Origin of the sequence: Saccharibacillus sp. WB 17 (assembly GCF_008634075.2) — a bacterium.
GTDB classification, from domain to species: domain Bacteria; phylum Bacillota; class Bacilli; order Paenibacillales; family Paenibacillaceae; genus Saccharibacillus; species Saccharibacillus brassicae.
Map to the genome: position 1 here is coordinate 48013 of NZ_VPFK02000011.1, position 57671 is coordinate 105683.

Annotated in this window: 38 protein-coding genes and 1 pseudogene (2 of these 39 only partly in view); 8 read left to right on the forward strand and 31 right to left on the reverse strand. The window is 60.8% G+C overall.

Annotated elements, in window-relative coordinates:
• The 7 genes and pseudogenes from FTE24_RS23150 to FTE24_RS03830 all read right to left on the reverse strand — a co-directional run.
• Positions 1 to 978, reverse strand: partial view of a non-ribosomal peptide synthetase gene (locus tag FTE24_RS23150; RefSeq protein WP_160441639.1) — the beginning only. 7878 nt of this gene lie to the left of the window's left edge; 978 of the gene's 8856 nt are visible here — the first part of the coding sequence; the start codon lies at positions 976 to 978; its stop codon lies off the left edge, out of view.
• Between the two features lie 25 nt (positions 979 to 1003).
• Positions 1004 to 2959 (reverse strand): annotated as a pseudogene (locus FTE24_RS03805) (condensation domain-containing protein); the annotation flags it as partial.
• Positions 2960 to 2975: 16 nt separating this feature from the next.
• Positions 2976 to 14879, reverse strand: a complete 11904-nt coding sequence (locus FTE24_RS03810; protein WP_150229486.1) for a non-ribosomal peptide synthetase — start codon at positions 14877 to 14879, stop codon at positions 2976 to 2978.
• Positions 14880 to 14886: 7 nt separating this feature from the next.
• Positions 14887 to 18885: a beta-ketoacyl synthase N-terminal-like domain-containing protein gene (locus FTE24_RS03815; RefSeq protein WP_160441641.1), complete on the reverse strand. Its 3999-nt coding sequence runs from the start codon at positions 18883 to 18885 to the stop codon at positions 14887 to 14889.
• A gap of 5 nt (positions 18886 to 18890) precedes the next feature.
• Positions 18891 to 20165 carry a diaminobutyrate--2-oxoglutarate transaminase gene (ectB, locus tag FTE24_RS03820; RefSeq protein ID WP_150229490.1) on the reverse strand — a complete coding sequence of 425 codons (1275 nt, stop codon included), beginning with the start codon at positions 20163 to 20165 and terminating at the stop codon, positions 18891 to 18893.
• 6 nt (positions 20166 to 20171) lie between these two features.
• A complete protein-coding gene (locus FTE24_RS03825; RefSeq protein ID WP_150229491.1) occupies positions 20172 to 20888 on the reverse strand; it encodes a thioesterase II family protein in 717 nt (238 codons plus the stop codon).
• Positions 20885 to 21838, reverse strand: a complete 954-nt coding sequence (locus FTE24_RS03830) for an ACP S-malonyltransferase (protein ID WP_150229493.1) — start codon at positions 21836 to 21838, stop codon at positions 20885 to 20887. Before FTE24_RS03830 ends, FTE24_RS03825 begins: the two co-directional genes overlap by 4 nt.
• Positions 21839 to 22070: 232 nt before the next feature.
• Between FTE24_RS03830 and FTE24_RS03835 the strand changes: the two genes are divergently transcribed.
• The 5 genes from FTE24_RS03835 to FTE24_RS03855 all read left to right on the forward strand — a co-directional run bounded on the left by FTE24_RS03835 (position 22071) and on the right by FTE24_RS03855 (position 28346).
• Positions 22071 to 22787: a response regulator transcription factor gene (locus FTE24_RS03835; RefSeq protein WP_150229495.1), complete on the forward strand. Its 717-nt coding sequence runs from the start codon at positions 22071 to 22073 to the stop codon at positions 22785 to 22787.
• Positions 22778 to 24331: a HAMP domain-containing sensor histidine kinase gene (locus FTE24_RS03840; protein ID WP_150229497.1), complete on the forward strand. Its 1554-nt coding sequence runs from the start codon at positions 22778 to 22780 to the stop codon at positions 24329 to 24331. Before FTE24_RS03835 ends, FTE24_RS03840 begins: the two co-directional genes overlap by 10 nt.
• Positions 24332 to 24468: 137 nt before the next feature.
• On the forward strand, positions 24469 to 25254 hold the full coding sequence (locus FTE24_RS03845; protein WP_141445762.1) for an ABC transporter ATP-binding protein: 786 nt from the start codon (positions 24469 to 24471) through the stop codon (positions 25252 to 25254).
• The gene (locus tag FTE24_RS03850; RefSeq protein ID WP_150229499.1) at positions 25232 to 27640 is read left to right on the forward strand and encodes an FtsX-like permease family protein; all 2409 of its coding nucleotides are present in this window, start codon (positions 25232 to 25234) and stop codon (positions 27638 to 27640) included. Before FTE24_RS03845 ends, FTE24_RS03850 begins: the two co-directional genes overlap by 23 nt.
• Positions 27641 to 27659: 19 nt before the next feature.
• The gene (locus FTE24_RS03855) at positions 27660 to 28346 is read left to right on the forward strand and encodes a 4'-phosphopantetheinyl transferase family protein (protein WP_150229501.1); all 687 of its coding nucleotides are present in this window, start codon (positions 27660 to 27662) and stop codon (positions 28344 to 28346) included.
• A 106-nt stretch (positions 28347 to 28452) separates the two neighbouring features.
• On the opposite strand, the gene FTE24_RS03860 is transcribed toward FTE24_RS03855, so the two are convergent.
• The 9 genes from FTE24_RS03860 to FTE24_RS03900 all read right to left on the reverse strand — a co-directional run bounded on the left by FTE24_RS03860 (position 28453) and on the right by FTE24_RS03900 (position 37840).
• The gene (locus tag FTE24_RS03860) at positions 28453 to 29178 is read right to left on the reverse strand and encodes an ABC transporter ATP-binding protein (protein ID WP_237401618.1); all 726 of its coding nucleotides are present in this window, start codon (positions 29176 to 29178) and stop codon (positions 28453 to 28455) included.
• On the reverse strand, positions 29175 to 30293 hold the full coding sequence (locus tag FTE24_RS03865; protein ID WP_150229503.1) for an ABC transporter permease: 1119 nt from the start codon (positions 30291 to 30293) through the stop codon (positions 29175 to 29177). Before FTE24_RS03865 ends, FTE24_RS03860 begins: the two co-directional genes overlap by 4 nt.
• Positions 30294 to 30423: 130 nt before the next feature.
• Positions 30424 to 31830 (reverse strand): sensor histidine kinase, encoded by a 1407-nt coding sequence (locus FTE24_RS03870; protein WP_337190009.1) that lies wholly within the window; start codon positions 31828 to 31830, stop codon positions 30424 to 30426.
• Positions 31827 to 32504, reverse strand: a complete 678-nt coding sequence (locus tag FTE24_RS03875; protein ID WP_150229505.1) for a response regulator — start codon at positions 32502 to 32504, stop codon at positions 31827 to 31829. Before FTE24_RS03875 ends, FTE24_RS03870 begins: the two co-directional genes overlap by 4 nt.
• A 25-nt stretch (positions 32505 to 32529) precedes the next feature.
• Positions 32530 to 33312 carry a TIM barrel protein gene (locus FTE24_RS03880; protein ID WP_150229507.1) on the reverse strand — a complete coding sequence of 261 codons (783 nt, stop codon included), beginning with the start codon at positions 33310 to 33312 and terminating at the stop codon, positions 32530 to 32532.
• Positions 33313 to 33510: 198 nt separating this feature from the next.
• Positions 33511 to 34491 (reverse strand): glycoside hydrolase family 43 protein, encoded by a 981-nt coding sequence (locus FTE24_RS03885; protein WP_150229510.1) that lies wholly within the window; start codon positions 34489 to 34491, stop codon positions 33511 to 33513.
• Between the two features lie 98 nt (positions 34492 to 34589).
• The gene (locus FTE24_RS03890; RefSeq protein WP_141445775.1) at positions 34590 to 35486 is read right to left on the reverse strand and encodes a carbohydrate ABC transporter permease; all 897 of its coding nucleotides are present in this window, start codon (positions 35484 to 35486) and stop codon (positions 34590 to 34592) included.
• A gap of 16 nt (positions 35487 to 35502) precedes the next feature.
• Positions 35503 to 36381, reverse strand: coding sequence for a carbohydrate ABC transporter permease (locus FTE24_RS03895; RefSeq protein WP_141445777.1), 879 nt, complete (start codon positions 36379 to 36381; stop codon positions 35503 to 35505).
• 199 nt (positions 36382 to 36580) lie between these two features.
• On the reverse strand, positions 36581 to 37840 hold the full coding sequence (locus tag FTE24_RS03900; RefSeq protein WP_150229511.1) for an extracellular solute-binding protein: 1260 nt from the start codon (positions 37838 to 37840) through the stop codon (positions 36581 to 36583).
• Positions 37841 to 38116: 276 nt separating this feature from the next.
• Between FTE24_RS03900 and FTE24_RS03905 the strand changes: the two genes are divergently transcribed.
• Positions 38117 to 39019 (forward strand): ArsR/SmtB family transcription factor, encoded by a 903-nt coding sequence (locus tag FTE24_RS03905; RefSeq protein ID WP_141445781.1) that lies wholly within the window; start codon positions 38117 to 38119, stop codon positions 39017 to 39019.
• 117 nt (positions 39020 to 39136) lie between these two features.
• Here FTE24_RS03905 and FTE24_RS03910 read toward each other — a convergent pair whose 3' ends face one another.
• Complete coding sequence (locus FTE24_RS03910) at positions 39137 to 39628, reverse strand: PTS sugar transporter subunit IIA (RefSeq protein WP_150229513.1); 492 nt, start codon at positions 39626 to 39628, stop codon at positions 39137 to 39139.
• Positions 39629 to 39787: 159 nt separating this feature from the next.
• Here FTE24_RS03910 and FTE24_RS03915 point away from each other — a divergent pair, with 159 nt between their 5' ends.
• Complete coding sequence (locus FTE24_RS03915) at positions 39788 to 40597, forward strand: MurR/RpiR family transcriptional regulator (protein WP_150229515.1); 810 nt, start codon at positions 39788 to 39790, stop codon at positions 40595 to 40597.
• Between the two features lie 108 nt (positions 40598 to 40705).
• Here the strand turns inward: FTE24_RS03915 and FTE24_RS03920 are convergent, their stop codons facing one another.
• The 11 genes from FTE24_RS03920 to FTE24_RS03970 form a co-directional block, all read right to left on the reverse strand.
• The gene (locus FTE24_RS03920) at positions 40706 to 41422 is read right to left on the reverse strand and encodes a putative N-acetylmannosamine-6-phosphate 2-epimerase (protein ID WP_150229516.1); all 717 of its coding nucleotides are present in this window, start codon (positions 41420 to 41422) and stop codon (positions 40706 to 40708) included.
• A 6-nt stretch (positions 41423 to 41428) separates the two neighbouring features.
• A complete protein-coding gene (locus FTE24_RS03925) occupies positions 41429 to 43030 on the reverse strand; it encodes a maltose/glucose-specific PTS transporter subunit IIC (RefSeq protein WP_150229518.1) in 1602 nt (533 codons plus the stop codon).
• 133 nt (positions 43031 to 43163) lie between these two features.
• The gene (locus tag FTE24_RS03930) at positions 43164 to 43994 is read right to left on the reverse strand and encodes an energy-coupling factor transporter transmembrane component T family protein (RefSeq protein WP_150229520.1); all 831 of its coding nucleotides are present in this window, start codon (positions 43992 to 43994) and stop codon (positions 43164 to 43166) included.
• Positions 43994 to 45697: an ABC transporter ATP-binding protein gene (locus FTE24_RS03935; RefSeq protein WP_150229522.1), complete on the reverse strand. Its 1704-nt coding sequence runs from the start codon at positions 45695 to 45697 to the stop codon at positions 43994 to 43996. The genes FTE24_RS03930 and FTE24_RS03935 overlap by 1 nt, the downstream gene beginning before the upstream one ends.
• A gap of 110 nt (positions 45698 to 45807) precedes the next feature.
• Positions 45808 to 46365: an ECF-type riboflavin transporter substrate-binding protein gene (locus FTE24_RS03940; RefSeq protein ID WP_150229524.1), complete on the reverse strand. Its 558-nt coding sequence runs from the start codon at positions 46363 to 46365 to the stop codon at positions 45808 to 45810.
• Between the two features lie 147 nt (positions 46366 to 46512).
• On the reverse strand, positions 46513 to 47184 hold the full coding sequence (locus FTE24_RS03945; protein WP_150229526.1) for a DUF1266 domain-containing protein: 672 nt from the start codon (positions 47182 to 47184) through the stop codon (positions 46513 to 46515).
• An 85-nt stretch (positions 47185 to 47269) separates the two neighbouring features.
• Positions 47270 to 49120, reverse strand: coding sequence for a J domain-containing protein (locus FTE24_RS03950; RefSeq protein WP_150229528.1), 1851 nt, complete (start codon positions 49118 to 49120; stop codon positions 47270 to 47272).
• Position 49121: 1 nt separating this feature from the next.
• Positions 49122 to 50819 carry a molecular chaperone HscC gene (locus FTE24_RS03955; RefSeq protein WP_150229530.1) on the reverse strand — a complete coding sequence of 566 codons (1698 nt, stop codon included), beginning with the start codon at positions 50817 to 50819 and terminating at the stop codon, positions 49122 to 49124.
• A gap of 188 nt (positions 50820 to 51007) precedes the next feature.
• On the reverse strand, positions 51008 to 51220 hold the full coding sequence (locus FTE24_RS03960; RefSeq protein WP_150229533.1) for a helix-turn-helix domain-containing protein: 213 nt from the start codon (positions 51218 to 51220) through the stop codon (positions 51008 to 51010).
• A 333-nt stretch (positions 51221 to 51553) separates the two neighbouring features.
• A complete protein-coding gene (locus FTE24_RS03965) occupies positions 51554 to 52360 on the reverse strand; it encodes a hypothetical protein (RefSeq protein WP_150229535.1) in 807 nt (268 codons plus the stop codon).
• A 225-nt stretch (positions 52361 to 52585) separates the two neighbouring features.
• A complete protein-coding gene (locus FTE24_RS03970; protein WP_150229537.1) occupies positions 52586 to 54007 on the reverse strand; it encodes an amino acid permease in 1422 nt (473 codons plus the stop codon).
• A 188-nt stretch (positions 54008 to 54195) separates the two neighbouring features.
• On the opposite strand from FTE24_RS03970, the gene FTE24_RS03975 reads away from it, so the two are divergent.
• Positions 54196 to 54627: a PH domain-containing protein gene (locus FTE24_RS03975; RefSeq protein ID WP_141445796.1), complete on the forward strand. Its 432-nt coding sequence runs from the start codon at positions 54196 to 54198 to the stop codon at positions 54625 to 54627.
• 222 nt (positions 54628 to 54849) lie between these two features.
• On the opposite strand, the gene FTE24_RS03980 is transcribed toward FTE24_RS03975, so the two are convergent.
• From FTE24_RS03980 to FTE24_RS03990, 3 genes are all read right to left on the reverse strand, one after another.
• Positions 54850 to 55995 carry a Gfo/Idh/MocA family protein gene (locus FTE24_RS03980; protein WP_170315124.1) on the reverse strand — a complete coding sequence of 382 codons (1146 nt, stop codon included), beginning with the start codon at positions 55993 to 55995 and terminating at the stop codon, positions 54850 to 54852.
• 109 nt (positions 55996 to 56104) lie between these two features.
• Positions 56105 to 57082, reverse strand: a complete 978-nt coding sequence (locus tag FTE24_RS03985) for a LysR substrate-binding domain-containing protein (protein WP_150229539.1) — start codon at positions 57080 to 57082, stop codon at positions 56105 to 56107.
• 235 nt (positions 57083 to 57317) lie between these two features.
• On the reverse strand, positions 57318 to 57671 hold the 3' portion of the coding sequence (locus FTE24_RS03990) for a flavin reductase family protein (protein WP_150229541.1). It continues 201 nt past the right edge of the window; the window shows 354 of its 555 coding nt (coding positions 202-555); its start codon lies beyond the right edge, outside the window; its stop codon occupies positions 57318 to 57320.

Below are 57671 nucleotides of genomic sequence, written 5' to 3' on the forward strand. Positions count from 1 at the left end.
ATCTTCGAACACTTCGATGACAGCCGCTTCGCGTTCATTCTGCGGCGCGGCGTATTCCGCCGCCTGCGGCGCCGCCGGCTCCGGCAGCGCGGCACGGTCCAGCTTGCCGTTTGACGTCATCGGCAGCCGGTCCAGCCGCGTGATCGACGCCGGCACCAGATAGCCCGGCAGCCGCCGGCCCAGCTCGCGCCGGATCTCGTCGACGTCTACCGAGTCGTCGGCGGCCGCATACCCGCACAGATACGCCGCACCATATTGATCTTCGCGCACCGTCACCGCCGCGTCGCGCACGCCGCTGACGCTCCGCAGTTCGTGCTCGATCTCGCCCGGTTCGACCCGGTAGCCCCGGATCTTCACCTGCGTATCGGTCCGGCCCAAATAATCGACCGTGCCGTCCGGCCGCCAGCGGGCCAGATCGCCTGTACGGTACCACGTGCCGCCCGCGGCGTACGGATCTTCGCCGAACACCTCCGCCGTCTGCTCCGGGCGGTTGAGGTAGCCGATCGCCACGCCGTCGCCGCCGACGACCAGTTCGCCGGGCTGTCCGATGCCGCACAGCCGGCCGCCGGGATCAAGGATATACGCCGTGCTGTTCGATATCGGACGTCCGATCGGCAGCGGGCCGTTCACGTCTTCGATCACGTGCATGAGCGAAAACGTCGTATTTTCGGTCGGGCCGTAGCCGTTAATGAGGCGCGGCCGCCGGGGTTGTTCCAGCAGCTTCGATACGTGACGCTGCGACAACCGTTCGCCGCCGATCAACAGATCGTCAAGCGTCGACACCGATGCCGGATCGTCGTCCATATAGTGGTTGAACAGCTGCGCGGTCATCCACATTATATTGATATTGTGCTCCCGCAGCTTCGCTTGCAGCTGCGCGGCGTCCGGCACTTCGGCCGGTTCGCTCAGGTAGACGGAGCCGCCGCTGAGCAGCGGTCCCCAGATCTCGAACGTCGAGGCGTCGAANTGCCTGCGCAAAATCGAGCAGGCCGGTGCCCTGCACGAGCCGGGTCACGCTGCGATGGCGCACGCGGACGCCTTTGGGCCGTCCGGTCGTGCCGGACGTGAACAGCACGTACGCTTCGTCTTCGCCGCTGCCGGGATTAGGCGGCGCGGATGCGGCATCGGACACGGCACCGAACGCCAAGTCAGCGTGCGGCGGATAGTCGGCCGCCGCCGACAGGTCCAGCTCGACCAACGGCCGCCCGCCCGCAATAGCACGGGCAGTATCCCTTTGCCCCGGCAGGTGCAGCAGCGCCGACACGTCGGCGTCGCCGAGCAGCGCCGACAGACGCTCGGCCGGGTCGCCGCTCGTCAGCGGCACGTACGCGCAGCCCGCTTTGAGTATCGCCAGCAGGCCGGCGACGTACAAGCCGCTTTTGTCGGTCAGGATGCCGACCCGTTCGCCCGCCTGGACGCCGGCGCGGCGCAGCGCGCTCAGCAGCGCGTCCGAACAGGCGTCCAGTTCGGCGTACGTCAGCGCGTCGCGGCGGCTGAGTACCGCTTGGGCGTGCGGCGTGCGCAGCGCCTGCGCCGCAAACAGCGTCTGCAGCGAAGACTCCCGCGCATACGGACGCCGCGTATCGTTGAAGGTCTGCACGATGCGGCCCCGTTCGTCCGGGCCGACCAGTGCGATCTCGTCGACTTCGATCTCCGGCCGTTCGGCCGCCTGGGACAAAATCGCGTTCAGTCGGCCGAGAATAAGCTCGATCTCTGCTTTGGCGTAGACCGAAGGATCGTACATCATCTCCAGACGCAGCACTTCGTCCAGATAGACGACGAGCGACAGCGGGTAATGCGTCCGTTCTTCGAGCGATTCCACTTCAAAAGACAGCCCGCCGGTCTGCTGCGCTTCTTCGTCGACGTAATAGTTTTCAAAAGCGATCAGCGTGCGCAGCAGGTCGCTTTTGAGTTCGGTCTGTTCCTGGATTTCGGGCAGCGCGCAGTAATCGTACGCCGTGCTCTCCGCGGCCTGGTCCTGAAGCTGCCGGGCCAACCCGGCGAACGTCTCGCCGGCGGCGCGGCGAACGCGGACCGGCACCGTGTTAATAAACAGTCCGACTGTCTGCTCGATGCCGCGCAGCTCGGGGCTGCGCCCCGAAACGACTTTGCCGAATACGACGTCTTCGGACGCATTGTACCGCTGCAGCAGGATGCCCCACGCCGCTTCGACGAGCGTGTTGGCGGTAACGTTCAGCTGCTGGGTCGCCGATTTGAGCAGGCGGCACGTCTGCACAGACAGTTCAAGCTGAACCTGTTCGGTCTGCCGCTCCGACCTGCCGGCGCTTCCGCACGCTTCGATGCCCGACGAGCGCTCGACGCCCATAAGCAGCCCGTTCCAATAGCGCAGCCCGGCTTCCTTGTTTTTCGAGCCGAGCCATTTGATGTAGTGTTCGAACGTGACCGCATGCTGCGCGTCCCGTTCGATGTCCGCGCGCAGGCGGGGCAGCGGCAGGCCGCCGGCCAGCTTTTCATAATTGTGCATAAAATCGTTGACGATCAGCGCCATACACCAACCGTCCATGATGATGTGGTGAAAACTCCAGATCAGCTTGTAGCGCTCCGCCCCCATCTTCACGGCCGTCACCCGCATAAGCGGATCTTTTTCCAGATCGAAGCCCCGTTCCAGATCGGCCCGCTTGACCGCTTCGAACTCCGCCTGCGCTTCTTGTTCCGGCAGATGCCCGAGATCGACGTGTTCCAGCCCAAGGTCGCGCTCTTTGAGAATGATTTGGCGCGGCTGCTTGATTTTCCGGTAAAAGATCGACGTGCGCAGCACTTCGTGCTTGCGGGTCAGCAGCAGCAGACTGTCGCGGACGGCGGACAGGTCGAGGCTTTGGTCGAACCGGATCGTGTTTTGAACGAAATAGCTGGAAGACTTCTCGTCGATCAGCCGATGGTACAGCATGCCTTCCTGCATGGGCGTCAGCGCGTAAATCTTTTCTACGTTGTTTGTCATCGTTCAGCTCCGATTCTCAAGTGTAGCTCTTCATGATTTCCGAAAATTCGTCCATCTCCAGATCCAGATCGCCGAAGTCCGAAGCGGTATACTCCACGTTTTCTTTGGTGGCGCAGTGCTCGACGATCTCGGTCAGCGTTTGCCTGAAAATTTCCGCAAAGCTTTCCGCTTTTTCCCGCGTGTAGCGCAGCGGATGATACTGCATGTCCATCATCAGGCGCCCCTGCAGGACACTGACGTTGAGCGTAAACGGTTGGGGCGGGCGGTTCTCCGCGGCGGTGCTGTCTCCCGAAGGTTCGTTGGACAGCGCAAGCAGTCGGCCCGTCTCCTGTTCGCCGTCGAGCTGGCCGAGGTAGTTGAAGCAAAATTCCGCCTGTGCCGATATCGAAGTCTCTCCGCGCAGATGCCGGATCACGCCGTAACCGAGGCCGTGATTCGGAATTTTGCGCAGCGTTTCCTTGGTCGCGCAAATATCGTGCCCGATTTCGCCGTCCGAGCGCAAAATGACCAGGAACAGACTCGTAAACCATCCGACCGTCCGGTCGATTTCGATCGGCCGGTGTATCGCTTCGCGGCCATGTCCTTCCAGTTCGAGCAAAATTTCTGTGCGGCCGTCCCACCGCTTCACGCTGCGGCCGAGCGCCGTCAGCAGCAGATCGTTGATCTGCGTCTGGTACGCCTGCCCGGCTTCGTGCAGCAGTTGGCGCGTCGGTTCTTCGCTCAGGACGCAGAACGCTTCCGCGGACACGAACGGCACGGCGGCCGCCGAATCTTGTTCGACCGCAAGCGCCAGCGAACGCTGCCCGATCTCCGCCCAATACGGAAGTTCGCGCTCCAGTTCTTCGCTGTACGCGTATTCCCGCAGCGCTTCGGCCCAGGCGGCGTACGATGCCGTTTTGGCCGGCAGTTCGACCGGCTCCGCCTGCTCGATCCGGCGGTACGCGGATTCCAGATCTTCAAGCAGGATGCGCCACGAGACGCCGTCCACGACCAGATGATGAATCGCGATCAGCAGGCGGTCGTTTTCGCTTGTGCGGAACAAGCCGGCTTTGAGCAGCGGCCCCGCATCCAGCCGGATCGAACTTTGCAGCAGCGAACTTTCCTGCCGGATTCGATCTTCGGCATCCGGCAGGCCGAGATGCGACAAGTCGAAGACCGACAGATCGAACGACGGCTGCGTATCGGCGGCCCGAACCGACTGCAAGCCTTCCGGCGCAAACCCGGCGCGCAGCATATCGTGATGGCGCACGAGCGCCGTCAGCGCTTCGCCGAGCACGGTCTCATCCAGCGGCGCGGCCGCATGCAGCATGACCGACTGGTTGTAATGGTGCGGCTTCTCAAGCTTCCAGCCGTAGAATTCGCGCTGCACCGGGGTCAAAGCGACTTCGCCTTCGATCGGCTCCTGCGGGTACCGCTGCACCGCCCCGTCCGTCGGAACGACCAGGTCCGCGATCAGGCGAATCGTGCGGCCCATCATCAGGTTGCGCACGCTGAGGTCGTAACCGGACTCGCGCAGCTTGGAGACGACGCGGATCGCTTTGATCGAATCGCCGCCCAGTTCGAAGAAGTTGTCGTCCGTGCCGATCAACTGCATGCCGAGCACCTGCTCGAACACGTCGGCCAAAGCGATTTCCTTGTCGCCCTGCGGCTCCGTATACGCCTGCCTGACGGCAAACTCCGGTTCCGGCAGCGCCCGGCGATCAAGCTTGCCGTTGGCCGTGATCGGCATTTTGTCCAGCACGCGGATCGAAGCCGGAATCATGTACGACGGCAGGTCGCGGGCGATTTGCCGTCTGACTTCGTCCGGATCGAACGCGCCGTACTGTTCGTCACTTACGAGGTACGCGCAGATGGCTGGGTCGCCCGCCCGGTCTTTGCGAATGATGACGGCGACGTCGCGCACCCCTTTTTGCTTCCTGAAGATGTTCTCGATCTCGCCCAGCTCGATGCGATAGCCGCGCACTTTGACCTGGTCGTCCATCCGGCCCAAATATTCGACGCTTCCGTCGGGCAGCCAGCGGCCCAGATCGCCGGAGCGGTACATGCGCTCGTCCGGCTTGTACGGATGCTGCGTGAAGCGCTGCGCCGTCAGCTCGGGGCGATTCAGATAACCTCTAGCCACGCCCGCTCCCGTCACGCAAATTTCGCCCCGCATGCCGATGCCGCACAGCTTGCTGCCGTTCATGACATACAGGCTAAGCGTCGGCAGCGCCCGGCCGATACTGCGCGAAGAACGTTCGATCTCCGCCCGGCCGATCGGCTGGTACGTCACGTGCACGGTCGTCTCGGTAATACCGTACATGTTGACGAGATTCATGTCCGGATAATGCTGCCGGAAGCGGTCCAGCCGGCCCGCTTCCAGCGCTTCGCCGCCGAAGATCAGATGCTTGACCGGGAGCGGTTCCGCGCCTTCGCTGCGCTGCGCCTGCTCGGCGTGCATCAATTCGTAGAACGAAGAAGGCACCTGGTTCAGCACGGTCACGCGTTCGCGCCGCAGCACGTCGAGCAGCACGGCGCTGTCGCGCGTCGCTTCCTTCGAGACGACGACCAGCCGGCCGCCGCGCAGCAGCGCTCCGTACATTTCCCAGACCGAAAAATCGAACGTATACAGATGGAACAGACTCCAGACGTCATGCTCGTCGAACTCGAACGGGAACGCTTCGCTTAGCAGCAGGCTGATCACGTTGCGATGTTCGACAGCCGTGCCTTTGGGATTGCCGGTCGTACCGGACGTGTAGATCACATACAGGGCGCTGTCCGCCCGTACGGGAACCGACGGGTTGTCGCCGTCGCTGTCCCCGTCTGCGCTCTCCAGCATGTCTTCCAATGCCCACGCCTCGCCCGCGTATCCGTCGATCCGGTCCGCAAGTGCACGACCGTGGATCAGCAGGCGCGTTCCGCTGTCTTCGAGCATGTACGCCATACGGTCCGCCGGAGCTTCGGGGTCGATCGGCACGTAGGCCAGACCCGATTTGACCGCGCCGAGAATCGCCGCCACCATGTTGGCGCTGCGTTCCAGCAGCAGTCCCACCAGTTCCCCTTCGCCGCGGGCGGAAAAGAGCAGCTGCCGGGCTATCCGGTTGGCGCGCGCGTTCAGCTCCCGGTAAGTCAGTCTTTCTTCCCCGTCGCAGACAGCCAGGCGGTCGGGATGCAGGCGTACCTGTTCCTCGAAGCGCTCTTTGACCGTCAAGCCGGCCGGGTAGTCCGCCTGCGGCGGATTGAATTTCTGCAGCACCTGTTCGCGCTCGGGAACGGACAACATCTCCAGTTCGCCGAGCCCGATCCGGGGTTCGGCCAGCACCGCTTCGAGCAGCTGCCCGAAATGGCGGGCCATCCGCTCGACCGTCTCCGGACGCAGCAGCGCCGAAGCGTATTCCCAAAGCAAGTCGCAGCCGTCCGCCGACGGCACGACGGTAAGCGTCAGATCGAACTTGGCGATGCCCGTATCGGCATCCAGATCGCCGAGCCGCAGACTTTCGGCGGCGAATTCCGTCTCTTCGTTGTTCTGCATGACGAACATCAAATCGAACAGCGGATTGCGCGACAAGTCCCGCTCCGCGCCCAAATGTTCGACCAGTTCCTCGAACGGGAAGCGTTGATGTTCGTACGCCTGCAGGCAGGCGGTTTTGACTTCTTCGAGAAAGACCGTCCAGCTCTTGCCGGCTTCGGGTCTGCCGCGCAGAGCGAGCGTGTTCACGAATATGCCGGCCGTATGTTCCAGGTCGGGATGCGTGCGCCCCGAGATCGGGCTGCCGATCACGACGTCTTCCTGCATCGCATATTTGGAAGCGAGCAGCATGAACGCGCCCAGCAGCACCATATATTCGGTCCCCTGCGCAGCCTGGGCCGCGCGAACGACGCCGTCGTAAGCTTTGCGGCCGAGCTGCGAACGGTACACATTTCCTTCGAAGCTGCGCACGGCGCCGCGCGGATCATCGAGCGGCAGGTCCAGCCGCGGCACTTCGTCGGCATATAAGTCGGACCAATATTTGCGCTCCGACTCCAGATCGAGCGTACGCATCCATTCGCTGTAGTCGCGGTAAGGCGTGACGACGGCTTCGGGAATCTCTCCCTGGTAGAAGCGGGCAAAATCCCGCGCGATCAAATTGACGGTCGCGCCGTCCGACACGATATGGTGCATGTCGAACAGAATGAACCCGGCGTCGTCTCCGATGCGGACGACTTGCATGCGCATAAGCGGACCTTCGGCCAAGTCGAACGGCCGCACGAATTCGCGCAGCGCAGCTTCCGGCGAGACGCCGTTGTCTGCGTCCGCGTATTCGACCTTAGCTAACGGCGAAGCGCCGATCTCCGCGATCTGCTGCATCGGCACGCCGTCGATCAGGCGGAACGTCGTCCGCAGCGCTTCATGCCGCGCGATCAGGGCCGCCCACGCCGTTTCGATCCGCGCCGCGTCGATCCCGCCTTCGAGATGGAGCAATCCCGGCATGTTATAAGCCGTGCCCAGGTCTTCCATCTCGTGGATCAGGAACAGCCTTTTCTGGGCCGGCGACATCGGATAATAGGTTTTGCGTTCCGCAGGCGGAATACGCAGGAACGGTTCCGCCGCTGCCTGTTCCGCCAACGCAGCGAGTTCCGCCGCGCTCGGATACGCGAACACGTCTTTGAGGCTCAGACGGCAGCCCGTTTCTTTTTCGATCGCGTTGATCAACCGGGTCGCGCGAAGCGAATGGCCGCCGATCGCAAAAAAGTTCTCGTCGACCCCGGCTTCGCTCAGCCCGAGCACTTCCTTGAAAATGCGCAGCATCCGCTCTTCGGCCGCATTGCGCGGCGGCATGTACACGCGCGCCGCCGCTGCCTGCGGGTGTGGCAGTGCGCGCCGGTCCAGCTTGCCCGTAGCGCCCAGAGGGAAAGCTTCCAGCCCGATAAAGTAGGCCGGCACCATATACTCGGGCAGTCTCGCGAGCAGCCATTCGCGCAGCCGCGCCGCGTCTTCCGGTTCGACGGCCGAGCCGGTGATCACGTACGCGCACAGGCACGGATCGCCGGAAGCGTCGGCGCGGACAGCGACCGCCGCGTCCTGGACCGCGGGATACTGCCGCAGCGCATATTCGATCTCGTCGGGCTCGATCCGGTGCCCGCGTATTTTGACCTGTTCGTCGATCCGGCCCAGACAGATCAGGTTCCCGTCCGGCTGCCAGCTGCCGAGGTCTCCGGTCCGGTACAACCGGTCGGCCGGCGCGGCGGCTTCGCCGCTGCCCGCATCCGGCGAGCGATCCGCGTAAGGATCGACCGCGAACGACCGGCGGCTCCGCTGCGGATCGCCGACGTACCCGCGGCCGACGGCGATGCCGGCCACGCAGATTTCGCCGGGCACGCCGACCGGGCACAATCTTCCCTGCGCGTCGAGAATATAGATGCGGATATTGGACAGCGGCCGGCCGATCGGAAGCTGAAGTCCGATTTCCGACAGGTCGCGGGTTACGTATTGGGCCACGTCGTCGGACGCTTCGGCCGGGCCGTAAGCGTTGACGACCGGCACGTCCGGCCGCAGCGACAACCAGCGCGCCGCAAGATCCGGACGGACCGATTCGCCGGTAATCATCAGATGCCCGAGCGTGCCGCAGAAGAAGCGTTCTCCCGGTTGAGCCTGCATCAAATCCATCAGCACGCCCAGATACGAAGGCACGACTTCAAGCAGCGTCACTTCGTCGCGGCCGATCCGGTCGAGGAAAAGGTCCGGCTGAAGCACGAGTTCGTTGGAATAGATAACCGTCGTGCCGCCGAGCGCCAGCGCGCCGACCAGCTGCCAGACCGAAATGTCGAAGCAGTGTCCGGCCGTCTGCGCGAAGACGAGCTCCTGGCCCAGTCCGAGCATGTCGCGTTCCGCCAAAATATGGTTGATCATGCCGGCGTGTTCGATCATGACGCCTTTCGGTTTGCCCGTCGAACCGGAAGTGAACAAAATGTAGGCCAACTGGTCAAGCGCCGGAACGATGCCCGGGTTGGTGTCGTCCAAGCCCTGTAATTCGTCCGCAAAAGAGTCGGTATGTAAAATACGGCCTCCGAAACGGTCCGCGAATTCGGTGTCGGCGCCGTCGCGGCAGATGACGTAGGCGCAGCCCGCTTCTTCCAGCAGGTCGAGCCGCCGGCCGAGCGGATGTTCGGCGTCGACAGGAATGTACGCGCCGCCGGCTTTCCATACGGCCAGCATGCAGACGACCATCTCCGGCGAGCGGTCCAGCATCAGGCCGACCGGATATTCGCGGCCCAAGCCGAGCGCGGTCAGGCGGCGGGCCAGCCGGTTCGCTTCCGCGTTCAATTCGCGGTACGAGACGCGGCGATCTTCCCAGACGACCGCCGGATGCTCCGGCGTCTGTTCCGCCCAGCGCTCGAAGCGCGGCAGCAGGCCGTCGCCCGCGGCCAGATCGGCCGCGGGGCGGTTGAACGCCGTCAGAATTTCCCGGCGTTCTTCCGGCGTGACAATCTCAAGCGCGCCCATCTCCGTGCGCGGCTCGGCCAACGCCCGCCGCATCACAGCCGTCACATGGCCCAGCATCCGTTCGACGGTCGCCGCCTTGTACAGGCCGCGCGAATATTGAAGCACGAACTGATATCCGTCCGCCCGGTCCACGACTTCGAATTCGAGATCGAATTTGCAATCGTCCGGCACCAGTTCCTTGTACTGGAACGAAGCGCCGCCGGAACGCAGCTTCAGCTCGTCGAATCCCTGATACGAGAACAGCACGTCGAACAGCGGATTGCGGTTCTTGACCCGCGGTGTACCGGACAATTCGACGATCCGGTCGAACGGCACGTCGGCATTGGCAAACGCTTCAAGCGTTCCGCGCTGAAGATCGCGCAGCAGCGATTCGAACGTCTGGCCGGCTTCGATCCGGCAGGCGAGCGGAATCGTGTTGACGAACATGCCGATCAGCGGTTCGAGCTGCGGATGGCTCCGTCCTTCGACCAGCGTGCCGACCGTCAGGTCCGGGCGTCCCGCATGCACGGACAGCACCGTATCGAGCACGGCGAGGAAGAAGACGAAGGGCGTACAGCCGGCCGCCCGGCAGAGCCGCTCCACTTCGAGCTTTGTTTCAAGGCCGGTGTCGAAGCGCAGCACGCCGCCGGAGTCCGGCACGTCCGTGCGGGCAAAATCGGCGGCGATTCCGCCGGCCGGAGCCGGACTGCGCAGGCGGTCGCTCCAGAATCTCTCCTGCTCCAGCAGCTCTTCGGACACAAGCCGCTCGCTCTGCCACGCGACGAAGTCTTTGTATTGGCAGCGCAGCGGAGCAAGTTCCCGGTTCTCGTACAAGTCCATCAGCTCGCGCGCAAATACGAGCGAACTCGCTCCGTCGAACACGATATGGTGAAAATCGAGCAGCAGCCAGTTCCGATCCGGACCGCCGTCCACCGCGGCCGCCCGAATGAGCGGGCCTTCGTTCAGATCGAACGGACGGACGAAAGACTGACCGAGCGTGCCCAGAATATCTTCGGCCGCTTCGCCCTGCTTCGCCGTCATCCGCGGCACTTCGAGCTTCAGCGCCGGTCGAATGAGCTGCACGATCTCGCCGTCTTTCTCCGCGAACACGGTGCGCAGATTCTCATGCCGGTCGATCAGGCCGTTCAGCGCCCGCACGAACGCATCGAAGTCGAAGTCTCCTTCGATTTCGATCAGCGCCGGCATATTGTAGTTGAGGCTGTCCGGATTCATGCCGTGCAAAATGTACATCCGCTGCTGGGCGGACGATGCCGCGTAATGTTCCGCCTCTGCGACGCGCGGAATGTCCAGACCGGCGCGCTCTACGCTCTCCGATCCGCCGAGATCCGTCCAGGCGTCGATCTTGGCCGCGACGGCGCGCAGCGTCAGCGAGTCCGCCAGTTCGTTCAGCGGAATTCTTGCGCCGCGGCTGCCCTGCACTTCGGCGACCAGCCGCAGCAGGCCAAGCGATTGCAGCCCGAGCGAGATCAGGTTGTCGTCCGGGCCAAAGCCCGTATGGCCGAGCAGCCGGCCGACGATGCCGTGCAGCCACAGCTCCGTGTCGTTCATGTGCGACGTGCCGGCTTGAAGGTGCAGCAGACGCGGTTCGGCCCCTGGCTGCCTGCGGCAAAAGCGGACCGGAATGACCGCTCTCGGCAAGCGTTCCAGACTCCACCGGATCAGCTCTTCCGCGGTCAATCCGGCTTGGTTGCTATAGAACTCGGCGGAAATTTCTCCGCTCGCCGTATCCCGTGTCACACACACGTCGCTCAAGTGCGGATGGGCGTTCAGGCACTCGGCGATCCGCCACGGGCTGTACAGACTTCCGCTCTCGAAAAAGCAGTCGTCGGCCGGTCCGGCCAGCTCCAGGCGGCCGCTTGGTTCGATCCGCGCCAGCCAGTTCGACGTGTACCGCTCCGCCCGGTCGGGCCCGAGGCTCAAAAAGCCGTAGCTGCCCGTAACGGCGGGAAGCGCTTCTTCGCTTACGATGCGCGCCGTTATGCGCCCTGCTTCAATAGCGTAATCGGCCGGATCGAACTTCGTTTGCGATAGCAGCGCCTCGTACCCGAACGCTTCCGCCGCTCCGGCCGCCAAGTGCTCGTCCGCCGCGGAATACGCGCTCAGCGTATGCAGCGGCTGGCCGGGATGCTGGCACAGCTGCCCGATCAGCGACAGATACAGGTCGAACCAACGCTCGATCGTGCCGGACGTGTACAAATCGCGGTCGAAGTCGAGATCGAATACCAATTCCCCATCGTATTCGACGATATTGACGAACAGTTCGTACATGACGCCGTCCACCGGCAGCGGAAGCATGCGCAGCGTCGTACCGGCAAAAGATTGGGTCTGCGGCATGCGGTCCATATTGAACATGACGTTCAGGGTCCGGGCCGGTTCGTCTCCGCTATGCGCTGCGCGGATCCGTTCGGCCGCCTGGCCCAGCACTTCGCGGTTGCCGGCGGCGAGCGAGCCGAGCGTCGTATCGCGCCCGAAATCGACGGGTACCGGCAGAATCGAGGCGCAGTTGCCCATCAGCGCCCGGGGCAGGAAAGCCTGCTGCCCCGCGACCGGCACGCCGACCGCAAAGCGCCGCTGTCCCGTAATCGTCCGCAGCGCGATCTGATACGCCGACAAGAAGAACAGGAACGGGCTGCATTTGGTGGCCGCCGAAGCTTTGCGCACTTTGCGCAGCAAATCTTCATCGGCACGCCGTGTCAATCTCTCGCCGCGCCCGGAAGACCGGACGCTGCGCGAATCGCTCCGCGGCAGACGCACCCGGTTGTCCGCGGCATGCCGGCGGTCGCCGGGCGAATCGCCGGAACTGTCCGCCGCCGCGAAAGCGGCCGCCGGCGGCAGCGTCTCCGCGTAGGCGCCGTACGCCACAACTTCAGGCAGCACGGCGGCCGTCCCTTCGGCCAGCGCGTTGTAGACGGCGATCCATTCTTCGCAGAACAGCGAGACGGACCAGCCGTCCAGCGCCAAATGATGCGCGGTGAACAGCAGTTCGACGCGCGAATCGTCGCCTTCGATCCGCAGCAGGGCGATCCGGTGCAGCGGTCCGCGGCGCAGATCGAACGGAAGCCGCGCGAGCTGCGCCGCTTCTGCCTCTGCCTGCTCCGCAGTCACAGTCCGCTGCGCAATGTCCGTCCGCACCTGATCTGTCACGCGCAGCTCCGGCTGTTCGTCCGCCAATACGCAGCGCAGCGCTTCATGCCGCTCCGCGACGATATCGGCCGCCCGGCCCAGACGCGCGGCATCGACTTCACCGCCGATGCCCATACGGACCGATTGGTGAAAAGCGCTCGTCCCGGGATTCAGCGCTTCGAACGCCAACATTTTGTGCTGCTCCGCCGTCAGCGCGATCGCCGAACGGCGCAGCGCCGGCACCGCTTTTTCTTTTGTCCCGAAAAAGACCCCTTTCATCCGCAAACAGGTCTTCTCTACCGCTTCGATCACGCGGTCGATATCGTCGTCTGTATGCGCGGCGGACAGGAAGCAGTTGCGTCCTTCCCAGATGTACACGCCTTGATCAAGCAGATGGTAATAAAACATTTCCAGATTGCCGCGCAGCATAAAGCGAAAAAGCGAACCGCAGTAGACGATATGGATCGGCACTTCGTTCGCTTCGAAAAACGTATTCAAACGCTCCGCCAAAAACCGCGTGCGGCGGTTGATCGGCTCGTAAAGGGTGTCCGCTTCGTCTTTGATACGAAGCAGGACCGCTTTGGCCGCGGCCATGGCCAGCGGATGATGGCAGAACGTGCCGCCGGCAAACGTGCGCCGGTCTTCGTCGGGCGGCACCGAATCGTCGCCGTAGTTCCATACGCCGCCGTCGATACCGTTCATGACGTCGGATCGGCCCGCGACGATGCCGATCGGCATGCCGCCGCCGACGATTTTGCCGTACGTGACGAGGTCCGCCTGCACGCCGAAGAACGCCTGGGCGCCGCCCGGCCCCATCCGGAAACCGAGAATCATCTCGTCGAAGATCAATTTGATGTCCGCCTGCCGGGTCAGGTCGCGCAGCTTGTGCAGGAAAGCCCGCGGCTGCAGGTCCGGCCGCCGGCTCTGCACCGGTTCGACCAGCACGGCCGCGATCTCGCCGGCATGCCGCTCGATAAAGGCAAGCGATTCGGGATCGTCATAATCCAGCACGAACAAATCGTTTACGTAAGACTGCGGGATGCCCCCCGCGATCGGCGAAGCGGCGCCCGCGCCTTTGTGCAGCGGATGCATGCCGAGAACGCCGTCGAACGTGCCGTGGTACGCGCCGGAGAACAGGACGATTTTGTCCCGTCCCGTAGCGGCGCGCGCCAGTCGCATAGCGACCATGACCGCTTCGGTGCCCGAGTTGAAAAACGAGACGCGTTCGTTGCCCGTGAACTCGCAGATCAGTTCCGCCACTTCGCCGGACAGGTCCGTGATCAGGCTCAGCGGGAAGCCTTTGTCCATCTCCTCGGCAATCGCTTCCTTGATAAACGGTTCGTTATGCCCGAACAGGCTCGCGCCGAAATCCATCGTCAAATCGATATAATCGTTGCCGTCGATATCGGTAATATGCGAACCGCGGCTGTGCTTGAATACGAGCTGGTAGACCATTTCCTTGATCGCCGGACGAAAGCCGGAAATGTTGCGCCAATCGGCGTAAGGCAGACGGGAAGCCGCGGCAAAAGCTTTCGATTGCTGCGTCTTGGCCGTGTACCGCTCCATCAGTTCGGCGATATGTCGGTCCTGCGTTTCGGTCAGCTTTTTTTTGTGCGTATCGATCGGTTTGTGCGCCACGTAAGGCTGCGGCGAAGCTGTGCCCTGGCCCGGACGCGCGGCTGCGGACACGACGGAAACGCCGCTTGGGCGGTCGGCCGCGGGCGGTGCGACAGCCGCGGCGGAAGCAGAGATTCCGGCGCTTGGGGCAGCCGTCTTCGTCGGCGACATCCCCGGAGCAGCGGCGCCCGCGAGCATCTGAATCTGATTATGTATAATGTCCAGCTGCCGCGCGAACAGGTCGGTCAAGCCGGTCTCGACAGCCGGCAGTCCGGGCGGATGCGGCGAAAAAGACGCCGGCGGCAGCGGCTGATATTGAAGGGGGGACGGGAAGAAAGGTTGATTCGGCGTGTGGACAGGCGGCAGGTTATCCTGCGCCTGCGCCGCCGCAGCGGCGGCCGGAAGCGGGTCCGCTGCCGGAACGAACGCCGGGCTATCCGGGATTGCCGGGATCGCCGAGTTCCCTTCGTAGCGCGGCTCGATATAAGCGGCGATCTCCGCGATCGAAGTCAGTTCTTCAAAAAACAGCGTCAGCGGAATGTCGACGCGAAATTCTTCGCGGATATAGCTGTTCACGTCGGTCAAAATAATCGAATCCGCGCCGAGTTCGATCAGGTTCTCGCGGGTGTCCAGCGTGTGCGGTTCCATTCTCGCCGTTTTGGCGATCAGTTGAATCAAACGTTCCTCGATCATCTGGTACTGTGCGGTTCCGTTCATTCGGAGGTCACCTCGTCTTCGATGTAGGGCTGGGTTCAAGCTCGAAATCCGGCCAGCACCGGCTTTGCGCAAAGGGATAGGTCGGCAGATGGATTCTGCGCGCGTTCGCGGCTTCAAACGCCGGAAGCCAATCGGGCTGCGCGCCTTTTACGTAGTGATCGCACAAGCGGGAGACGAGCCGGTCCCGTTCTTCCGGAACATTCGTACGCGCAAGCGCGGCCGCGCAGCTCGCGCTGATCCGGCCCAGCGCTTCGGTCTCGCCGGGTTCAAGTTCTCCCCGGTCGCGCTCCGCCGCGCTGCCGCGCGTTTTGCCGGCATAGCCGACGTACTGTCCTTCGCCCGGCCGCAGCGCATAATGGAAGTTGTCCAATTTTTCCGACAATTCCTCCACGCTGCTCACTTTGAGCGCCAGCCGGTACTCCAGATGCTTCCGCCCCGAAGACGAGGTATGGCAGAGGTCCGCCAGGCGAAGGAATCCGCTGCCGCGCAAAAATTCGCCGTAGACGCGCACGTAAGCTTCAAGTCCTTCGCGGCTCGAAGCCGACAGCGTAAACGGCCACGTCTCGCCGCCGGTTCCGCTTTTCGACCCGGTCATTTCGCTTACTGCGGTCATCCCGTTCATTCCGGTGATTCCGTCCAGTCCGCTCGCTCCATGCCATCCCGCCATGCCGGGCATATCAAGCCGCGCCGAACGTCCCGGCTCGACATGTTCTTCCAGCACGACATGGCAGTTTGTGCCGGAGAAGCCGAAATTGCTGACCGAGCAGCGCCGGACCGACTCGCTCTCCCAGTCGCGCAGACGCGTATTGACATAAAAAGGCGAAGTGTCCCAATCTACAGACCGGGTCGGCTCGCCGACGTTTACGGTCGCCGGTATCTTTTTGCGCTGCAGCATAAGCGAACTTTTGACGATGCCGGCCAGACCGGACGCCGCGTACAGATGGCCGATATTCGATTTGACCGAACCGAGCGCGCATTTTGCGTCCCGGTCGCCGTCCACGCGGAATGCGCGGGCCAGCGCTTTGAGTTCCGCCGGATCGCCGACGCGGGTACCGGTCCCGTGCGCTTCCACGTAGCCGATGTCGGTCGATTCCAGACCGGCTTTGGACAGCGTTTCCCGAATCAGAGCCGTTTGGGCCTGCGGATTCGGAGCGGACAATCCGGCCGAGTGGCCGTCCTGATTCGTGTGCGAAGCGCGGATGACGCTGTAGACGGGATCGCCGTCCGCAAGCGCCTGCGCGTAAGGCTTGATCAGGATCGAGATGACGCCTTCCCCTTCGCCCGTCCCGTCCGCGTCTTCGGAGAACGGACGGGTATGGCCGTCGGCGGATTCGATCCCGACTTCTTTTTCCATAAGCGGGATCACTTTGAGCTGTACGCCGCCGACGATCGCCTGCTCGCAGTCTCCGGCGCCGAGCGCCTGGACCGCCAGGTTCAGCGCCGACATCGACGACGAACAGGCGCTGTCGACGAGCAGACTCGGACCGGTAAAGTCCATGAAATACGAGAACCGTCCGCCGATGTTCGCGCTGAGCACGCCGGTCGCCGACTGCTCGTCGCGCGAGTGCTTGAGCAGGTCTTGATACTGCGCGCCGCCGAGATCGGAAATATAGCCGACGTACACGCCGGTTCGGCTCGATCTGAGAGCTTCTCCGCCGTAGCCCGCGTCTTCGAGCGATTCGTAAGCGGTCTGCATGAACAGCCGCTGGGCCGGCGGCATCGCGATCGCTTCTTTTTTGAGAATCCGGAAAAAGGCGTGGTCGAACTTGTCGATCCCGTGCAGGTAGCCGCCGTGTTTGACTACACCGTCCGCAAGGCCGGCGCGCGCCAGATACGTCTCCAGATCGCGGCGCCGCTCCGCCGGCAGCGGCCCTACGCTCTCCATGCCGCCGCACAGATTGCTCCAGAATTCTTCCACGCCCGAAGCGCCCGGCAGATTGAGGCCGATCCCGATGATCGCGACCGGCGAACCGAAGCCCGGACGCGCCGAAGCCGCCGCCTGGGGCAGAATCTCTTCTTCTCCGTCGTCATCTTCGCACAGATACGCGGCCAGCCGATTGATGCTCGGATACGCGAGCAGGTCTTCCGGCGCCACCGACCCCGGCAGCCGTTCGTTCAGCGCGGCGGCCAACTGATGCAGCGCGAGCGAATGAACGCCCTGTTCGAAAAAGTTGTCGGCGATACCGATTTCCTGATCCGGCAGCACGTCCGCGCACAGTTCGAGCAGCATGCGCTCCATCTGTTTGACCCGCTCATGCCCGCCCGAACGCGCGGCAAGCTCCCGCTCTTCCCGCAGCAGCTGCCGGCAGCGGTCGACGATGTCGTCGAAGGTTCCCTGCTCGAAGCGGCTTTTCAGTTCGTGCCGTCTCAGCTTGCCGCTGGACGTTTTCGGGATTTGGGCGACCGGCACGATATAGTCCATACGGATGCCGATCAGGCGGGCAAAATGTTCCCTGACCTTCTTTTTGAGCGGCAGAAACTGTTCCGCTTCTCCTTTATGTACGACGAAAGCGATCGTCTGCTCCGTCTGCGAATCGCGTTCGAACACCGAAGTGACCGCGATTTTGTTCAATTCCACGCCTTCGATGTCCGCGGCCAGCCGCTCCAGATCGTTGGAAAAGTAATTCTGGCCGTTGACGATGACCATCTCCTGCGTGCGGCCAACGACCACGAGGCGGGAGTGGTGGAAAAAGCCGATATCGCCGGTCCGGAACCAGCCGTCCGGCGTGCGCGTATCGCGATTGGCCGCTTCGCCGCCGTAATAACCGGCCGTGACGTTGCCGCCGCGAATCTGGATCAGGCCGAGCGAGCCGTCCGGCAGTTCTTCGTCGCGCTCGTCGCAGATCCGGACGCTGCACGAATCGACCGGAAATCCTTCGTCGGCATATACAAGGGCATGCTCCTCGCTCTCGTCCGGCAGATGCAGGACAGGCGAGCCGATCTTCAGCGAATGCCGGTCGACCGTGACGCGGCCGATCCGCTCTTCGCCAAGCGGCGGGAACGTGATCGCAAGCGAAGCTTCGGCCATGCCGTAGACGGGAAACATGACGTTCGGCTTCATGCCGTAGTCGGCCATCCGCTCCAGAAACTGCTCGCAGATCCGGATCGAGATCGGCTCCGCCCCGTTGAAGATCAGCCGCACGGCCGAAAAATCGAACGCGATGCCTTTGGACCGGCGCAGTCCCATCATGGCGTATTTCAGGCCGAAATTCGGCGAAGCGAGAATGGTGGCGCGGTGCTGCGATGCTTTTTCGAGCCAGAGCGCGGGGCGGCGCACGAACAGCGAAGTCGTCATCGTGCACTGCGCCATATTGGCCGCCGCCACCGCAAGATGGCAGCCGATCAAGCCCATGTCGTGCGTAAGCGGCATCCACGATACGATCACGTCCGACTCGTTCAGATTGGCGCCGCGCACGATCGCCCGGATGTTCGTCATCAGGTTGCCGTGCGTCAGGACGACGCCTTTGGGCGTGCCGGTCGACCCGGACGAGAACTGGATAAACGCCGTGTCTTCGACGCTCGCTTCGCACGGCTCGCCCGCGATCCGGTGAGCCAGCGCATGATCGATATCGAGGAAGCGGTCTTCGCGCAGCGCGTACAACCCTTCTTTTTGCGCAAAAGCCCCGAAGCCCGTTTTCACTTTGGAACTGCCGACGACGAACGAGCCCTCCATCAGCCCGAGCACGTTGCCGAGCTTGCGGAACGATTCGTCGTTATGGTCGGCGGCGATCGGAACAGGCACGATCCCGCCCAGCACGCAGCCCCAGAACAGATGGATAAACTCGAAATTTTCGCTCAGTTGAAAAATGACGGGGTCGCCTTTTTGCACGCCGTTGTCTTGCAGATAGCCGAGCACGAGCCGCGATTTGGCGTATACGTCCCGGTACGAACGAAAGATTTCTTCTTCTTTGCCGAGGATAAAAGAGATGCCCTGCACCGTTTCTTCCGCCCGGGCTTCCAGCATATGCGACAGCGTGGCAAAGCCCGCCTGTTGATCCGCGATCACCCGCATCACGCTCCCGCTTTCGAATGTTCGGCTATATGTTCGAGCATCGCGCCGTATAAAATATCCAGGCCGCGGCGCAGATTGTCCGGATCGACCGTCAGCGGAGGCATGATCTTGATCACCGAATCGTTGCGCCCTACCCGCTCCAGAATCAACCCGCGTTCAAAACATTCGCCGACGATTTTGAGCGACAGATCGGGATCGCCGAGACCGGCCAGATCGACGCCCCAGATCATGCCGAGGCCGCGAACCGCGATCCGGCTGCCGAATTCGGTCTCGAATCGGCCGAGCGCTTCACGAATGATTGCTTCCTTTTCCAGCACGACGCGGTCCATGTCCATCCGCTCGCGCAGCTCAAGCGCGGCGGTCGCCGCGATAAACGCCGTCTGGTTGCCGCGGAACGTGCCGTTATGCTCGCCCGGGCTCCAGATATCGTGCTCCGGCTTCATCAGCAGCAGCGACATGGGCAGCCCGTAGCCGCTGATCGATTTGGACAGCGTGACCATGTCCGGCGCGATGCCCGCCCGCTCGAACGAGAAGAACGTGCCGGTGCGGCCGCAGCCGACCTGGATATCGTCGCAGATCAACAAGATATCGTGCCGCGCGCACAGATCGGCGAGTCCGCGCATCCATTCGGGCGTCACCGGCACGATGCCGCCTTCCGCCTGCACCGTCTCGAAGATGACCGCGGCCGGCTTGTCGATGCCCGAATGGTCGTCGTTGAGCACGTTTTCCATATATTGCAGCGTGTCGAACGTGTCCATGTACCCGAACGGATACGGCATAAACGTCACATGTTCGAGCGGCAGGCCCGCGCCTTCGCGGCTGCTCCGGTTGCTCGTCGCCGCCAGACTGCCGAGCGACATGCCGTGAAAGCCGCCCATAAAAGAAAAGACCGACGAGCGCCGCTTCACTTTGCGGGCCAGCTTGAGCGCCGCTTCGACGGCGTTCGTGCCGGTCGTGCCGCAAAATTGCAGCTTGTATTCCAGTCCCCGGGGATTAAGAATGCCGCGGACGAATTTGTCGATAAAGAGGCGTTTCGTATCCGTGTACATGTCCAGCCCGTGCGTGACGCCGTCCGATTCCAGATAACGGATCAGGCACTGCTTGATGTATTCGTCGTTATGTCCGTAATTCAAAGCGCCGGCTCCCGCAAAAAAGTCGATATAAGCTTTGCCGCTTTCGGCATACATGATGTCGTTCTTCGCCGAAACAAACACGTCTTGAAAGCTGCGGCAGTAAGAACGTACGTTGGACTCGTGAGCGTCGAAAATCAACATATACGGTCATCCCTCTCGGTGCGTAGTAGAAACGGGCGACGGCTTCAATATCCGGTTGATGGCTTGAACTACGCGGTTTGCGTGTTCGTTAATAAAAAAGTGGCTGCCTGCGAAGGCCTGGTAGGAAGAAGGGGAAAAGGTATGGCGGTCCCACTCGTTCATGGACGAACGATCATGGTCGGACTCGCTGTTGAACAGGGTGACCGGGCAGGCAAACAGCTTTTCCCGCACCGTTGGGAGGTAATTTTCCACCGCGCCGAAATCGCTGCGCAGCAGGCGGAACAAAAAGGAAGCGAATTCGGGATCTTCGGTCAGCTGCCGGGGAATGCCGCCCAGCTCGAACATGCGCTGCCGGAACTGTTCTTCGGGCAGAAGATGATGCCCTTTCGGCTGGTACAGATGGGGCGGAACCATGCCGGACAAAATGACGTGCTGCGGCAGGCGCTGCCCTTCGCGCTTCAGACGGGCATACGCTTCCGTCACGACGTAGGCGCCCATACTGTGGCCGAACATCGCGTACGGTTCGCCGCTGTCGTCGGCCGCGATTTTGCGCGCGACGAAGTCGGCCATCCGGCCGATCGTCGGCAGCAGTTCGTCGCCGGCGCGGCCGCTTCGGCCCGGCAGCTCGATCGGACACAGGTCGATCGAAGTCTCCAGGTCTTTTTTCCACTTCAGGTATGTAAAAGAAAAACCGCCGGCATACGGGATTGTGTACAGCTTCATTGCGGCACCGCTTCCCGGACCGGGAACAGCTCCGACAGCCGGTCCCGCTCGGCTTGGCGTTCGTACCCGAATGCCCGCGCATCCGGGTAGGAAGCGCGCAGCATGCGGGTCAGGATGCCGCCGCTGCCGAGTTCGACGAACGTATCGACGTTCTGTCTGAGCGCCCGTCCGATCGTTCGATGCCACTGGACGGGCGAGAGCAGCTGCGCGATCAGATAGTCCGCGACCGTGTCGGCGGTATAACAGTTCAGGTTAACGTTCGCGATAACGGGATACTTCGGTTCGGACAGCTTCAGCGCGCGCAGATGCGCTCCGAGTTCAACCGATGCTTCTTGCAGCAGCGGCGTATGGAACGGCGCGTTGCCGGGCATGCGCTTGACCGACGCTCCCCGCTCCTCGGCCATCCGCTCAAGCAGGTCCAGATCGGCCCGCACGCCGGCAACGCTGAGCTGGTCGGGCGCGTTGAAGCAGCTGACCCAGACGCGCTTTCCCTGCCGGCGCAGTTCGGCGCACCGTTGTTCGATCATGTTGGCGTCGGTGCGGTAGATGACGCTCATCGCGCCGTCGCAGACGATCGCCGCTTCGTGCGCAAGTTCCGAACGAAACGTGACGGTCTTCAGCGCCTGTTCGAACGTCAGCACACCCGCACAGGACAGCGCCGCGTATTCGCCGAGGCTGTGGCCCGCCATCAGCGCAGGGCGCTCGGCCCGTTCCGCGGTAAAATGACGAAAAGAAGCGGTGCATGCGGTTACGATCAGCGGCGCGCTGATTCTGATGTCCCGCAGCGTGCTCTCGTCGCCGTCAAAACAAAGCCCGGCGACGTTGAGGTGCAGCAGATCCGAAGCTTCTTCAAACGTTCTTCTTACCTCTTCGCTTTCCCGATACAGCTCTTGCAGCATGCCGATACGCTGGGAAGATTGCCCGGGAAAAACGAACGCGAATTTGATCATGGCGGTTGCGTTCCTCCTAGCCGTAAATTAGAAATGTAAAAAAATATACGAAGTTTTTAATTATGTAATTCTTCCTTGAAAAAAGGAACTTCATACCTCCCCCATCGTAATGAGGCAGATCCGATTCGTCAACAGATTTCTAAAAACCTACTAGAAAACCTATCCCTTCCCAATCTTCTCTGCTATGGTTAGGGCATACCTTAAGTCGGCAGGCCCGGATAGGAGAATCCCGATGAATCCAACCAAAAAAATCGTCATCGTCGAAGATGAACTGGACATTTCCCGGATCGTCACGAATTATATGGCGAAGCACGGCTACGAAGCGTCCGCGGCGTCCAACGGTGCGGACGGCCTGCGCATGATCGAGCTGCTCGATCCCGATTACGTCATCATGGACCTGACGCTGCCCGACGCGGACGGCCTGGAACTGTGCCGCCGGATTCGGGAAACCAAAGAAACGCCGATCCTGATCCTCAGCGCCCGCGGCAGCGATACCGACAAAGTGCTGGGACTCGGCTTCGGCGCGGACGACTACATGACCAAGCCTTTTTCGCTCAGCGAACTGCTGGCGCGTATCAATGCCCATTTCCGCCGTTACGACAAAATGAAGCAGGCCGCGGAACCGGTTCTTCCGCCGGGCGAACCCGACATGCGGCTGCGGATCGGCGAGCTGTCGATCGACAAAAGCGAGCATCGGGTCTCGGCCGGCGGCCGCGAGATTGCGCTGTCCGCCAAAGAATTCGACCTGCTGCTCGTGCTGGCCGAACACCGGAACCGCGTCTTTTCCAAAAGCGAACTGCTTGACCTCGTCTGGGGCTCCGACCGTTACGTCGACGAGAATACGGTCAGCGTCTACGTGCGGCGCGTCCGCGAGAAAATCGAAGAAAGCCCGTCCGATCCGCGCTATCTCAAAACGGTGTGGGGCGTAGGCTACAAGCTATGCCCCTGAACGTCTGGATTCGCCGCAAGGCGACGACGATCTTCGTGCTGCTGCTGCTGATTTTCGGGAGCGGCCTGTGGCTGCTGCTGGCGAGCGGCGTCCAGCATCCCGAAGCCGAACGCTACCCGGTCAACCGGGCCCGGCTGGCCGTCAGCGGAATCCTGTTCGAGCTGGAGCGGACGGGTCTGGAAACGCTGCGCAGCGATCCCGCCGCCCGCGCCGACCTGCTGGAACGGTGCGAGCGGATCGGCGCCGAATTGACGCTGGTCGACCTGCGCGGCCTCATCGCGTTCGATACATATGCGGCGGAATCCGGCGCCGTACCGCCGCAAGGCGCGGCTGTCGACCTGCGCACCGCGCTCAACTACGAGGTGCACGCTTCGGCCGTGCCCGGCCGGCTCGCCGTCGCGTTTCCCGTCGTGGAGAACGGGGCGCAGACCGGCAGCGCGCTGTTCGACTTCGCGGCGGAAGATCTTGCGCCTCCGGCCGAGCCGAACCGGGTCGGGGCGCCGCTGCTTGTCTTCGGCGCGCTGCTGTGCGCCGCGGCGTGGACCGTGTGGCGCTTTGGCCGCCGCCTGCGCGTGCGGACGGTAGAGCCGCTCGTTTCGCTCAAGAAGGCGGCGGAACGTATGCTGCGCGGCGAATACGAACAAAAAGCGGAGTATGCAGAGCCCGACGAAATGGGCGACCTGTATGCCGCTTTCGACCAGATGCGCCTGGAGATTCTGCATCTGAACCGCGAACGGCTGCGCCGGGAACGTATGCAAAAAGAACTCGTGACCGATATTTCGCACGATCTCAAAACGCCGCTCACGACGCTCAAAGCTTATATCGAAGCCATCGAAGAAGGGCTGTGCGCCGACATGGACGAAGTGCTCGACTATGTCGGCGTGATGCGCGTCCATACCGACAAAATGGTGCGGCTGACCGACGATCTGCTCGTGCATGCGCTGAACGAATTGGGGCAGATCTCCATCACGCCGCGGGAAAGCTACAGCCGCGACGTGTTCGGCGAGATTCTGCGCACGGTCGAGCGCGACGTCACGTCCGCCGGCATCGCTTACCGCGGGCCGGCCGGCCTGAGCGGCGCGGCGGCGGAAGGCGCAGCCGTCCGGCCGGACGCTGCGCTATATGCGGACCCATCCGGTATTCCGAACGTGCTTATTCGGGCGGACGTCCATCGCCTCGACCAGGTCGTCTCCAACCTCGTCTCAAACGCCCTCAAGCATACGCGGCCGGGCGACGCCATCTCGATCGGATTCGAACGGCTGCCCGGCTTTCTTCAAGTCAGCATCGCCGATACGGGCCAAGGCATCGATCCCGCCGATATGCCGTTTATTTTCGAGCGGGCTTACAAAGGCGGCGCCGATCCCGGGGACGCCGGCCTTGAGCCCGATGCGGCTTCGCGCGCCGCAGCCGCCAGGCGCGAAGCCGGAAGCGGCCTCGGCTTGTCGATCTGCAAGACGATCATCGAGGCGCACGGCGGAAGCCTTTCGTTTCAGAGCCGCAAAGGCAGCGGCACCGTTTTTCATTTTACGGTTCCTCTTTGCTGAGAAGCGCCGACGTTTATCGTCGGCGCTTTTTGCGTTGTACGGCTTGGTTGTAAGACTTTATTAAGATTTTCGTCAGATTTGCGAAAGATCGGTCTTGTATAGTGAAAAGTATGGAAGACATACGAGGAGGCCGTACGATGAACAAGCATGCCATTTTGCACGCATCGAATCTGTGCAAGACCTATTCGACGGGAAGCGAACAGTTCCATGCGATCAAAAACGTGGACCTGGACATTTACGAAGGCGACTTCACGGTCATCATGGGCAACTCGGGCTCGGGCAAGTCGACGCTGCTCTACCTGCTCAGCGGACTGGACGGGATCACGACAGGCGAAGTCTATTTCCGCAGCCAACGGATCGATACATACAGCGAGAAGCAAATTTCCAATTTCCGCACGCACAAAATCGGGTATATTTATCAGAGCATCAATCTCGTGCCGGATCTGTCCGTCGTCGAGAACATTTCGCTGCCCGGCTATATCGCCGGCGGCAAAAAAAGCGACGTGCGGGCCAAAGCCGTCTCGCTGATGCGGGCGATGGACATCGAAGGCCAGAAAGACCGGCTGCCGGCCCAGACGTCGGGTGGACAGCAGCAGCGGGCGGCGATCGCCCGGGCGCTGATCAACGACCCGGAAGTCGTGTTCGCCGACGAGCCGACAGGCAGCCTGAACTACGAGCACGGCATGGCCGTACTCGACATTCTGACCGGGATCAACCGCAAAGGCCAATCGGTCGTCATGGTGACGCACGATATCAAAGCCGCCTGCCGCGCGGACCGGCTCGTCTATATCCATGACGGAAAAGTCGCGGGCATTCTCGAATTCGAGAAATACGACGAGAAAACGCTGCCGGGACGCGAGGAAGCCATATTCGCTTTCGTGTCGGGGAAGGAGCAGCGCCATGTACGCCGTGTGGAAGCTTAGTCTCGCCAATCTCAAAAAAAGAAAAATCCAGAACTCGCTGATCGCCCTACTCGTGCTGCTGTCCACCCTGCTGCTGTCGACTTCGGTCATTTTGATCTCGAACACCGACAACCTGTTCACGGGCATGCACGAAAAAACGAACGGTTCCCAGGACATTTTGCGCTTGGACGGCGGTCTGCACGACCCGGAGAAGGTACATGCTTTCTGGGAAAAAGAACCCGGCGTGTCCGTATCGAAGCTGCTTCCCTACCATACGCTGTCGGGCGTCTCGCATAACGGCAGCGATATCCCGAACCTGCTGCTGTTCATGATGGATACGCCACAGCGCCCTCTCGGCGTGGACGAACTGCTGCCCGCGCGCGGCACGCTCGGCGAGACGCCGGCAGCCGGGCAGGCATGGATTCCGACGTCGCTCGCGTATTCGCACGATATCGCGGTCGGCGACACGCTGTCGTTCAAGACGAGCAAGGGACCGCTGGACCTGAACGTATCGGCGGTCGTCGTCGATATTCCTTACGGCGGCCCGTTCTCGACCGAATCGCGCATCTGGATGAACGAAGCCGATTACGGCGGCCTGTCGGCTTCCGAAGGCGCGAAGTCTTCGTACATGATGGGTATCCGTTACGACGATTACGACGATCGCCAAGCGCACTGGACCGCGTTCGAGCAGTTTCTCGGCACGCCGTATCTCGAATCAGTCATGACTTTCGCCGAGATCTCTTCGTTCTACCTGATTCTGAACCAGGTTATCGGCTTCGTCATGATCTTCCTCGCCGTCGTGATGATGGCGATCGCGCTGTTCACGATCGGCTTCACGATCTCGGACGCGATCCTGACGCAGTACCGGACGATCGGCGTGCTCAAGTCGCTGGGACTCACTTCCGGCAGAACGATCGGCGTGTATCTGATCCAGTACGCGTTCCTGAGCGCGATCGCGATCGTGCCGGGCTTGATTCTGAGCCGGTTCCTCTCGCGCATCATCGTCGACAGCACGCTGTCGTACCTCAAGACGGATACGGGTCAGCTCCCGCTGAGCGGTATGAACGCGGCGGCGCTGACCGGCGTGCTGATCTTCCTGCTCGTGCTGCTCTGCGTATGGGCTTACGGCAGACGCGCCCGTCACATCGCTCCGGTACAGGCGATCCGCTACGGCATGTCCGAGAGCGACAGCCGGCGGGAATCCCGCGGCATCGGCGCTTCCGGCAAAAGCCTCGTCGGCTTCGGCAGCCTGCCGGCCGTGCTCGTCGTCGGAGCGCGCAATCTGCTCAAAAATATCAAAACGTCCACGCTGATGCTTATTCTCGCCATGGTGACTTCGGCCGTGCTCGTGCTCGGGTACGTCGTGCTGAGCAGCGTCATGAACATTCAGCAGACGTCCCCGCAGTGGGGGTACGACAATTCCGATATTACCGTGCGGGTATTTGATCCGGCTTCGTTCTCCAAAACGGAATTCGAAGCCGGTCTGGCCGCGGACGACCGAATCAAAAACGTCTCCTGGCACAGCGGCGTCACCGGCGTGATCGAATCGCCCGAACGCGCAGCTTCGGAGAAGGCCGAGGACACGATGGGCGTCGTCGTCAGTATCGTCGAAGGCAGCTACGACGATATCGGGTTCGCCGTGCTCGAAGGCGCAAATCCCGCGAACCCGAACGAGACCGCGATCGGCGTGAACGTGGCCAAGACGCTAAGCAAAAGTCTCGGCGACACGGTCGAGCTGTACGTGGAAGGCCAGCCGCATGTGCTGACCGTAACCGGCATCTACCAGTCGGTCGCCAACTCCTCGAACTCGGTCCGGATCAAATCCGAGACGGTTCAAGCGGACAATCCGGCGTTCAGCGCGGCGGACGTCGCCTACATCAACCTGAACGATCACTCCCAGGCGGATATGGTCGTGCCGGAACTGAACGAACGGTATGCCGCTTCGATCAGTGCCGCCACGCAAAAGACGCTGCTCGATTCGGTGTTCCGGGAAGCGGCGACGACGCTTATTCTTCCGATGAGCTTTATGGGCGCCCTGTTTATCGCGGTCACGCTGATTATCATCTACAGCATCTGCCTGATCAATATCCGCAAAGAAATCAAAACGTACGGCATCTACAAATCGATCGGCATGTCTTCGGGACAAATCCGGCGCTCCGTGGCGCTCGGCGTGTCGATTCTGGCGACGGTCGGCGCGCTGCTCGGCATCCTGCTCGGCGTGTATGCGCTGCCCGTCATTTTGGAAAGTATCCTGGCCGGGTACGGCATGGTCGATCTGCCGCTCGTGTTCAACGGCGCAAGCGTTGCCCTGATCGCCTGCCTGAGTATTCCGGCTGCGGCTGCGGGATCGTGGCTGTCTTCGGGCATTATCCGAAAAACGTCGCCGCGCATTCTCGTGGTCGAGTAATCTTGTTGGAGGCACGCACATGACCGTCATTCATATGGTACGCATACCGGACAAGCTCGACGCGCGGCGCCTGGCCGCGCTGTCCGAACGCTTATCGCCGGCCAAGCGGGCACGCCTGCTGCGCTTTCGGCAGCCGGCCGACGCGTACCGGACGCTGTACGCCGACCTGCTCGTCCGCCGCTCCCTGCTGCGGACGTTCGGGCTGCGCAGCGACGAGATCCGGTTCGAGGACGGCCCGTTCGGCAAGCCGTTCGTCCCGGACCTGCCCACATTCGAATTCAGCTTGTCGCATGCCGGCGACTGGGCGGTCTGCGCGGTCGACGACCAACCGATCGGCGTCGACATCGAACGGATGGACCCGATCGAGTTCGAGATCGCCCGCACCTTTTTCTCCCGTGAAGAATACGACGACCTGATGCGAACCGCTTCGGAAGACCGGCTGAACCGGTTCTACGAACTGTGGACGATCAAGGAAAGCTTCATTAAGATGACCGGCAAAGGACTGCAGACGCCGCTCGATTCGTTCAGCGTGCGCAAGCGGGGCGAGACGTTCGAGCTGCATCAAGCGGACGGCGTCCTCCCCTGCCGCGTCGCTTCGTATTCGGTCGGGCACGCGTACAAGCTGTCCGCATGTGGTCTTGGCGGCACGCTGCCACCCAAGCCTGTCGCCCTTGACCGAAGCGAGCTGGAACACGATTTTCTGTAACGCCAAAAGCCGACAAGCTTAGCTTGTCGGCTTTTGGCTGTTTGTCGGCCTCGGGCTGTTTCCCGTTTCCGTTCCAAATCGTTCTTCGCTCACGCCCCGCCTTCGTTCACGCTCCGTCTTCGCTCAGCCGGCCCTGCTCCAAGCGCAGCACGCGATCGCAGTACGGCAGAATCCGCTCGTCGTGCGTGACGATGATGCCCGCTTTGCCTTCGGCTTTGACCCGCTCCGCCAACAGCCGGGTCACATCTCGGCCCCGGTCCGCGTCGAGGCTCGCCGTCGGCTCGTCGGCCAGCATGACCGACGGATCGTTCATCAGCGCCCGCGCGACGGCAACGCGCTGGCGTTCGCCCCCGGACAGCTTGTCCGGGTAATGGCGGCGCCGCTCCGACAGGCCGAGCCGCTCCAGCAGTTCGTCCGCCCGGCGTGCCGCCTGCCCGGTGTCGATCCGGGCAAGCTTCGCCACGAAGCGGAGCTGGTCTTCCACGTTCAGGTACGGCAGCAGATTCGCTCCCTGGAAAATAAACCCGATCTCGTGCAGCCGCAGCTCGGCCAGCTGGCGAGGGCTGAGGCCGCCCAGACTGCGGCCGCCGATCCATACTTCCCCCTCGCTTGGCGTCAACAGCGCCCCGGCGATCGACAAAAACGTGCTTTTGCCCGAGCCCGACGGCCCGACTACCGCAACGAGTTCGCCCGCGGCGACCGAACAGGACAAGCCGTCCAGCACGGTCAACAGCGCTTCGCCGTCTCCATAGGCGTGCGACACGCCGTTCAGCCGCAGTTTCGCGGCCGGCGCGATCATCTTCTTCGCTTCTGTGTTCATCTGCGTCTTCATGCTCCCGCCCTCCCGATCGCGTCAAGCGCGTCTGTTCGCGCGACTTTGACGACCGAGACCAGCCCGCCGAGCAGCGCTACGCCCAGAAACAATCCGCAGCTCAGCGCAATCGTGCCGGCTCCGAGCGCAAACGGCATCGCGGCCGGCAGGATCGATTTCAGGATCAGGACCAGACCGACGCTGATCGCGAGACTGCCCGCCGACAGCACGAACACCTGCGCGATCACGCTGCCGGCCAAATAGCGGGTTCTGGCGCCGATCGCTTTCAAGATGCCGAACTGGCTCGTTTTCTGAATCGTAATCACGTAGAAAAATACGGCCAGCACAAACGCCGAGATCACATACAAAAAGGCGATCATCATCAGCAGCGAAGACTGTTCGGCTTTGTGCCCCGGAATAGCCGAGATCGCCTGCGCTTTCGTGATCACTTCCGCATCGTTCACCGCCGCACCGAGCGCTGTCGCCTGCGCGCCGGACACGCGCAGCGCGATCGCGTTGTACGCCGTATCGGCTTCGCCGCCGCGCGCCGCCATCAGCTCCGAGCGGTACGCCGCCCAATCGCTTTCGTTCATCCAGGCCGCCGGCATATGGCTGTACGATCGGCCTTCCGCGAATCCGCCCACGGTCCATTTCAGTCCCGTCGCTTCGTCGACGAGCTTATCGCCGATCTGCACGCCCGACTTTTCCAGTTCGCGGTCCGCGATGATCGTGCCCGGACGCGACGCGTCCAGCTTCTGCCCCGTGACGACGTCAGGCACGACCCAACCGCCCGCCCGGACGCCGAACAGCGCGACGTCGATCCGCCCGGACGCTTCTTCGCGCTGCACGGTCGTCATCTGGACGCCGAGCGGCTCCGCGCCGTCCGGTCCCGCCACCGCCTGCGCCGCTTCGACCTGCTCGCTGTGCAGCGAAGACCGCGCGAATCGGGAATCGGACTCTTTTTGCACGATAAAATGATCCGCGGGCATCTCCCGCACGGCCGACGACGTCGCGCCGCCCAGCCCGTTCGCAAGCCCGGTCACGAACAGCACCAGAAACGACACCATCAGCATGATGGCGACGATCAGCGCATAGCGGGTTTTGGAAAAAACGATTTCTCGCAGTGCCAAAAACATGTTCGACTCCTCCTGTTTTCCGGCCGGACCCGCGCAGCCGCCGAGCGTGCCGCGCTTGTCCGATCGCCGGATTGCTCCTTGACGCTTCTTGAGCATAGAGTTCGAACATGAACGGAGCATGAACGCCAAATTACAGTTTGGGCAGGCGGACGACGAAGACGGCGCCCTGCCCCGCTTCGCTCTCGGCCGCAATCGTGCCGCCGTGCAGCAGCACGATCTTTTTGGCGATTGCCAGGCCGAGCCCGGTGCTGCCGCCGTCCGCCCGGGACGGATCGCCGCGGTAGAACCGGTCGAACAGCAGCGGCAGCTGCTCCGGCGGAATGCCGTCGCCCGTATCGGCGAAGCGGACGACGCATTCGGCGCCGTCCGTCTCCGCCGTCACCGAAATCGAGCGGCCGGCCGGAATATGCTTGACCGCGTTCGACAGCAGGTTGACCCACACCTGGTCAAGCAGCGTGGCATCACCCATCACCGCAAGCTCGGCCGGAACGGACAAGCCCAGCGCGATTTCTTTGTCGCTGAGCTGCCATTCCAGCACGTCGACGGCGCGCCGGATCTCCGTCTTCAGCCTGAGCGGGCTGCGGATCAGCCCGTCTTCCATCCGGTCGAGCGACGAGAGCACCAGCAGCTGGCGCGCAAGCGACGACAATCGGCGGCTCTCGTCCCCGATGATCGAAGCGAAATGGATCCGCCGGTCTTCGGGCAGATCGGGCGCCGCCAGTTCCGAAGCGAAGCCCCGGATCGAAGTCAGCGGCGACTGGATCTCATGCGAGACGTTGGCCACGAATTCGCGGCGAGATTGTTCCGCCTGCGACAGGCTGCGGCTCATCGTCATGAAGTGTCCGGCCAACTGGCCGATCTCGTCGCCGCGCTTCGTCGGCAGTTCGATATCGTAATGGCCGGCCGCGATGCGGCGCGTCGCGCCGGTCATCCGGGTAATCGGCTTGACCAGATAGCGGGTCGCGACGAGAAACAGCGCGATACTGAACGCGACCGTGAGCAGCCCGATCATCGCGAAAAAGCTGCGCAGTTCGCCGAACTGCAAGATGACGTCGGGCCGCAGGAACAGCGCCGCCGGACGTCCGTCCAGCGTAAGCGGAACGCCGACCGTATTGCTGAGCCGGTTGTCGAAAAAGCCCGTGATAAACGGGCGGTTCGGAAAATTGGCCACGCCGTGGTATTCGCTTCCCGCCACGACGTCGTCGATCACGTTCGGATCGAGGTCGAGTTCGCGAAAGGCCCGGCCGTAGAAAGTTTCGGTGCCCTGCCCGTCGGTCACGTACAGTTCGTAGCCGAGCCCGGCCGCGCCGCTCAGATAAGGATCGGCGTCGCCGGGCAGCCGTTCCGCCATCCGTTTGACTTCGTAGGCGATGCCGGTCAGCTTGGCGTCGTTGAACGGCTTGAGCTTCACATGATAATGGACGTTCGAGACGACAAAACCGAGCAGCGCGCTTGCGGCGACGACGAGCAGCGTCGTCAGACAGACGCGCACGTACAAGCTTTTGCCGAGACGCGGAAGACGTATTCGCCGCTTCACCTGCGCCCCACCTCCAGCTTGTATCCGATGCCCCGCACCGTGCGGATCGTAAAATCTTCCGTATGTGCGGCGAAGCGCTGGCGCAGACGCTTGATATGGACGTCGACCGTCCGTTCGTCGCCGTCGTAGTCCGCTCCCCAGACGAGCCGGATCAGATCGCCGCGTTCGAACAGCCGGCCGGGATGCCCGGCCAACTGCGCGAGCAGCTCGAATTCTTTGAGCGGCAGCAGCAGCGTCGTATGGCCGTCGGTCACTTCGTGATTTTGGCGGTCGATCACAATCCGGTTCAGCTTGATCTGCTCGCTGGAAGCCAGCGAATACCGGCGGAACAAAGCGTTCATGCGAAACAGCAGTTCCCTCGGCTCGAACGGCTTCGTGACGTAATCGTCCGTCCCGTGCGCATAGCCGGCTTCCTTGTCCGCCAGCTGCTCGCGCGCCGTCAGCAAAATGACCGGAATATCGTACAGGTCGCGAATTTCCGTACACAGGTCAAGCCCGTTCACGCCCGGCATCATGACGTCCAATATCGCCAGGTCGACCGGCGTTTCCGCCAGCAGGCGCGACGCTGCGTCCCCGTCTCCGGCTTCGAGGACCCGGTAGCCTTCCTGCGTCAGCACCGTCCGCAGCAGCGTGCGAATATGGGCGTCATCGTCGGCGATCAGCACTTTTTTCACATCTTGTCCCTCCCGCCTGCTTCGTTTAAGATCCGATCCGTGCGAAAAAGGCGCCGCTCTCCACCATGGGGGAACAGTCGGTATGATCGCCGGTCAGATTGATCTCGAAAATATAATCTTTGCCGGCCACGAACGGCTTCACCCGCTCCCAGTCGATCAACCCCGAACCGAGCGGCAGCGAATCGTGCTTCTGCCCCATGCTGTCCACCAGATGATAATAGCGCGCGTACGGAGCCGTTCGTTCCAGCACGTCACACAGCTTGTCGTTGTCGCCCCGGAAGCCGATAAACGTATGGCTCACGTCCACGTTCAGCGGCAGCTGCAGCGGAATAATCACTTCGTCGATCAAGTGCGGATTGTTGTAGCAAAACAGCCCTTCCGTCGAATCTTCCCAGAGCAGCAGCCCGCTGTCGAAGCCCGGAATCGCCGATATCGCTTCGCGCAGCGCGATCGACGCTTCGCGTTCGGCCGGCGCCTGTCCCATGCCGACGTAATGCGCGTGCAGGACACATCTCGCGCCTTCTTCCGCGCAGATCTTCAGCAGCTCCGCCGTCGATTCCCGGTAGAAGCGGTGCATGTCCGGTTCGTCGCTCAAAATGTTCAGATACGCGCCCCGGTATTTCGACGGATGGTGCATATAGGCTCCGATGCCTCGCCGCCGCATCTCCCGGATCCGTTCCCGGATCAGGTCTGTTCGTTCCATGTCTTCTTCCGTCAAATACAGTTCCACGATCTCCGGATCGTAGTCGAGCCGATTGTGGAAACTTTTGTCGTCGATGCCGCCTTTCAGTCGTATCCCTTCCCGCATGGTTCCGTCCTCCTGCACTCTCGTGTCATTTCTCTGTAGGGTCCCGCGTTCGTGCCCGTCTTGTTATGTCGCTGTTCTTATCTTAGCGAAAAGCCGGCCCGCTGACAAAGGCAAACGCGCAAAAGCCTTTTCGCCCGGGCACGGAAGTGCCGCGGGCGAAAAGGCGGGGCGGGGTAAAACGAGGAGCGGGACGTCCGGTTACGAGCGGGCCAGCGTCTCCGCCGACGTGTCGGGTCTCGGCGTCCCGAAGTTCGGCGTACCGTCTTCGTTCCAGTGGATGACCTGCACGCGCGTATGGCGGTTCGGGTCGTACAGCGGATCGCCGACGATGTCTTTGTAGCTGCGGCCGTGGTAGACGAGCAGGTCGAGCAGGCCGTCTTCGGACACGGTGAAGCTGTTGTGCCCCGGGCCGTACTGCCCGTTCTCTTCGCAGGTGCGGAACACCGGGTTCGGCGATTTCACCCACGATTTCGGATCGAGCAGATCGCTGTTCTCGTCGGCGGTCAGCAGACCCATGCAGTAATTGTAATCGGTCGCGCTGCCGGAGAACGTCATGAAGATTCGGCCGTTCTTCTTCAGGATAGCGGCGCCTTCGTTGACGAGGAAGCCGATTTTCTCCCAGTCGTAGTCCGGCGTCGAGATGCACACCTGTTCGCCGCGCAGCGTCCACGGATTTTCCATTTCGGAGATGTACAGATTGGAGTTGCCGGCGATGTCCGGGTCTTTTTGCGCCCAGACGTAATACCTTATGCCCCGGTGTTCGAACGTCGTCGCGTCCAGCGCAAACGATTCCCATTTCGTTTTGACTTGTCCTTGTTCGATCCAATCCCCTTCCATCGGGTTATCGGAATCGTTTTCGAGAACAAACATGCGATGGTCGAACAGACCTTCCTTCGTCTCGGACGTATGGGCCGCGGCGAAGTAGACATACCATTTGCCGTCGATCGCATGAATTTCCGGTGCCCAGATATTGGCGCTCATCGGGCCGCTGTCGTGCTTGTACCAGATATTTTTGACTGTCGCTTCACGCAGTCCGGCAATCGTCTCCGATCGTCTCAGTTCGATGCGGTCGTATTCCGGCACGGAAGCGATAAAATAATAGAAGCCGTCGGTATGCTTATAGATGAAAGGATCGGCCCGCTGCTCGATAAGCGGATTGGGAAGATTGTAGGTTGTCATGGTCGGTGGCTCCTATCGGACTTGATAGGGCCGCTTTCGGACCGGCCGGGCCGGCCGAATACGGCCATTCAAGTTCTTTATATTTTGGGGTAGTCGGTTTAGCCTTTGATGCCGGAGTTCAAGTTGATGGACTGAACGAAATATTTCTGGGCGAACAGGAACAGCGCAAGCGTCGGGATAATCGCCAGAATCGCGGAGCCCATCAGCTGGCCGATCATGCGGTAGTTGCCGTAGATGTCCTGCAGCAGCAGCAGACCTGCGGTAACCGGCATTTTGTCGACGTCGGTGTACACGATGACCGGCCACAGGAAGTCGTTCCACGAACCGGTGAACGAGAACAGGGCGCAGACGATCAGAACCGGCTTGATCAGCGGCAGCATGATCGAGAAGTAGATACGGAAATCGCTGGCTCCGTCGACTTTGGCGGATTCGTCCAGATCTTTCGGGATGCCGAGCATGAACTGGCGCACGAGGAAGATGTTGCCCATGCCCGCAAGACCCGGAATGATCATCGCCCAGGACGTGTTGACCCAGCCCAAAGCGTCGATAATTTTGTACGAAGGAATCAGGTTCACGACGCCCGGGAAAAACGAGATGCCCAGCAGCGTGAAGAACAGCACGTTGCGTCCTCTGAACTGCATGCGCGAGTAGCCGTAGCCGGTCAAGGAAATGACGACGACGACTAGCAGCGTATGCGAGGTCGCGATCACGATCGAGTTGGTCAACCAGCGCAGAATCGGCGCCGTCGACGTATTTTGTAAAATCGCGGTATAATTGTCCATAATCCAGTTAACCGGCAGCAGCCGGAAACCGGTGCTGACCACTTCGGTCTGCGATCGGAACGAAGTCGTGATTCCGAACACGATCGGAATGATCCAGATCAGGCAGAGCAGCCCGAGGAATACATAGGCCACGATCTGCGAGACGCCGATTTTCGCGCGCTTGCGGCCGACGGCCAACGCGCTTTTATCCAAATCCATTACGGGGTTTGACATCATGCACTCCTCCTAATCAGTTTGCGTTGCGGTTCATGACATAATACTGCAGGGCCGAGATGATCAGAATAACGAGACCGAGCAGTACCGCCATCGCCGAAGCCATCCCCGCGATCGATTCGCCGCTGCCGAACGCGAGCTGGCGAATATACATCATCAGTACCGACGTACTCTGCTGGGGACCGCCGTCGGTCATCATCAGCGGTTGGCCGAAGACGTTGAACGCGCCGGCCGTCGTCATGACGAACGTATAGATTAACGGGAAGTTGATCGAAGGCAGCGTGATGCTGAAAAATTTGCGGATCGGACCGGCACCGTCAAGCTCGGCGGATTCGTACAGTTCTTCCGCCACTCCGCTGATCGAAGCGCGGTAGATAATCATGTTGCCGCCGATTCCGCCCCAGATCGTCAGCACGATGATCGTGAGCCAGGCGTAAGGCTGATGCGTCGCCCAGGCGATCGTGGAGCCGAAGATGTTGCTCGTGACGCCGAGCTGCTTGTTGAAGATCAGCGTGAAGATCAGCGCGGAAGCCGAGATGGAGATCAGGCCCGGCACGTAGAGTACGGATTGAATAAACGTTTTGCCTTTGAGCTTTTTGTGCGAAAGCGCGACCGCGATCATCAATGGAAGAACGATGAGCGGCGGTACGGTGAACAGGACGAACAACAGCGTATTTTTCAATCCGTTAAAAAACTGCGTATGGAACGTCGACGACGTGTCGAACAGGATGGTGCTGTAGTTGGAAAACCCTACCCAGTTCGGCGAACCGGCCAGATTCCACTGCGTGAACGAAGCGTAAATGCCGTAAAGCGTCGGAATGACGATGAAGACCAGGAACAAGATCAAATGCGGTCCCACGAATAAGGCGGGCGCCAGATTCAGCTTTTTTTTCATAGGCTTTCAGTTCTCCTCTCAAGACTGCTGCGGATCGGCGATCCGACTTCAAGGCCGTGCGGACCATCGCCGCCGGCTGCGGAAAAAGCGACCTGCCGGCAAAGGCAGGTCTCTTCTTCGCTTGCCTTCGGCTTGCTTGATCGGCTCGAATGTCGGCATGGCTCGCCATGCTTTGGAGCAACGTTCAGACGGCGAAAGCTTATTCGCCGGACTTTGCGGCGGCTCCGCCCAACTCCGCGATCTTGTCTTCGACTTCTTTTTGCATCGTCTTCAGACCTTCGTCGATATCGAGATTGCCCCGTACGAGGTCGCCGACATACTTGTCGACCGCTTCCGCGATATACGGATAGTATTCGTACGTATAGATGTAGAGCGATTCGATCTCTTTCTCGTCCTGCGTGAAGAACGACTGCATGTATTTCGAAAATTCCGGGCTGTCCACGACCTGCTTGCTCGCGGGAATCTGGCCGGCTTTGGCCCATTCGACCGAGTTCTCGCGAATGAATTCGAGGAAGGACGCGATGCCCTGCTCTTTCTCGTCAAGACGCTGTTCGTTGTTGAACATGGCGAACAAGTGGGACGAAGAACGGTTGGTGAACTTGTCCGGGCTGACGGAGTACACGTTCGTCACGCCGAAGTTAAGCGTCTCGACCGAAGCGTGCGACGTCGAGCTCCACGTACCGTCCGTCGAGAACAGGACGTTGCCGGATTGGAACATCAGGTAGCCGTCTTCGCCGAACGGAGTCATCAGGCCGGCGTCGTTGATCTTCTTGACGTCTTCGATCGCCGTCTTGAATTCCGGCGTGTCGACCGCGGGCTTGCCGTCTTTTTGAATATCGCCGTTCAGGTTCTGGATCTGTCCGAGCATCGCCCAGCCGAGCAGCGCGTCGTTGACGACGTAATCGCCTTCGTCCAACTTACCCTGCAAGCTCAAAATCTCGTCGACCGTCACGTTGTTGTCGTCCAGGAAGCTCTCCGCACCGTACTTGGCCAGCAGGTCTTTGTTGTAGTACATCACGTTGGCGTGAATATCGAGCGGAATCGTGTACTGCGTACCGTCGATGTTGCCCGCTCCCCACGCTTGCGGCAGGAAGTTGTCTTCCTTCAGTTCTGGTTGCGCTTGCATAACCGCGGTCATCGCTTCGAGCTGGTTCTGCTTCACGTAGCCCGGTACGCGGTCGGCGTGGATGATTGCCAGATCGGGAACCCCTTTGCCGGAACTCAATACGGTCGAAATCTTCGTGTACATGTCCGCGGTGACGACATGCTTCACCTTGACCGCAGGGTCCGTTTCGTTATAAGCCTTGACCAGATTGTCCATATAAGCGCCGTCTTCGCCGGTCAGCGGTGTCCAGAACGTGATCGTGTTCGGATCGTTGGCGTTGCTGTTCCCGCACCCCGCAAGCAGCGATGCCGTCAATGCCACGCCCGTTACCAATGCCCCCAATTTTCTGTTCAATATTTTCTCCTCCTGTCTATGTAAACCCTTAACTTGAGTTTAGTATATCCCCAAGCTGAAAACGGTGTCAATAACTTTTTAATAAACTTAAAACAATAAATATCATCTTGATTAACTTATATGTTTACTTAATTTTCGAATGTAACCGCTATTTCGGATAGAAGGTACTACATTTATTAATTTATATACACGTTAATAACCTTTATGGTATTATTAACATCACCATAGGCCCTAAAGGCTGCTTAATGAAACCAAGCGAAAGAAGTGGGATAACAGATGCAGTTGGAAATCGATCACTCCTCCCTTGTCGTGTACGAAGCGCTGGCCAGCGATGTTCGAATCAAAATCATTCAGCTGCTGTCCAAAAACAAAATGAATATCAAGGAATTGGCGGCCGAACTCAAAATCAGCAGCCCAATCGTGATCAAGCACATCAAGAAACTCGAAGACGCCGGCATTATCAAAACGGAAAAAGTGCCGGGCAAATCGGGACTGCAAAAGCTGTCCATTCTCAAAGTCGACCATATCGAAATCAATTTTCCCAAAAAGATTTTCCATTCGTTCGATTCGTACGAGACGTCGGTGCCGGTCGGCCACTACACCGATTTCGACCTCAAGCCGACGTGCGGACTCGCTTCGGACAAAGACTTTATCGGCCCGGTCGACGAGCCGAAGTATTTTATGGACCCGAAACGGATGGACGCGGAGATTTTGTGGTTCACGCAGGGCTTCGTGCAGTACAATGTGGCGAATTTCCTCAAAAAAGAAGAAAAGCTCCAGCAGTTCGAGATCAGCATGGAGCTGTCGTCCGAATTCCCGTTCTCCAACGACGTCTGGCCGTCCGACCTGACGTTCACGCTGAACGGGATCGAACTCGGCACGTGGACGAGCCCCGGCGACTTCGCCGACACGCGCGGCAAGCTCACCCCCGACTGGTGGCCGCATAACCTCAACCAATACGGCCTGCTCAAAACGATCCGCATTACCGGCCACGGCACGTACGTCGACGGCGATCCGATGTCCGACGTCTCGATCGCCGATCTCGATACGAGCTGCGACCGCTGGACGCTGCGGATCGAAGTCAAGGAAGACGCCAAAAACGTCGGCGGCGCGACGATCTTCGGCAAAAAGTTCGGCAACCACAATCAGGACATTTTGTTCAAAATGTATTATTTGTAAGCAGATGCCCGGGTACGGGCGATACGCACGCCAAAATCTCCGTTTCCCTGTAGTGGGAAACGGAGATTTTTTGTTTGTTTTGATTTAATTTGCAGATTTGTCCAACTTTTCAGGCGTTTAAGCCAAATGGACGCGGATCAGCGATTCCCCGTCCGCTTCGGGCTGCAGCACTTCGACTTCTTTGACCGCGTCCAGACCGTCCGGCACGATAAACGGCGTGACGACGGAGTATCCGGCCGCCTCAATGAACGGAATATCGAATTCCAGCAGCAGTTGGCCGCGCTTCACGGAGTCGCCCGTTTTGACATGCGCTTTGAAGCCTTCGCCTTTGAGCGCAACGGTGTCCATGCCGACATGGATCAGCAGCTGCACGCCGGAGACATGTTCCAGCAGAACGGCATGGTTGCTTTTGGCCATCAGATGCGCGACCGTTCCTTCGAACGGCGCCACGACCTGCCCCGCCAAAGGCTCTACCGCAAGCCCGTCTCCCATGGCGCCGGAAGCGAAAGCTTCGTCGGGCACTTCCGACAAGCGCAGAACGCGGCCCGATACCGGCGGTACGATCTCCAATACGCCGGCGGATTGTGGTTTGCTTTTTCGTCCAAACATGATGTAGACCTCCCTATCCTTTTCGTTGTTTGATCCAGGCTTCAATTGCCCCGCTTGCCTGCCGCGTTTTATAATGGGAATAACGGGGCGACCGACAATCCGATTTTTTGTCAACATTCGTTGATTCCCATATTTACTATCCATAGAGGAGGACCTTGCATGGCACTTGGCGCGCTCGACGAACTTCAACTGAACTATCAGCAGCTTTCTGCCAAAGAAAAAGAGATCGCCGATTACGTAATTCGTCACAAAAGTTCGATCCCGAATATCAACATCCGCGATTTGTCCACGTTGACGCAGGCTTCCATGTCCACGATTACGCGCTTCTGTCGAAAGATCGGCTTCGCAAGCTTCGTCGATTTCAAGATTGCGCTCAGCCGGGAAGCCGAAGCGCCAAGCGGCGAGATGAACTTTTTCGCCCGGACGCAGCATATTTATAACGAAATCATTAACGCGACCACCGAGCTGATCCGACCGGACATGATCGAAGAAGTCGTGCGGCTTATTCGGCGCGCCAAGCGCGTATACGTGTACGGCCTCGGCAACTCCGGCTTCTCCGCGCTGGAATTCAAATACCGGCTGATGCGGATGAATATTCCGATCGATGCCGTCACCGATCCGCATATGATGCGGATGAACGCTTGCCTCATGAACGAGCACGACCTGGTTATCGGGCTGTCCAACTCGGGGCGCACCGAGGAAGTCAATATCGGGCTGCGCCAAGCCAAAAGCCTCGGCGCCACGATCATCGGAATCACGAATTTCGACCGGACTCCATTGACCGAGACGACGGATCTGTGTCTGTTCACGCCGGCGCTGCAGCGAATCGGAGACGTCCCTTTTATTAACAGCCAGCTTGCGATCATCTACGTGCTCGACATGGTATCGATGCTGCTGCTCGAAGACGAAGCGCTGCTCGAAGCTAGGCAGCGGACGATCTCCGCGCTGAATCTGTCCACCCCGAAGTAACAGGGCTTCCTCTATCCCATCGCATACCAATCGCATAGATACGCCAAGCGACAGAACAGGAGCGGTTCTGCCGCTTGTTTGGGTTGGATTCGGTGCCACACCTATCCGTCAAGAGAGGGTCGACGATACGGTTCCCCTGCGCTTCATTCCTGCCACGAACCGTTCCGTGATCTGCTGCGGACGCGTGATCGCGCCGCCCACGACGACGCTGTACACGCCGATCTCCAGACATCGCGCCGCCATCTCCGGCGTCAGGATGTTTCCTTCCGCCACGATCGGCGTCCCGATTTCCCGCACCATCTCTTTTAAAATCGCAAAGTCGTCCGCATACAGCTTCTGTCCCCGCGTCGCTTCCGTATATCCGACGAGCGTAGCCGACACGAGGTCGAACCCGAGCCGCTGCGCTTCGATCCCTTCGCGCACGTTCGACACGTCGGCCATGAGCAGAAGATTGGGGTAGCTGGCCCGGATACGGCGAACGAGCACTTCCAGCGTCATCCCGTCCGGGCGCGGACGGGACGTGGCATCGAGCGCCACGATTTCGCAGCCTGTCGCGACCAGTTCGTCCACTTCTTTGAGCGTCGGCGTAATGAAGACCGGATGGGTGCCGTAATTGCGCTTCACGATGCCGATGACCGGCAGATCGACGCACCGCCGAATCTCGGCCACGTCCTCCGTCGTATTGGCGCGGATGCCGGCCGCTCCTCCCTGCTTGGCCGCCACGGCCATTTTGCCCATGATCTCCGAACCGTGCAGCGGTTCGTCCTCCAACGCCTGGCACGATACGATCAGGCGCCCTTCAAGTCCCAAAGTTTCCAGTTTCACTTGAGTTCACTCCGTTTCCATATATTCTTCGATCTCGTTTTTGATAACGCTGACCTGCGGACCGTAGATGACCTGCACGCCGCTGCCGTTCACGAATACACCTTTGGCTCCGGTCGTTTTGAGCCGGTCTTGATCGACGCGCTGCGGATCGTTGACCGATACCCGCAGCCTTGTCGCGCAGCAGTCCAAATCTTTGATATTATCCATCCCGCCGAGCGCGTCGAGGATCGTTTTCGAACGCGGCTGTGCCGCAGGGTCGCCTTGCGCCCTCACCGGCTTCGGTGCCGCCGTATCGGCGGAAGCTGCGTTGACTTCTCCCGTACCGACGTCCGCTGCGCCTTCTTCTTCGCGTCCCGGCGTTTTGAGGTTGAATTTGCGAATCAGGAACCGGAACGTGAAATAGTACAGGCCGAACCAGACGACTCCGATCATCGGCACGTAGATCCAATGGGTTCTCGCTTCGCCCTGAAGAATGCCGAACAGGATAAAGTCGATCAGTCCGCCGGAGAACGTCTGCCCGATCGTAATCTCGAACATATGGGCCAGCATAAACGCAAGTCCGTCGAACGCCGCATGAATCACGTACAGGAACGGTGCGACGAACAGGAACGAGAATTCGAGCGGTTCCGTAATGCCGGTCAAAAACGACGTCAGCGCCGCGGACAGCATCAGCCCGCCGACCACTTTTTTCTTCTCGGGCCGCGCGGTGTGGTAAATAGCCAACGCGGCGCCGAGCAGGCCGAACATCATCGTAATGAACCGACCGGACATGAAGCGCGACGTGCCGCTGAAGAATGTGGTCGTGCCTGGATCGCCGAGCTGCGCGAAGAAAATATTTTGCGTGCCTTCATACACTTTGCCCGAAACTTCGAGCGTGCCGCCGAGCCCCGTCTGCCAAAATGGAAGATAGAAAATATGGTGCAGGCCGAGCGGCCCGAGCATCCGCAGGAAAAAGCCGTAAAACAAAGTGCCCACGTACCCGGTCGCATCCACGATACTGCCCAGACCCATAATGCCGAGCTGGATCGTCGGCCAAATCAGATACATCAAAATGCCGACGAAAATTGCCGCAAACGACGAAACGATCGGAATAAAGCGCGAGCCGCCGAAAAATCCGAGAAACTGCGGCAGTTCGATCTTGTTGTACCGATTATGCAGGAAAGCGGTCACAAGACCGATGACGATGCCGCCCAGTACGCCCGTTTGCAGCGATTGAATGCCCAGTACCAGGCCCTGCCCGGAAGCGGCAAGCTGATCCGCGACCAGCTGCCCCGAGTTGGCCAACATCGCATTGATCGAAGCGTTCATGACCAGATAAGCGAGCGCTGCCGCGAGGCCGACCGTGCCTTTGTCTGAACGCGCCAGGCCGACTGCAACCCCGATCGCGAAGATCAGCGCCAGGTTGTCGAACACGATGCTGACCGCGCTGCTCATTACCGTGAACACATGCTGCAGCCAGGCGATTTGCAGCAGCGGATACGTCTGAATCGTATTGGGGTTGGACAGCGCCCCGCCTACGCCGAGCAGCAGACCCGCCGCCGGCAAAACGGCAATAGGCAGCATAAAGGATTTACCGAACCGCTGGGCTTTCTCGAAAAAAGTTTTCATTCTTTTCTCACCACCAGAAATTATTTTCTTTTAAATATACGTTTAGAAAATAGTTTTCGTCAAGGTCCATTTTGGGAAAAGAGTTTACGACAAAAAAAGAAGCTGTCGGCTTGGCCGACAGCTTCTGTACGCATTAATCGAAAATCGTATAAAACCGCGATCCGTCCCAGAACGTAATCGTGAACGCGGCGGCCGAGATCAGCACAGCGCAGATCAGGACAAGAATGTCCCGGCGCGTGAGCGGACGGCTGCGGTACCAGGTGCGGCGTCGACTGCGGCCGAAGCCGCGCAGTTCCAATGCCGCGCTGACTTTCTCGATCCGCTCAAGCGTCGCCAGCACGAGCGGCAGCAGGATGGCGCCCATGTTTTTCAAGCGGCGGCCCAGCTTCTCTTTGCGCGACAAATCGATGCCGCGAGCCTGCGCCGCCGTCGAAATATGCATGAACTCCTGCTGCACGTCGGGAATGTAGCGCATCGTAAGCGAGATCGCGTACGCGATCTTGTACGGTACGCCGACGCGATTGAGCGAAGACGCGAATTCGCTCGGCTCGGTCGCCAGCAGGAACAGCAGCGCCGGCGGAACGACCACGGCGAACTTCAACAGCACGTTGAACTGGTAGAACAGCTGCTCGGCCGTCAGCGTATAGCGTCCGGCGATCGGCAGCAGTTCATGCCGCGTGCCGTAGATCTGCACGCCCTGCTCGGGCGCGAACAGGAAGATCGCCAGTTGGTTCATGACGGAGAAGATCAGGATCAGGTACAGCACAAACGAATACTGCTTGAACGGCACTTTGGACCAGGCGAACATGGACAGCGACAAGACGAGCAGCGCCAGCAGACAGCGTGTGTCGTAGATAACCATGCCCGTGATCGAAAGCAGCAGGAACACGGACAGTTTGGTGACGCCGTTCAGCCGATGGACCGGCGATCCGGTATCGGAATAAGCCAACAATTTGACGGCCATCAGTTCGGTCTCCCCCTGTCCGTGCGTATGAAACGGGCGACGAATTGTTCTTCCGGACGAATGCCGACGCGCCGGGCCAGACGGTGCAGCGACGTCTCGTGCAGATGCGCTTCCTCCATCAGGGCGGCGTCGCCGAGAATGCGGGCCGGCACGTCTTCGGCAATCTTGCGCCCTTCGGACAAAATGACCGCGCGCTGCCCGTATTCGAGCATCAGATGCATATCGTGCGTGATCATAATAAGCGTCATGCCCTGCGCATTCAATTTCGTCAAAAATCGCATCATATCGTTATAATGCCGGAAATCCTGACCGGCCGTCGGCTCGTCGAGAATGAGGATCTCCGGGCGCAGCACGAGGATCGAAGCGATTGTCGCGCGCTTCTTCTGCCCGTAGCTGAGCGCGGACAGCGGCCAGCTGCGAAACGGATACAGCCCGCAGACACGCAGCGTCTCGTGCACCCGTTCGCGAATCTCGGCTTCCGGCACTCCGCGGTTCACGAGCCCAAGCGCCACTTCGTCGTACAGCATCGGCTTCGAGAGCATATGGTTCGGATTCTGCATGACGAACCCGATCCGGTCCGCGCGCTCGCGAATCGTATCGCCGGACAGGTCGCGGCCGTCCAGACGGATCGAACCGGACAGCGGCTTGTGGAACCCGCAGATCAGGCGCGAAATGGTCGATTTGCCCGCCCCGTTGCGGCCGGCGATGCACAAGATTTCGCCCCGGCCGACGGTCAGCGAGACGTCTTCGAGCACGGGACGCTTCGCCTCGTAGCCAAAAGTCAGATGCTCGATTTCCAGCAGCGGTTCCGGGCGCGCCGGCTCGGTTACGGCCGCGTTCGCTTCGTGCCAGCGAAGAAGCGGCTCCGCCGCTTCGCCCAAGTCGATCGTGTCCACGCTGCGCGGACGGATCGCGGGAGACAGCGTGCAGCCGGCGTAGCGCAGCGCGGACAGATGCAGCGGTTCGCGGATACCGGCTTCCCGCAGCACATTCGAAGCCAGCAGTTCATCGGGCGGCAGGTCCGAGACGATGCGCCCTTCGTCGATGACGATGATCCGGTCGACCGGGCAGTGCAGCACTTCTTCCAGCCGATGCTCGACGATCAGGATCGTCCGGCCGGATTGACGGTGCAGCCGATCGATCAGCTCGATCGTCGCCCGGCCGGCCTGCGGATCGAGGCTGGCCAGCGGCTCGTCGAACAGCAGAATCGGCGCGCCGCCGACCAGTCCTCCGGCAAGCGTCGTCTTCTGCTTTTGCCCGCCGGACAGCTCCTGCGGCGACGCGTTCAGGAAGTCCGCGAACTCGACTTCTTCAGCCGCTTCCCGGACGCGCCGCAGCATCTCGGCATGGCCGATCCCGTCGTTTTCCAACTTAAAAGCGATATCTTCGGCAACGGTCAGCCCCACGAACTGTCCGTCCGGGTCCTGAAGCACCGTGCCGATCATATCGGACAGCTCCGCGATGCCGGAACCCGAAACGTCCTCGCCCATGATACGGAGCGAACCGTAATGTTCTCCCGGATAAAAATGCGGCGCCAGCCCGTTGATGCAGTGCGCAAGCGTGCTTTTGCCCGATCCGGACGGACCGACAATCAGCACTTTTTCCCCTTCGCGAATCGTCAAGCTGATCTCGTGCAGCGTCGGTTCGCTCTGCGCGCGGTATTGAAACGTAAAACGATCGAATTCGATCACCGGTTTTGTCATGGCTTTCCTTTCTCTGTTGCAATCTTTTCCTTCAAGCGGTTCGGACAAACGAAAAAGCCGGCTGCATGCACCGGCTTTTCCAAGCTTGCTTCTTCTCCAATTTTCACATGCTAGCCTTCCCGCGTCAAGCTTCCGCGCTTCGTACGCGTTTTGGCGTAGGCGACCGCCAGCAGCGTGCCGAGAATCGCCACGATGACCATGTTCATGGCGCCCGCCGCGAGTCCCTGCGTGAACACTTTTGTGGCCGGTTCCGCATAGATGACGACGTCCAGTGCCGGCGCGACGAGGAACCAGCCGACCGCGTTCGCGACGATCTGCGCGATATTGAACCGCACTATCTCTTTGGCGCCGAATTCGCCTTCGTGAATCCGGATGCCGCGCGTCAGCAGGCCGATCAGCAGACCGACGACGCCGGACGCGATAATCCAGCTGAACCACGGCCCGAACGACAGCAGATCCGCCACGGTGTGGCCGATCAAGCCGATCAGCAGGCCCGCCCACGGTCCGTACAGCAGCGCGAACAGCGCAAGAATCGCGTAGTTCGTCTGTAAATTGGTGTTCGGAATGCCGGTCGGAATCGAACCGAACCGCGCCAACACGACGAACAAAGCCGCTCCGATCCCGATCGCGACGATCGTTTTAACCGAAAACCCTGTTGAAGCTTGCATAACTACCCCTCTTTTCTCGTATAAACATGCAAAATGATCGGCCGAACCGGCCTTCTTTGCGTTGATTATACCGGGAGACAAGCCGCAAAGCTACCGTTATTGAAACAAAATTTCCGGTTTTGCAACAGGAAACGATCGGCGCCGATCCTACTCCGGCAGCGCCGGAGGTTCGGGCAGCACGATATCCCATTCCAGCTCCCGCCACGGACTGTTTTTGCCGGTCAGCAGCCTGCGCAGCTGTTCCAGATTGAGCTCGGACCTTTCTTCGGACAAATCTTCCTCGCCGTACTGCTTGCCCGCCATGTAGGCGACCGCGTAATCGGGCCAGCTTCGGTAAGAGAACCGGACGCGTACGGCATTGTGCAGCAGATACGCGTTCTCTTCGTTCTCCCCGATATGGCCGGCCAATCGCGCGCAGCGGATATGGAACGCCAACTGCCCCAGATCCCAGGCAGCGATGCCCGCGGGCGGCAGCCGGTCCATATACTGATTGACCGTATACACGAAGCGGTAGCGATCGCTGTCCGCCGGCAGACTGTCCACGTACGCGCGCCGCTCCGAGAGTGTCAGTCCGGCGAGAAGCAGGCGAATCTGCTGAAACCCGGGATTGTATACGCCGGCCCAGACCCGCTCGGCCATATCCCGGACGCCGGACGCATCGCGGATGTTCCCCTGCGCGGCGAGCAGGCCGGCGGCGTCGAACCGGGCTTTGGCGCATTCGTACACCCCGTACGGAGGCTTCGCTTTGTATCGTTCGAATAACGGGCCACCGAGCGCGGTCGCCCATTGCAGCGCTCTGCGATACGAATAATCGTCCATCTCTCCATCCTCCCGTTCTCGTCCAGCCTGTCTGTCTTTTCTATTCTGGCTGTCTTGCTTATCCTGCCTAACTTGCCTATTTTACCTATTCGGCCTGCCGTCCCAGCTGCGCCAGGCACTCCGCCCGCGCCTGCAGGATCGCCTCGCTATCCGGCGCATAGCGCAGGCGGCGATCGAAATCTTCGATCGCTTCCGCATACCGCCGCAGCCGCTGCAGCGCCAGGCCCCGCCCCGCGCTATAAGCGCTGTCCGGCTTGCTGTGCAGCGCCCGGCCGTAATGCTCGGCCGCTTGTTCGAATCGGCCCGCTTCGAACGCGCAGCGGCCCAGCGCCGCCTGCAGCTCCGGCCGATCGGGGCCGAGCGCCGCCGCGCGGCGCAGATCGCGTTCCGCAGCCGCCGCGTCCCCGGCTTCAATCCGGTACAACCCGCGATGCAGATACGCGTCATAGCCGCTTTGCCCCGCCGCTTCCGCCAGCTCGACCGCTTCGTCGAACCGCGCCGCGCCTTCGCCGCCGCGCCCCAGCTTCCGCAGCGCCCGGCCGAGCAGCGTCTTCATGCCGCTGCTCCAGCCGTAGAGCGGCGCTTCGGTCAGCAGCCGTTCGCATTCGGCGTACCGCGCAAGGCCAAGCAGCAGTTCTCCTGCAGCCGCGCGCGCTTCGCGGTCTCCCGGATACCGCTTCAGCACCGCAAGCTGCCGCTCCAACTGCTGCTCCTGCAGTTCCAGCAGCCGGATGCGCAGCTCGATATCGGACGGCTCCAGCAGCAGCGCCAGCTCGCACGCCTGAACCGATTCCCCGAATCGTTCCAGCTCGCGGTAGCAGCGCGCAAGGCCAAGCAGCGCGTGCGCGTCGTTTGGCAGCAGATCGAGCGCCTGCCGATACCGCTCCAGCGCGTCGGCGGCGCGCCCGCTCTCCAGCATCAGGTCGGCGAGGCGCATCAGGGCGTCGCGCTCGCGCGGATACCGGCCAACGAGGGACGCCCAGTCGATCTCGGCTTTGTCGTCGCGGCCCATCAGATGCAGCGTCGTCGCGCGCAGCCGCAGCAGATCCGGATCTCCGGCGAACAAATCGAACGCCGCGTCGAAATCGTCCAGCGCTTCTTCCAGCTGGCCGGTACGCAGCCGGGCGGCTCCGCGGCTGCGCAGCCCGAGGAATCCGTCCTGGTCGAACGCCCGGCTGACGGGCACATACGTCAGGCGCAGTTCCGACGGCTGGGCGATCGAATCCAGCACAAAAGCGGCAAAACCGGGCGGAACGAGGCGCGACAGCCCGATCTCGTCGCCGGTCCAATCGAAGATCGTATCCAGCATGCGCCACACCGCCCGCGGCAAATACGGATGTTCCGCCAGAAAAGCGAGCAGCGGCGGCTGGCATGCCTGCCGGAACGACAGCTCGCGCAGCCGTTCATCGTGCAGCAGCTCCTGCCAGAGGTCCGGCCGTATCCGGCGGGCATAGTCGTCGTAGAGATCTTCGCACCGGCGGATCAGAGCCGCCGTCTCGGCGGCAAGCGTACCTGCTGCCGCGCCGGAGCCTGCGGGCTGCGCGCGATCGCGAGGGTCCGCATTCGGGCGCGGATACGGAGGCGGAGGCGGCGTGCGGTCCCCGCCTTGCTGCCGGGCCGCGGCATCGCGTTCGCCGCGCGCGGCTCCGGGAAGTTCCGCTTCTTCGTCGGCGCGGCGGCGACGGGCCGAACGGTCGGCCTGCCCCCACAGCGGCGACTCGGCGGCGGCTCCGGCAGCAGCCCCGCCGCTCCCCGCCGTCTGTTCCGGCGTCAGCGTCCTGGCCTGTTCCAACGCTTCTCCGTAAGCTTCCCGCAGACGCTGGAAAGCTTCGGGATCGTCTTCCGGGTGCGTGACTTTGAGCAGCGCGGCGTAAGCACGCTTGATCGCCCGCGCATCGTTCGTCGGCGCAATGCCGAGTATCCGCCAAATGCCCATCTCAGCGGCTGTTCCTTCCGAATTGGTCGAGAAACTGTTCCAGCCGCTCCGCTTCCTCGCGAATCTCGCGTTCGTCCTGACGATGCAGCGCCGCTTCGAAGCGGGCGACCGCGGCTCCGATCCATTCGCGTTCGTCGCCCAGACGCTCTTCGTACAGCCGGTCGCCGCGCGCGAGCAGCAGCCGGTTCTTCTCCTGATCGCGCGGGTGCATCTTGAGGGCGGACAGCTGGAGCAGGCGGCGTTCGATCTCTTCCCGGCTCATGACGCCCGGATTTTCTTCGATCACGATCCGGTGCACCTCGTCCGATCCGACCGTCTGCACTTCGACTTCGAGAATCCCGTTGATATCGTACGTGTAGCGAATATCGATATCGCGGATGCCCGCCGTGCCCGGAGGAAATTCCACTTCCAGCTCCCCGAGCAGCAGATTGTTCGCCGCGAGCCGGTTTTCCCCCTGATAAATCTTGACGATGATCCGGCTCTGCTCTTCGTTGACCGTCGAGAACCGCTTCACCCGGCTCACCGGCACGAACGTGTTGCGGTCGATGATCGGGCTGAAATGTCCGCCCTCGTATTCGCCCGTCGGATAAGCGAGCGCCACTTCGGTGCCGAGCGTATACGGGCAGACGTCCGTCATGACGACGTCCTGCAGCTCCTCGCTGCGTTCCTTCATGCCCGCCTGCACGCCCGCGCCGAGCGCGACCGTCTCGTCGGGATCGATATTCGAAGCCGGCAGGCGGCCGAACATGCGGCTGAGCATCCCGTACACGACCGGCAGGCGCGAAGCGCCGCCGACCATCACGATCTCGTCGATCGATCGGGCGTCGATCGACGCATCGAGCAGCGCGCGTTCGATCGGGCGCCGCAGCCGTTCAACGAGCGGCTGAACGAGCAGCTCGAACTGCTCGCGGTCGATACTCAGTTCCTTCATCTCCCCGTTAAGGCCCGCGCGCAGACGGATCGGCCGCTCCCGCGAAAGTTCGCGCTTGCCCTGCTCCGCCTGATCGCGCAAAAACGCCAGCGTTTTGCGTTCCAGCGCAGACAACTGCATACCGAACGAAGACAGGAAATGCCCGACGATCACGTCGGTAAAATCTTCGCCGCCCAAATAGTTGTCGCCTGCGACCGCTTTCACTTCCATGACGCCGTCGAACAGCTCCAGAATAGAGACGTCGAACGTCCCCCCGCCCAGATCGAAGACGAGAAACTGCGTTTCCGGCTTCTGCTGATGCAGCCCGTACGCGATCGCGGCCGCCGTCGGCTCGTTGAGCAGCCGCTCGACCTTGAGCCCGGCCAATTCGCCCGCCATACGGGTCGCTTTGCGCTGCGTGTCGTTAAAATACGCCGGCACGCTGATGACCGCTTCGGTCACCGGCTCGCCGAGAAAGCTCTCGGCGTCCGCTTTGAGCGCACGCAGCACGAGCGCCGACAGTTCTTCCGCGCGAAAACGGCGATCGCCGAGGCGAATCTCCCGCGCCGTGCCCATATGCCGCTTGAACGCGGCCGTCGTCAGCAGCGGATGCGTCAGCAGCCGTTCCCGCGCGATCCGCCCGATCAATATATCGCCGTTGTCGTCCACGCCGACGACCGACGGCGTCAACTTGTCTCCGAGCGCGTTCGGAATAAGGACGGCCTGTCCGTTTCTCCAGACGGAGACCGCGCTGTTCGTCGTGCCCAGATCGATTCCGATAATGGTCATGGTTGGTTTCCACCGTTTCTTTGGTTTAGGGTATGTAGAGGTAACGCTCTATCGCTTTCCTTAGTTTAACAGTCGAAGGATACGTCAGACAAATGGATTTGGCTTGAAAAAAGCGTTCCGAATTTTTATTCGGAACGCTTTTGGCGTTATTCGCTTGCGCTTTTGGTATCCATCCCGGGAATCCCTACTTATTGTTTGGCGTTTTTTGCAGGTCCGTATCTGGCTTCCATGCCTTCTCGGGTGACGATCCAGACTTTGCCGAATTTTTTAATAGTCCCGACCGGAAATTGATCAAAAGTTCTTCTCATATAAGAGTCGTCTTTGCCCCACAGTTCGGCGGCTTCGGACAGCGACATGATCTCGGGGTCTTCCAGATTGATTCTCGGTTTTGGTTCGTGCATGATTTTCCAATCTCCTTTTTGCGTCTTTTGACTGTTTTTGAATGAAGCAAACTTGGCATAACCGCCCAAGCGCAGCCGTGTTAAGTGCAGAAATCCACTTATTCCTTTTGAAAAACGGGCGGTATCGCAAATAACGGCGCAGATCCATTTATTTTGCGAAAAAGAGAGGTGAAGAACGTGCAGGATGGAAAATAACTGCCCTTACGCAGCTATTCGCCCCGACGCGGACAGAAAGCGAAAAATAAATGTTCTCTCGCCGCTATTTTGAAAAGAAAGACGTCGACAGGCTGAAGTTTGCGCAAATGACTACCTGCCGGAAGCTTCAATACGGGTCTACTGCTGCAAACCGTAAATAATATTAAGCGTTTTATCGATCTCCGCATCGGACATCGAGTATTCTTCGTCGATCGTCTCGTCTCCGCGGCCGACCCAGATTCCCGACAATCCGAACGTTGCGTCTTCGTACAGCAAGAACTGGATAGTCGTGCGGCCTTCTTCGTCTCCGTACAACGCTTCTCCCGTAAATTCCACGACGTCGTCGCCGTCCTCGGATTCGAAATACGTCCACTCCGGGTGGCTGAACACCTCCCCGAATACGTCGCCGACCGTCCGCTGCGAATACGACGTCAACGAACCGTGCCGAACCGTGTCCACCATGTTTTGCGGATCGAAGTCGGCATAATCCGAGATCGTAACCGAAGCATCCGCGGTGCCGGAACTTTCGACGTCCATGTCGATGTCCGCATCCACGTCCATATCGACGTCCGAGCCCACGTTCACTTCCGTCGCCACGTTCACCTCGGAATCGACGTTCACTTCGGCATCCATATTGACGTTCAGATCCGTATTCATGTCCATCTCGACGCTTCCCGAATTCGGCAGCGTCGTCGTCTTGACGGTTCGACTGGTGGTCGTCGTCGTAACGGAACCGTCCGCGAGGGTCGTCTCGGTCGTGACCGAACCGTCGGCATTGACCGTCTCGGTCGTGCGGGACTGCCCGGCCTCCGCGTCTGCCCGGCTTGCTTCGACGACAGCGGCCTGCTCCTTGCCTGCTGCCGCTTCTTCGTCCGTTTGTCCCGATTCTCCTCCGCATGCCGTCAATACCGCCACCAACCCGATCATCATCCACTTCATTTTCATCCTTACGTCCCCCTCATTCTCTCTCGCTCTAAGTCTAAAGTCTCGCTTGCTTAACTTCCCTAATCACGGATACGCTCCAATATACGGAAGGGTTCCATTTTTGTGCAATTTTCTCTATTCACTTTTATAAGTTTCTTTTTACATAGGTATCCGGCAAAAAAAGAACACAAAAAAGACGACCGCAAAGCGGCCGCCTTCTTCTGTCCAAACGGGGACGATGTTCGATCATGCACCCCCGCTGCCTTCGTTCCCGCTCCGCAGCTGCCTCCGCAGCAGCGGATAGAATACGATCCCGCTCGCCAGCATCAACACGCCGAACAGGAACGTCTGCCAGTCGCCCATGCCGGCATAGACGACCCAGAGCGAGTAGATCGTTGCCAGCACGGCGACGAAGCCGTCCATCCGGCGTTCGCGCATGACGGTATACCCTTCGCCTGTCAGCGTCAGCTTGAGCTGGTAGACCGAAGCGATCAGGTACGGCACGAGATACGCGAGCGTCGCAACGACGATGATGAAGTCGAACGCCTGCGCGATCGAACCGGAGATCGTCGAGAAGATCAGCAGCTGGCCGAGGCCGTTCGAGATCCACAGCGACAGCTTGGGCATGCCTTTGTCGTTCTCGCGCCGGAACGGCTGCAGGAAGACGCGCTGCCGGGCCGCTTCGTAAGGCACTTCCGCGCTGAGCAGCACCCAGCCGATCGTGGACCCGATCAGGCTGACCAGGCCGAGCGCGGCCAGCAGGTAGCCGCCGTAAGGGCCGAGCACTTCCGTCATCGCGTCGACGAGCGGGTTCTGCGACTGCATGAGCCGCTCTTTGGGCAGCAGGCCCATCGTCAGGATGCTGATGCCGACATACAGCACGATCGCGATCCCAAGCCCGGCGACGGTGGCGCGGCTGACGTCTTTTTTGCGTTTGGCGCGCGCCGCGAAGACGGTCGCCGATTCGACGCCGATGAACGCCCACAGCGTCACGACCGCCGCCGCGTTGATCTGGGACAGCAGCGATACGCTGCGTCCTTCATCGTCCAGATGCGCCGCCGCGAATTCGCCCATCGTCGAAGACTGGAATGCCAGCAGCGCGATGACGATAAACAGCGCGAACCCGATCACTTTGGTCGCCGTCGCGATCAGATTGATCCGTCCGGCGCCTTCCATGCCGCGCAGCGCCAAAAAGTGCGTGCCCCACAGCAGCAGCGAGCAGACGACGAAGTTCAGCGCGTGTCCGGTCGTCAGCTCGAAGCTTCCGAGCGCAAGCAGCACGCTTGCGCTGTTCAAGACCGGGAAGAACGTGGACAGATAGCTGGCGAACGTCGTAATGACAGCGACGAAGCCCGCGATATTGCCGATCCAGTAGCCCCAGCTCGACATAAAGCCCGACAGCAGCGACAGCGACGGGCTGTTCGGAAACAGCGCTTTGGCGTAAATTTGCGGACCGCCGTTCAGGTCCGGCTTGCGCAGCGCCAAATTGCCGAACACAAGCGCCAGCATCAGCACCCCGAATCCGGTCACCGCCCAGGCGAATACCGTACCGGCCGGACTCGCCGCTTCCGCCAGCGAACGCGGCAGCATGAAGATGCCAGAACCGACCATATTGCCGACGACGAGCGCCGTCAGCACCCATAATCCCAATGGTTTTCCCTTGCTCAATCGAAATACCCCTTTTCATTCATGTTCGATCTCTGTATGGAAGAGTCGCGAAGCAGCTCTCCCAGCCTTACAGTATACTCTTTCCTCTGGTAAAGCGAAAGAGTATACGTCGTTTGAGCAGCGGCGGATTGTGCGAAACGTCTTCGCTCCTGTAGAATGACAGGGAGAACAATCATTCGGAGGCGGGTATGAATCGATACAAAAGCGACAAAGATGCTTTTTTCTTCACGTTAAACTGGGCGAGCATGATCGTGCTGCTGATCCTCGTCTGGATGGGGCTGTCCAACGGCTCTTTCCTGTTCGTGCCGATCTGGCTTATCATCTTGATGTTCGTCGTCTCAACCTGGTACCTGACGTATTACGAAATCAAGGACGGGCACCTGCTTGTCCGTTCGGGTCCGCTCAACTGGAAGATCCCGATCGACCGGATCGAGACGATCCGCCGCAAGAGCAGCATGAATTCGGGACCTTCGCATTCGCGCAGCCGGCTTGAATTGGTGTATGCCGGCGGCAGCATCCAGGTTTCGCCGGTGCGCGAAGACGAATTTCTCAAGCAGCTCAAAGCCGGCAACCGCAAGATCAACATCGACGTGCCGGACGTCAAAAAAGAACTGCGTTGAGGCGTCGGTGCAGAAACAGGCGGTTTGATGGATAGACGGACAGATGGATTCATGAACAGGCGGGTGCGTCGATTCGCCGCATCGTCGGCTGTCAGCTCTCTCTGTCTACCCCTAACCCAGCAGAATATGCACGCCAAAAACCCTTTCTCCGCACGCGGAGAAAGGGTTTTCGGTCGTCACTCTTTTTCACCTGATCTTTTCCACACCAACAAGATCGTCCGCTTAGCTGTCGAATTCCCGCAGGCTGACCCAGCGCTTCTCGGCGGCGGATCGTTCTACCGCTTCGAGTACCGCCTGGCATTTGACGCCGTCCGAGAAATTCGGCACGGGCTGGCGGTCTTCCGCGATCGCCCGCATCAGTTCGTGCACTTCGTGCGTGACTGTATGCTCGTACCCGATCGTATGGCCGGCCGGCCACCAGGCGTGCATATAATCATGCGCCGCGTCGGTCGCCAGCACGCGCCGGAAGCCCTGCACGTCTTCGGCGTCGTCCGAGAAATACACTTCCAGCTCGTTCATACGCTCGAAATCGAAACGCACGCTGCCCTTGCTGCCGTTAATTTCGAAAAAGTTGGTGCTGCGGTGACCGTTCGCGAAGCGCGTCGCTTCGAACGTGCCGAGCGCCCCGTTGTCGAACCGGGCCATGAACATCGCCGCGTCGTCGACCGTCACTTCGCCGCGCGGACCGTCCGCGCTGCCTTTGGCCGTCAGCCCCGTCATCTCTGTCGGCATCGGCCGCTCTTTGATGAACGTCTCGGTCATGCCGACGACTTCGTCGAACTCCCCGACCAGGTAGCGGGCCAGATCGATCGTATGCGCGCCCAGATCGCCGAGCGAACCCGATCCGGCCACTTCTTTGCGCAGCCGCCAGACGAGCGGGAAGTCCGGGTCCATAATCCAATCCTGCAGAAACAGTCCGCGGAAATGGTAGATCCGGCCCAGACGCCCTTCTTCGATCAACTTTTTGGCCAGCCGCACGGCCGGCGCGAAGCGGTAATTGAAGCCGACCATATGCTTGACGCCGGCCTGCTGCGCCGCCGCCAGCATTTCGCGCGAATCGCTCAGGTTGAGCGCCAGCGGCTTTTCGCAAAAAATATGTTTGCCGGCGGCCGCGGCCGCCAGCGCGATTTCCTTGTGCGCGTCGCTCGGCGCGTTGATATCGACCAGATCGATATCGCTCCGCGCGATCAGCGCCCGCCAATCCGTCTCCACGCTGTCCCAGCCGAACTGCTGACCCGCCGCGCGGACCGCCTGCTCGTCCCGCCCGCAGATCGCCGTCATGCGCGGCTTCGGCACGTCCGGCAAAAACATCGGCAGCGCCCGGTAAGCGTTGCTGTGCGCCTTGCCCATAAACTTGTACCCGATCATGCCCACATTCACGAAATCATTCAAAAAAGTGTTCCACCCTTCCGGCTTCTGCCTCTTGTTGATATCGCTTTCACCAACAGTTTACCGGAAGCTTGGCCCGAATGGAAGCCTAGCCGCCGGCGCGGCGCACGGTCGCGGATGCGGCGGCGGCTCTGCCCGCGGAAGGCGAATCGCCGCGTCCGCTGAGCGGAGACACGGCAAGTTCGCTCTCCGCCACGAGATCGCCGAAGATCGAAGCGAGCTGCCGGATCAGCGCCGACTGGTCCTGACGCACGGTCACGAGCCCCGTTTGCAGCGCAAATTCGGACAATTCCCGCACGCGGACCGGCGTCAGGCGTCCGTCGCGCACTTCTTCGCGCGCGCATACGGCCGGCAGGAATCCGATGCCCGCCCCGCGCAGGATAAGCTTTTTGGCCGTTTCCGAATTATCGACGTGAAACGCGATATCCGGCGGCGACTCCAGCGCTTCGAACGAACGGTGGATCCGCAGCCAGTCCAGCGTGCCGCATTCGAAGAAGACGAGCTTGCGTCCCTGCAGCGCGTCTACCGATACCGATTCCTCGCTCGCGAAGTCATGATCCGAACGGACGTACAGATGGATCGGATCTTCGTAGAACGCGGCGGTGCGCAGCGACGGATGCATCACTTTGCGAATAAACGCCACGTCGATCTCGCCGGCGAGCAGCCGCTTGACCAGTTCTTCCGTTCCGCCGGTGCTCAGCTTGAAATGTACGCCGGGGCAGTCTTCGTGCAGGCGGGGCAGCAGCTCGGGCAGCAGATAGTTCGAGACCGAGATCGTGCTGCCGATCCGCAGTTCCTGCGGCAGCGTCTCCGAACGGCGCAGATGCTGACGGCCCTGCTGCAGCGTCTTGAGCATCTCCTGGGCGTACGGCAAAAAATTGCGGCCTTCTTCCGTCAGCACGATCTGCTTGCCGATCCGGTCAAACAGCCGGCAGCCGAGTTCACGCTCCAGCGTCTGTATTCTCGCCGTGACCGAAGGCTGCGACAAAAACAGCGCTTCGGCCGTTTTGTTGAAACTTCCGTAATGGTTGATATAGACGAAAGATTCGATGTTTTCGATATTCACCCGGCCGCCCCGCTTTCATTCATGATTTATCCGATAAAATAACTCGGTTTAATGTATCATAGTGTTGGGCGGCCGGCCTGTCAATGAAAACGGTCGATAGAAAAAACGAATAAGTAACGGCCGCAAAGCCGCTCCTTCTTTTACATCCGGCACTTCGGACGTTGAAGAAACGGGACTTTCCGGACCGTTACCGTTATCAACTTTTTCTATAAGCGTTTTTCTATCCAGTCTTTTTCTATAAGCGATGAATTTTGTTCTCCGCCCGTTCATCCAGAATCCGGTACGAAGCCCGTCCCATATAGAGCGGGATCGACAATTTGGACAGATCGGGCAGGCCGTCGGCGCCGAACAACGCTTCGTCCTGGTATACCTGCACGATCTCGCCCACGATCCAGTAATGGTCGCCGTAGGCGTTAATGTCGACGACCCGGCACTCGTACGCCATATAGGCGTCGCTCAGAATCGGTACGCCCGTCTTGAGGCCGGGTTCGAAGCCGAGGCCCAACCGCTCCAGCTTGCCGCCTTCGTGCCCGCCGAACGTACCCGCTCCCTGAATCGCTTCGGTCTGCGCCGCCGGCAGGAAATTGAC

Coding starts and splice junctions, on each gene's coding strand:
- FTE24_RS03880 (WP_150229507.1), bottom strand. CDS start 33,312: ATGCGGGAAGGGATACGACTGAAAGGCGGCATCGACGACAAAAGTTTC.
- FTE24_RS03955 (WP_150229530.1), bottom strand. CDS start 50,819: ATGACCATTATCGGAATCGATCTGGGCACGACGAACAGCGCGGTCTCC.
- FTE24_RS03945 (WP_150229526.1), bottom strand. CDS start 47,184: ATGGACGATTATTCGTATCGCAGAGCGCTGCAATGGGCGACCGCGCTC.
- FTE24_RS03925 (WP_150229518.1), bottom strand. CDS start 43,030: ATGAAAACTTTTTTCGAGAAAGCCCAGCGGTTCGGTAAATCCTTTATG.
- FTE24_RS03940 (WP_150229524.1), bottom strand. CDS start 46,365: ATGCAAGCTTCAACAGGGTTTTCGGTTAAAACGATCGTCGCGATCGGG.
- FTE24_RS03840 (WP_150229497.1), top strand. CDS start 22,778: ATGCCCCTGAACGTCTGGATTCGCCGCAAGGCGACGACGATCTTCGTG.
- FTE24_RS03830 (WP_150229493.1), bottom strand. CDS start 21,838: ATGATCAAATTCGCGTTCGTTTTTCCCGGGCAATCTTCCCAGCGTATC.
- FTE24_RS03890 (WP_141445775.1), bottom strand. CDS start 35,486: ATGTCAAACCCCGTAATGGATTTGGATAAAAGCGCGTTGGCCGTCGGC.
- FTE24_RS03855 (WP_150229501.1), top strand. CDS start 27,660: ATGACCGTCATTCATATGGTACGCATACCGGACAAGCTCGACGCGCGG.
- FTE24_RS03865 (WP_150229503.1), bottom strand. CDS start 30,293: ATGTTTTTGGCACTGCGAGAAATCGTTTTTTCCAAAACCCGCTATGCG.
- FTE24_RS03895 (WP_141445777.1), bottom strand. CDS start 36,381: ATGAAAAAAAAGCTGAATCTGGCGCCCGCCTTATTCGTGGGACCGCAT.
- FTE24_RS03930 (WP_150229520.1), bottom strand. CDS start 43,994: ATGGCCGTCAAATTGTTGGCTTATTCCGATACCGGATCGCCGGTCCAT.
- FTE24_RS03845 (WP_141445762.1), top strand. CDS start 24,469: ATGAACAAGCATGCCATTTTGCACGCATCGAATCTGTGCAAGACCTAT.
- FTE24_RS03905 (WP_141445781.1), top strand. CDS start 38,117: ATGCAGTTGGAAATCGATCACTCCTCCCTTGTCGTGTACGAAGCGCTG.
- FTE24_RS03810 (WP_150229486.1), bottom strand. CDS start 14,879: ATGAACGGAACCGCACAGTACCAGATGATCGAGGAACGTTTGATTCAA.
- FTE24_RS03950 (WP_150229528.1), bottom strand. CDS start 49,120: ATGGGCATTTGGCGGATACTCGGCATTGCGCCGACGAACGATGCGCGG.
- FTE24_RS03960 (WP_150229533.1), bottom strand. CDS start 51,220: ATGCACGAACCAAAACCGAGAATCAATCTGGAAGACCCCGAGATCATG.
- FTE24_RS03915 (WP_150229515.1), top strand. CDS start 39,788: ATGGCACTTGGCGCGCTCGACGAACTTCAACTGAACTATCAGCAGCTT.
- FTE24_RS03850 (WP_150229499.1), top strand. CDS start 25,232: ATGTACGCCGTGTGGAAGCTTAGTCTCGCCAATCTCAAAAAAAGAAAA.
- FTE24_RS03860 (WP_237401618.1), bottom strand. CDS start 29,178: ATGAAGACGCAGATGAACACAGAAGCGAAGAAGATGATCGCGCCGGCC.
- FTE24_RS03935 (WP_150229522.1), bottom strand. CDS start 45,697: ATGACAAAACCGGTGATCGAATTCGATCGTTTTACGTTTCAATACCGC.
- FTE24_RS03975 (WP_141445796.1), top strand. CDS start 54,196: ATGAATCGATACAAAAGCGACAAAGATGCTTTTTTCTTCACGTTAAAC.
- FTE24_RS03910 (WP_150229513.1), bottom strand. CDS start 39,628: ATGTTTGGACGAAAAAGCAAACCACAATCCGCCGGCGTATTGGAGATC.
- FTE24_RS03965 (WP_150229535.1), bottom strand. CDS start 52,360: ATGAAAATGAAGTGGATGATGATCGGGTTGGTGGCGGTATTGACGGCA.
- FTE24_RS03885 (WP_150229510.1), bottom strand. CDS start 34,491: ATGACAACCTACAATCTTCCCAATCCGCTTATCGAGCAGCGGGCCGAT.
- ectB (WP_150229490.1), bottom strand. CDS start 20,165: ATGTTGATTTTCGACGCTCACGAGTCCAACGTACGTTCTTACTGCCGC.
- FTE24_RS03835 (WP_150229495.1), top strand. CDS start 22,071: ATGAATCCAACCAAAAAAATCGTCATCGTCGAAGATGAACTGGACATT.
- FTE24_RS03980 (WP_170315124.1), bottom strand. CDS start 55,995: ATGATCGGGTACAAGTTTATGGGCAAGGCGCACAGCAACGCTTACCGG.
- FTE24_RS03825 (WP_150229491.1), bottom strand. CDS start 20,888: ATGAAGCTGTACACAATCCCGTATGCCGGCGGTTTTTCTTTTACATAC.